Genomic DNA, 56,072 nt, shown 5'->3' on the forward strand with positions numbered 1-56,072 from the left:
GACGTCAAGCGGAGCGGTCAGCGTCTCGACCTGCCCCACCCTGCTGTCGTCGAGGCCCGGACGACCGGCGTGCGTGAATCTGGGGCCACCGTCCCAGCGCAGCCGCAGCTTGCGCTCGCTCATCAGCCAGGCCATGCCGATCGCGAATGCGATCAGGGCGGCAACCCCGCTGATGACGAACGTGGAGCGCGGGCCGAGCACGTCAGCCGCCGCGCCGACGAGCGGGGCGCCAATCGGTGTGCCGCCCATGAGGATCGCCATGTAGAGCGCGAGCACGCGGCCGCGGACCGCGGGATCGGATGTGGTCTGGACGAACCCGTTCGCGGTCGTGAGCATCGTCGAGGTCGCGAGCCCGAAGAACACGAGCGTCGCAGCGAACAGCCAGAACGTCGGCATGGCTGCGCCGATCAGGCTCACCAGGCCGAGGCCGCCCACCGAAATCACGACGACGCGCATCCGAGCGGCCGGGCGGCGCGCGGCAAGCAGCGCCCCCGTGAGGGATCCGATCGCGAGGATCGAGGAGAGCAGGCCGTAGTCGCCGGCCCCGCGCCCGAACTCGACCGCCATCGTCGACGACATCACGGGGAAGTTCATGCTGAACGCGCCGACGAGGAACACCATCACAAAGATGACGAAGATGTCGTGGCGCCCCATGACGTACCGGAAGCCCGCGGAGAGCTGCCGCAGCTGCGACTCCCGCTTGGCGCCGCCCTCGGATCGCTCGTGCCGTGTCGTGATGAGCAGCAGCGCGCCCAGCATTGCGAGGAAGGACGCGGCATTGATGAGGAACACCCAGCCGGAGCCGATCGCCGCGATGAGCACGCCGGCGACCGCCGGGCCGACGAGGCGGGCCGAGTTGAACGACGCCGAGTTCAGCGCGACGGCGTTCGAGAGCTGGTCGTTGCCAACGAGGTCCGAGACGAAGGCCTGGCGCGAGGTCGCGTCGAACGCGTTCACGACGCCGAGGCCGAGCGCGAACCCGTACAGGTGCCAGATCTCGGCCGAGCCGGTCACGAGCAGCAGCCCGAGCCCCAGCGCGAGCAGCATGAGCAGCGACTGCGTGACGAGCAGCACCTTGCGCCTGTCGAACCTGTCCGCGACGGCCCCGCTGAATGGGACGAGCAGCAGCTGCGGGCCGAACTGCAGCGCCATCGTGATGCCGACCGCTGACGCATTATTGTCAGTCAGCTCGGTGAGGACGACCCAGTTCTGCGTGGTGGCCTGCATCCAGGCACCCACGTTGGAGATGAACGCTCCGAAGAACCAAATCCGGTAGTTGCGGATAGATAAGGATCGGAACGTACCTGACACTGAGTAGACAACCCCCTTATTAGCTGCCTCCTACCCTACGCCTATTACGGCTGGGTTACATCTTTCCGCCCATATCCAGCAGCCGCCGGATCCGCTCGGGGATCGGCGGGTGCGTCGCGAAGAGGCGCTGCATGACGCCCGGCTTCAGCGGATCCGCGATCCACAGGTGCGCCATGCTCGACTGCTGCTTCTGCAGCGGCCGGCCGTACTCCGACAGCTTGTGCAGCGCGCTCGCGAGCGCTTCAGGATGGCGCGTGGTGAGCGCCCCCGTCGCGTCGGCGAGGTACTCGCGCTGTCGCGAGACGGCGAGCTGCACCATGCTCGCGACGAGCGGCGCGACCAGCATCGCGACGAGGCCGAAGATCATGACGACCGGGTTGTTATTGTTGTTGTTCCGCCCGAAGAACGCCATGCGCACGAGCATGTCGGCGATCATGCCGACCGCGACGGTGAGCCCGTAGACGATCATCGAGACGCGAATGTCGTAGTTGCGCACGTGCCCGAGCTCGTGCGCCATGACGCCCTCGAGCTCGGCGTCGGTCATGATGTCGAGGAGCCCCGTGGTGGCGGCGACGATCGCGTGGTCGGGGTCGCGCCCCGTGGCGAACGCGTTCGGCGCGGGATCGTTCACGATGTACACCTCGGGCATCGGCATCCCCGTCGTGATCGCGAGGTTCTCGACGACGCGATACAGCCGCGGGTTGTCGTGCGGCCCGATCTGCACGGCGCCGCTCATCGAGACCGCCTGCTTGCCAGCCATGAAGTACTGGATGAGCGCGTAAATGAGCGCGAAGCCCATGACGGCGATGACAATGCCTGGCGACTGGTAGATCGCCGAGGCGAGCCAGCCGAGACCCCCGACGATGCCGAGGAACAGCAGGATGATGAGGGCGCTGTTGATCTTGTTCCGGCGAACGGCGCTATACACGCGGGCTCCTTCCGGGAATCACTGCGTTAGAACTGGATGCGCGGCGGCTCTGCGATTGCCGCCGCGTCGTCAACCTCGAAGAATTCGCGCTGCGTGAAGCCGAACGGGCCGGCGAGCAGGTTGTTCGGGAACACCTGGATCTTCGTGTTGAGCTCGCGCACGCCGCCGTTGTAGAACCTGCGCGCCGCCTGCACCTTGTTCTCGGTGTCGACGAGCTCGCCCTGCAGCTGCAGGAAGTTCTGGCTCGCCTGCAGCTGCGGGTACGCCTCAGCCACCGCGAAGATGCTCTTCAGCGCCGACTGCATGTGGTTCTCGGCGATCGAGGCCTCTGCCGGCCCCTGTGCGGAGATGGTCTCAGCGCGCGCCTTCGTCACCGAGTCGAACACGCCCTGCTCGTGCGCGGCGTAGCCCTTCACGGTCTCGACGAGCGACGGGATCAGGTCAGCACGGCGCTTGAGCTGCACCGTAATGTCGCTCCACGCCTCTTCAACGCGCACGCGGAGCGTGACGAGGGAGTTGTAGGTAGCCCAGAGGTAGATGCCCACGATGAGCACGAGGGCGACGACGACGAGCGTGATGACCAATCCGGTTGACATAGCTGAATACTAGCGCGGGAGGTCATGAATCCGCTGTGAGAGTGCGGTCGCGTGTCACTCCCCCAGCACGCGGTCAAGGTAGGGGTTTGTGAACAGCCGATCCGGATCCAATCGGTCGCGGATCGCAAGAAACTCGCCGAACTTCGGGTAGCGCTCGCTGAAATCGCGCGCGCTGAGCGTGTGCATCTTCCCCCAGTGGGGGCGCCCGTCGTGCGCGGCGAGCACGGCCTCGGCCTCGCGGAAGTAGTTGTCCTCGCGGTCCTTCCAGTACCGGTGCACCGCCACGTAGCCGCTCTCGCGACCGTGCGCGGTCGACAGCATGAGCTCGTCAGCGGCGGCCGCGCGCACCTCGATGGGGAACGAGACCCTGAACTTCCGCCGTTCGATGAGTGCCCGCAGCTCGCGCAGCGCCGACGGCACGGCCTCGAGCGGGAGCGAATACTCCATCTCGCGGAAGTGCACGCGCCTGTTGGTCACGTACACGAGATGCGACTCGTCGACGTAGTCGCGCTCGCTCGACACCGACTGGATGGCGCGATTCACGGACGGCGTCGCGGCAGGGACCCAGCGTTCGAATCCGACAACGGCGCCGAGCATCGTGTTGTTGACGACCTCTTCGTCGACGTAGCGCGAGACCGCGCCGAGCGGCCGTGCCCCGCTGCCGGCCGGGCCGAGCGCCGGATCGATCGGGATGCGCGTGTTCGTCTTCGTGCGGGCGCCCGTGGTGTGCGGGAACCAGTAGAACTCGAAGTGGTCGACCGCGCGATTGCGCGCCACGTAGTCGTCGAGCACCGCGTCGAGCGTCTCCGGGGCCTCGACCGCGCGGAGCAGGTACCGCGGCACGCACTGGATCGTCACTGTCACGAGCACACCGAGGGCGCCGAGGCCGAGCGCCACCGCCGGGAGCAGCTCGGAGTTCTCGTCCTCGGACACGGTGAGCAGTTCCCCGGTTCCCGTGACCAGGGTCGCGCCGACCACCCCGGTCGAAATGCCGCCGAGCGCGAGGCCCGTGCCGTGCGTACCGGTCTGGGTCGCGCCGGTGATGGTCTGCTTGTCGATGTCGCCCATGTTCGCGAGCGCCAACCCGAGCGGGCCGAGAATCGCGGGAAGTTCCCACAGGTGCGTTCCGGCCCACAGCGTCACGCGGCCAGCGGCCGGGTCCGCTGAGACGAGCCCGCGCATCCGATTCAGCCCGAGCCGGATTCCGTCGGTCGCCCCGATCGCGGTGAAGCTGTGCGACGCGCCAATCGGCTTCACCGTGTGCCCGGTGTCGCGCGCGCGCTCGACTGCGGCGATGATCTGGTCCGCGGACCGCGGGAAGATCTCGGTGACGGGCGTCGACGACTCCGTGCGCGCCCAGTTGTGCCAGCGCTTGCTCACAGGAAGCACTTCCCTTCTCCGCGATAGGTGGGGAGCGGGTCGCCAGCGACCGCGCCCGCGACGGGCACGACCACGTTGCCGTGCTCCATGGGCTCCCCCGACTTCGTGTGGCGGAGCCAGACCCGGTCTCCGACGCGCAGCTCGCGCGCCGCGGCCCCGCTCACGGGCGTCTGGACTTCGCCCGCGGCCTCGCGCGGCGCGTACCGCAGCCCCGCCGGCCATGTGAGCTGCGGGAGCCGATCCTCACCGGCCGGACCCGAGGCGACCCAGCCGCCGCCGAGCAGCGTCGCGGTGTCGGCGTTCGGCCGCCTGACGACGTCGAGCGCGAATGCGACCGCGGGCGCCGGTGTGAACGACCGGTAGTTGTCGAACAGGTGCGGCCCGAACAGCCCGCTGCCCGCCGCGACCTCGGTGATGCCACCCTCCGCGACCGTGCTCTCGATCGAGCCGGTGCCGCCGCCGTTGACGAACTCGAGGTCGACGAGCTCGCGCACGCCCTGCAGCGCGGCGGCCCGCCTGTCGACGAGCTCGGCGCGGCTCGCGCGCTGCATCGCGCGCATCACGAGACCAGACGCCGGCTTGCCGACGGGCTCATCGCCGACGCCGGCGATCTGCGCCTCGTACGACATGACGCCAGCGATCGTGAAGCCTGGGCGTCCGAGGATGTGCTGCGCGAAGCCGCGGAGCCCCTCGGCGGTGAAGATCGGGCTCCGGAAGACGCCGATGTGCCCGAGCACGCGGCTCCGCCAGGACGCATCGAAGTCGAGGCAGAGCCTGAGGGCCGGGCGCTTGTCGGGCGCGACGACCGAGTCGATGAGGTCGAGCTGCTCGGGGCTGTCGACCATGAGGGTCACGCGCGCTGCGGCGCGCGGGTCTGCGGCGAGCGCGGCGATCGCAGCGCGGTCGGCGGTCGGGTAGGCGACGACGATGTCGTCGATCGTCTCGCTGAGCCAGTTCGCCTCGGCGAGCGAGTATCCGAGCACGCCGGCGTAGCCCGGCAGCGCGAGCACCGCGTCGAGCACTGCACGCACGCGGACCGACTTCGACGCCACCCTGATCGGGAGCCCCCCGGCGCGGCGCAGCATGTCGTGCGCGTTATAGCTCAGCGCCTCGGTGTTGAGCGCTATGACCGGGGCGGAGTGGCCCCGCGTGGCTTCGGTCATGCCAGCCCAGTACGAATCGGGGGTGAGCCATGGGGAGCGGTCGGCTGACGCGCGCAGCTCCGGCGCCGCGAGATCGAGGGTCATGGCTGCATTCTAGTCCCGCGGTAGGGGCGATCCGCGAGCCCTTGTTGCTATTCTCCAGCGTCGCGTTTGCGCCCGCGCTTGATGCGGAACTGCGTGTAGATGCCAGCAACAACCGCTGCAAGCAGCAGGATGACGAGCAGTGCTTTCGCGAAGGCCATGCAGCCAGCGTAACCCGTCGAGGACGGGTGCTTGACCTTGACACTGTGGCAAGGTATTGGGTAGTGACGGAAAGGAGTTCATCATGCATCCCACCTCACACGGCGTCGCCCAGCCCGCGCGTCAGGCCCCGGAGGCGGCCCTCGCCGCCGCGCTCAGCGCGTCGAACAGCTCGGCACGACTGCAGGCGGCGATGACCGCCGGCACACACCCGCGCACGGAGTACATCGAACCGCTCGTGGCCCGCTCGGGCATCGAGCCAGACTTCTCCGTCAGGGAGACCCTCACCTGGGCGCTCCTGCAGCACCCGCTCGACGACGTTCTCCCCCGCGTGCTCGCAGAGCTCGACAGTTCGGCGTCGCTCGCGGTCGCTCAGGCGCTGCACACCGTGTCGAAGCTCGGCGACACGCGCGCGTGGCCGGCGATCACGCCCGCCCACATTCACTCCACCGACGACGACATCGCTCGCACCGCCTGGCGTGCGGCGGCCGCGGTCGCCCCGGAGACCGCGCAACCGGCACTCGCCGCCGACCTCGTCACGGAGTTGGGCCGCGGCGACATCGATACGATGCGCAGCCTGAGCCGCGTACTCGCGGGACTCGGCGAGGCCGCGGTCGCACCATTGGCGGCGGCCGTGGCACTCCGGGGGTCTGACCCTGCGGTGGCCGCTCACGCGCGTGCCACGGAGCGCCTGCTCGCCGATCCTGATGCGTCGTTCGCGCTCGACCCTGCTGACGCGGCCCGCATGGCCCGCGCGTTCTCGGCGACCTCGGGCACCTGACCGTGCGCATCGGCGAGGTCGCGGAGCGCTCGGGCGTCAGCCCCCGGATGCTCAGGCACTACGAACGGATGGGGCTCATCACCCCGGCTGGCCGGACCGCGAGCGGGTACCGGGACTACGCCGAGGCTGACCTCGTGCGGCTCACCCAGATCGAGGGCCTCCGCGCACTCGGGATGAGCCTCGCCCAGGTCGCCGACGCGCTCGCGGGTGTGGCGGCGTCACCCGAGACGCTCATCGCTGTCCTCGCCGAGCAGACCAGGGAGCGGATCGAGCGCGACACGGCCCTGCTGTCTCGCCTCACCGCGCTTGCCGCCGTGCCGCCGGGCGACTGGGAGGCAGCGCTCGCGGCGGTGCGGCTCGCGCGCGGACTCGAGTCCCCCATCGCCGGCGAACGGCAGCGCGCGGCGCTCGAACTCGGTGCCGGCGCACCCGCGGCGCCAGCGGAACGCCTCGTCGAGGCGCTGCTCACTGAGGAGGCGACCAACGCGGCGGGCGCGCTTCGCTGGGCGGTCGCGCAGACCGGGTCCGGGCCGGAGGTGTTGCGGGAGGGGCTCGCGGATCCCGATCCTGACCGGCGTCTTCGCGCGCTCGCCGCAGTCGCCGACTTCCCGGGTGAGGCGGCGGCCGGGCTGCTCCTGCCGCTTCTCGCCGACCCGGTTGCGCGGGTTCGCCAGCGGGCGGCCCTCGTCGTGGGAGCGCGCGGGCATGCGGCGGCGATCCCCGAGCTGGTTGCGCTCGTTGTCCACGGCCCGGACGACGTCGAGGCCGCGGAGGCGCTCGCCGAGGTCGCGCGCGCCGGGGACCGCGCCGCCGAGATCCTGGGCGCGCTCGCAGAGGCGCTCGACGCGCCAGACGCGTCTGGGGCCGCCCGCGGCAGGATCACGCAGGCGCTTGGGGAGTTCGAGCATGCCGCGGCTGAGCCGCTGCTGACCGTGCTCGCGGCAGATCAGGATCGCGGGGTCGCCCGCATCGCCCGCTACCTGCTGGGGCGGGCCCGGTAGGCTGCCCCTCCCCTCGGCGTCGGCGGTATCCCTGGGATCGGCAGACCCTATGCCCCACACCTCCCGAACCGGCAGTGACACTGCAGATCCCAGACGCAGGCGGTGCAGGGCCGGCGGGTGCTAGCCGTCGAGGTCGACCGCGAACTCCGCGCCCGTCTTCTCGCGCACCTCGTCCTCGGTGTGTCCGGGAGCGATCCGCCTGAGCGTCAGCGCCCCGTCGGCGATGTCGAAAACTGCGAGGTCGGAGATGATGCGATCCACCACACCGACGCCGGTGAGCGGCAGGTCGCACTCGGTGACGATCTTCGGCGACCCGTCCTTGGCGACGTGTTCGGTGATCACAATCACGCGCGGCGTTCCTGCGACGAGGTCCATCGCGCCGCCCATCCCCTTGACGAGCTTGCCCGGGATCGTCCAGTTCGCGAGGTCGCCGTTGCCAGCGACCTGCAGCGCCCCGAGGATCGCGGTCTGCACGTGCCCGCCCCGAATCATGCCGAACGAGGTTGCCGAATCGAAGATCGAGGCCCCGGGGACCAGCGTCACCGTCTGCTTGCCAGCGTTGATGAGGTCTGCGTCCTCTTCACCCTCGAATGGGAACGGCCCCATGCCGAGGATGCCGTTCTCGCTCTGGAGCATCACGCTGACACCCTCGGGCAGGTGATTCGCAACGAGCGTCGGAATTCCGATGCCGAGGTTGACGTATTGGCCGTCCTCGAGTTCGGCGGCAGCGATCGCCGCCATTTCATCACGAGTCCACATGGTTAGACCGCCTCTCGGGTGCGCACGGTGCGCTGTTCGATGTCCTTGACCGGATCCTCGGCGACGACGAGCCGCTGCACGAAGACCCCCTGAGTGTCGATGCGTTCGGGATCGAGGTAGTCCTCGCTCAGGTGCTCGACCTCGGCGAGCGTCACTCGGCCCGACATCGCGACGAGCGGGTTGAAGTTCTTCGCGGTGAACCGATACCGCAGGTTCCCCTCACTGTCGCCCGTGTGCGCGCGCACGAGCGCAAGGTCCGCGACGATGCCGCGCTCAAGGATGACGCGTTTGCCGTCGAACTCGGCTTCCTCTTTGCCCTCGGCGATCGGGGTGCCGACGCCGGTTGGAGTGTAGAACGCGGGGATGCCTGAGCCGCCGGCGCGCAGCCGCTCGGCGAGCGTGCCCTGCGGGACGAACTCCACCTCGAGCGTGCCGCTGAGGTACTGCTCGGCGAAAAGCTTGTTCTCGCCGACATACGACCCGAGCACCTTCGAGACCTGCTGGTTCTCGAGCAACAGGCCGAGCCCCTTGCCGTCGACGCCCATATTGTTCGAGACGATCGTGAGGTCCTTCACTCCGGTGTCTCGGAGCGCGACGATGAGGTTGTGCGGAATACCGGAGAGACCGAACCCGCCGACCGCGATTGTCATTCCGTCGCGTGCAACGTCTGCGATTGCCTCCGCGGCGGAGTTCCAGGTTTTTGATGCCACCCTTGCCACCTTTCGTTCACAATGCGGTCGCGCAGACCGCCTTGCTGCGAGCGTAGAAGATTGTTTCACCGCCACGCAAGCACCACACTGGTGCGGCAATTCAACTGCTCACAGCGTGAGTGCAGCGCGTGTTATCGTTCACAATATGGACGAACCACGAACACCGGGTGCGCAGGTCGTCGGCCGCATTGCCGCCCTCCTGCGTGAGCTCAGCACCACCATGCCTGACGGCGTCGGCACCACGGCGCTCGCCGCCTCGACGGCGATCTCGCGCCCCACCGCGCACAGGCTCCTGTCCGCGCTCGCCGAGCAGGGATTCGTGGATCGCGACACCCGAACCGGCAATTGGCTCCTCGGTCCGGAGCTGTTTCTCATGGGCACCGTCGCCGCCGAGCGCTACGACGTCACGGAGCTCGCGCGCGAGCACGTCGCCGCGCTCGCCGATGCCACGGGCGAGAGCGCATTCTTCTCAGTCAGGCGCGGCAACGAAACCGTCTGCCTCGTGCGGCAGGACGGCAGCTTTCCGATCCGCTCCTTCGTGCTCCACGAGGGCAAGCGATTCCCGCTCGGGGTGGCGTCGGCCGGGCTCGCGATCCTCGCCTACCTCCCGGCCCAGGCGGCGGCGCGCTACCTCAGCGACACTGACCTCACGGCCGAGTACGGTGACGCTCACTCGGCCGACGCGCTCCGCGGCCGGATCGCTGCGACCCGGGACACGGGCTACGCGGTGAATCCGGCGCTCATCGTGCCAGGAAGCTGGGGCATGGGCGCCGCAGTCTTCACCGCAACCGGCCAGCCCGCGTGGGCGTTGAGCCTCACCGGAACGGAGCACCGGTTCGCACCAGAACGGCAGCCCGAGCTCGGCCGACTCCTGCTCGACCACGCGCACCGACTCACGGAGCAACTCGCCCGCGGATGATGGCGCCCCGGACAGCTGGCCGGGGCGGCGCTGCCATCCGCAGCCGCATGGCCGCGATCACGGCGCGGCCAGCGACCGCGGCGCGATCCGTCGTCGCAATATGGGAGGATTACAGCACCCCCTATAGCCCAACTGGCAGAGGCAGAAGACTTAAAATCTTTTCAGTCAGGGTTCGAATCCCTGTGGGGGGACCGTTCGGTCCCGCAGGCGGCGCGACCGCGAGGAAGCTCATCGTAGTCCTTTTCCGCGCAGGATTACACCCCCTCCAGCGCCCGCGTTTCCCCTCGTATCGTCGGAGACGTGCCAACCGGCACACCCACAACGAACCAGGGAGGATACGAACATGACTCAGCACAACGGAAACAACCCCGGCCAGTTCGGAAACCGGAGCGACACCGAGGCCCAGGCGCGTAAGGGCGGGAAGAACAGCCCCGGCCAGTTCGGCAAGGCGGAGGGCGCCGATCCGCAGGCAGCCGGCCGCAAGGGTGGCGAGAGTTCGTCAAGCCAGTAGGCTGACGCCCCAGTCTTCAGGCGCGGGCCCTGCGTTTCGCTTCGCGAGCGCAGGGCCCTCGTGTGCCTGAGGCGGCACGCCGAGCTGCGGGTTAAAAGGATGCGGAATCACGCGCCCGCATCGGTGTCGGGCACGAAGCCCGTTGAAGGCACCAAGCGAGCCCCCGGCTGGATGCCGGGGGCTCGCTTCGGTTCGGTGGGTACTAGACCTGGGTGCGAGCGCTGCGGTCGCGCGGCACGAAATCCAGGATCGCGACGAGCGCCGACAGCCCGACGAGGATGTAGACGACCTTGGACATGACAGAACCAACGCCAAAGATCGCATCAACGAGGTTGAAGTCGAAGAGCCCGACGAGCCCCCAGTTCAATCCCCCGACGATGATCAGAACTTTCGCGATGTTGAGCACGATATTCATGATGCTTCCTCTCGTTGATTACGCCTCGGGCAGTGACCCAAAACGCTTGCCGACGACATTACACGCCTAGCTAGCTAATTGTCGAGAGTTGCATTGCCGCGCACGGCCCGAGGGCCCGGCTACCCCTCTTGGCTGGCGTCGTTACTCTCCCGCCCCGACTTGCGCATGAATATCACTTCCACCGACAACACGAAGGCAGCGATGATCGCAAGCGACGCCGGGACAAAGTAGACGAGCACATGGATCATTTTGTTGTCCTCTGGCAAGAACAACTCCACCCACACCACCGCCAGGGCAGTGACCGCCGCTAGGCCGCCGACGATGCTCGAGACGCGAAAGAGCGTCTTCTGCGACGCATCACGCCTGCGGAACCTGAATTTCGCATCGATGCTGAAGAAGATGAGCAGCGTGACGAGCAGGCCGGCAAACTCTGACAGCTGGTCGCGCGAAAGTTCCGTAATCAACATTGTTCCCCCGTTCAACTCATGAGCGCTGCGCGCCACACGGCAGCGTTGCGCTCGACATACTCGGCGGACGCACGCCAGTGCGCCCCATGCCCTTCGGCATACATTGTGCCCCAGGGCTCCGTGCCTTCGCGATGCGCGGCGGCCAGCATGTCGTGCATCGCCCAGGTGCGAGGCGCGAGCGCGGCGAGCAGGTTGGCGCGGAGATCCAGGTCGGCGGCGTAGCCGTCAACAATCGCGCGCAGGCGCTCTGCGGCGGTGGCAACTGGCTGCGCGGCGTCATTGAGGGTGAAGGTTTGCGCGGCGTAGGCGAGGTCCCACGCCCGAGTGCTGAGCGCGGCCCCGTCCCAATCGATGAACACCCACCGCTCCCCCATCACAAGGTTCCACGGCGCGAGGTCGCAGTGGCAGGGAAGATCCGCCCCGGACACTGGCAGCAACGGCTCGCCCAGCCGCGTACCGGTCGCCCCGATGTCGGCGCTCGCATCATGGATCTCTCGCACGAGCGCACCGACCCGCGCCAACTCAGGCAGGCTCAACGGACCGGCATGCATCGCGAGTGTTCCCGGAACAAACTCGGCCGACTGACGTCCGCGTTCATCTCGACCGAGGGGCGCAGGTAGGTCAACCCCGTGTTCCCGCAACCGAGCCATAAAGTCCTGCACGCCAGCGGAGTGTGCCGTCCAGGGTTTTCGCACGGTGTCCCCCACCCGCACGACCCCGATGGTCGCGTTGCCGCCAGTGAGCGGGATCTCGGTCTCCATGCCGACACACTACCCGCCGCACCGCCGCCACCGGCGGAGCGCCAGGCAATTCGTCCGGAGCCGCGGCAGTTCCTCTCGAAATTCCCCTTGACTCTCCTGCAGCTTGTGATCTACCGTTGGGACTTGCAACCTGAATCAGGTTTCATAAACCAACCTTCCAAGGACGAAAGGTACGCGCATGCGCATCGGAAAGAAACTCGCGTTTGGCGCCCTCGTGGCGTCGACCGCACTTGTCCTGTCGGCGTGTGCGCCGGCAGCGTCGGGCCCTGACTCCGGCGGCGAAGCCGAGGGTCCCGCCTCTGTCACCGTCGGCATCCTCACGAGCGAGACGGGCCCGCTCGCGGGCTACGGCGCGCAGTATCTCGACGGTTTCAAGGCTGGTCTCGACTACGCGACCGACGGCACCGGAGAGGTCGACGGCACGAAGCTCGACATCAAGTACGTCGACGACGCTGGTGACCCTGACAAGGCGGTGACCGCCGCGAAGGATCTCATTGGCCAGGGCGTGACGCTCCTCGCGGGCAGCGCGTCGTCCGGCGTCGCGGCCGTCGTCGCCGAGCAGGCCGCACAGAATAAGGTGCTCTTCATCTCGGGCCCCGCGGCCGCAGACGCCATCACCGGGATCAACGACTACACGTTCCGCTCGGGCCGCCAGAGCGCGCAAGACGTCGCGACCGCCGGCACGTTCCTCGACGACATCAGCGGCAAGACCGTTGCGGTGCTCGCGCAGAACAACGCGTTCGGCCAGGGCAACGTCGCCGCCGTCGAGGCGATCCTCGGAGCGAAGGGCGCGTCGGTCACGCCGGTGCTCGTCGCCGAGGACGTCACTGAGTTCACGCCGTTCGCGACCCAGGTCCTCGACACGAAGGCCGACCTCGTCTTCGTCGCCTGGGCGGGCGCAACGACGGGGGCGATGTGGCAGGCGATGAGCCAGCAGGGCGTGTTCGACTCGATGCCCGTCGTCACCGGGCTCGGCGATTCGGCAACCTTCGGGGCCTACGGCGAGGCTTCCGAGAAGATCAGCTTCCTGAATCACTACTTCGCCGGGGCGCCCGACAACGAGGTGAACACGGCAATGGTGCAGGCCGTCGAGGAGGCAGGCGGCACCCCCGACCTGTTCACCCCCGACGGGTTCAACGCCGCGCTCATGGTCGTGCAGGCGGTCAAGGAGGGCAAGGGCGACGTCGACGCCATGATTGCCTCGCTGAACGACTTCACGTTCGACGGCCCCAAGGGCACGACCACCGTTCGCGGCAGCGACCACGCGCTCATCCAGGAGATGTACCAGGTGAAGCTCGTCGCCAAGGATGGCAGCTTCGCCCCCGAACTCGTCGCGACCGTCGCCGCAGACGACGTGGCCCCCGCAGAAGCGAAGTAGGAACCGCCGTGCACACCCAGCCCCCGTCCGCCCTCACCGTCTCCGGCCTCGGTCTCAAGATCGGCGGCGCCACGATCCTCGACAGCGTGGACCTTGACGTCCCGCAGGGGTCGATCGTCGGCGTCATCGGCCCGAACGGCGCGGGGAAAACGACGCTCTTCAACGTGATCTCGGGACTCATCGCCCCGACGAGCGGCACCGTGTCGCTCCACGGCGACCCGATCACGAGAAGTTCTGTCGCGGCCCGCGCGCGGGCGGGGCTGGGTCGCACATTCCAAACGTCGAGCTACTTCCCTGGCCTCAGCGTGCTCGAGAACGTCAGGCTCGCGGCCCAGGCGACGGCGGGCGGCAGCATGTCGCTCCTCCGCTTCCCCAAGCGCGGCGACGCAGCGACGAAGCTCGCAATGGACACGCTCGCGACCGTGGGACTCTCCCACCAGGCCGCGACCCTCGCGGGCGACATCTCGCACGGCGACAAGCGCAAACTCGAGATCGCAGTGCTGCTCGTGACGGACTCGAGCGTGGTGCTGCTCGACGAGCCAATGGCTGGCGTCGCCTCGGGCGACGTCGCCGGGCTCGTAGAGAACATCCGCGACATGCAGGCAGAAAAACAGTGCACCGTACTCATGGTCGAGCACCACATCGACGTGCTGCTCGGCTTCGTCGACCGCGTCGCGGTGATGTACTTCGGCAACATCATCGCCTTCGACACCCCGCAGAACATCATGGAGAACCCCACCGTGCAAAGCGCATACCTCGGGCGCGCCGTATGAGCGCGCCGATTCTCACAGTCTCCCATCTCGAGTGCTCCATCGCCGGGCAACAGGTGGTCGAGGACGTCTCATTCGAAGTGCCAGCCACCGGCATCACGGCGGTGCTCGGACGCAACGGCGCGGGCAAGACGTCGACACTGCGCGGCATCATGGGCCTCATCACCCGCTCAGGCGAGGTACGCCTTGCCGGCGACCGCATCGACAGGCTCCCGACCCACAAGCTCGTGCAGCGCGGAATCGGTTACGTGCCGGAAGACCGCGAGGTGTTCGGGTCGCTGAGCGTCGCCGAGAACCTCGCGCTCGCTGAGCGCGGCCCGCACCCTCGGCGTGAATTCGTCGCCGAGTTGTTCCCCGACCTCGTCGCCCGGCGCGACCAGGCCGCCGGCACGCTCTCCGGGGGCCAGCAGCAGATGGTCTCGGTCGCCCGCGCGCTCATCAACGACAACCGGATCCTGCTCGTCGACGAGCCGACAAAGGGCCTCGCCCCAAAGATCGTGCAGGAGGTCGCCGACGCGCTCGCGGAGGCGGCGACGACCGTGCCGATCCTGCTCGTCGAGCAGAACCTCGAGGTCGTCAGGCAGCTCGCCGACGACGCGATCGTGATCTCCTCCGGCCGCGTCGTGTACACGGGCAAGGCCGCCGACATCCTCGACGACGACCAGCTCACCACCCAGTTGCTCGGCGTCCACGCAGAGGGAGGGATCCAGCTGTGAGCGCACTCGTCCTCACCCTCATCACCGGCGTCGGGCTTGGCGCCCTCTACTTTCTCGTCGCTTCCGGCCTGAGCCTGATCTACGGGCTCATGCACGTGCTGAACTTCGCGCACGGCGCCTTCCTCACGCTCGCCGCCTTCATCGGGTGGCGCACCGCGCAGGCGCTCGGCACGGACAGCTGGTTCGCGCTCGTCGTTTCCGTCGCCGTCGGGGCGCTCGTCGGCGCGGTCTTCGCAACGCTCACCGAGTTGCTGCTCATCCGCCCGCTCTACGAGCGCCACATCGAACAGGTGCTCGTGACAGTGGGGCTCTCGTTCGCGGCGATCGCCCTGTTCGAGGGCATCTGGGGCTCCGACCCGATCACGGTCGCCGGGCCGACCTGGCTCAAGCAGACCACGCTCGTGCTCGGCGCGAAGATCCCGAACGTGTACTGGATCCTGATCCTCACCGCAGGCCTCGTCCTCACCGCGCTCGTGCTGTTTCTCAAGAAGACGCGCTACGGCATGATCATTCGCGCGGGCGTCGAGAATCGCGCGATGGTCACGGCCCTCGGTATCGACGTGCGCAAGGCCTTCACGCTGGTCTTCGCGATCGGCGGCGCCGCCGCCGGCATCGGCGGGGTGCTCGCGATGCACTACATGACCTTCGTCTCGGCCCACCTCGGGCAGACGCTGCTCATCTTCGCGTTCATCGTCACCGTCGTCGGCGGGCTTGGGTCGCTCGCCGGCGCGGCCGTCGCCTCGGTGCTCGTGGCGGTGCTCCAGCAGTTCGCGAACTTCTATCTGGGCGGCACCGGCGACTTCATCGTCGTGATCCTGCTCGCCGTGGTGCTCCTCGTGCGACCCCGCGGCCTCATGGGACGAAAGGTGGCACAGTGATGTCGACTCAGACGATGCGCCCGGTCACGGCGCGCCGACCGATCCTCCCCGTCGTCGCGGGCATCGCGCTCGTCGCGGTCGCGGCGGCCCTTCCCCTCCTCAACCTGCAGATCCCCGGTATCCTCCCGACGCCGACCTACATGCCCGGCAGCCTCGCGCTGCTCTCGCTCTGCATGGTGTTCGCCGCGCTCGCGCTGTCCTACAACATGCTGCTCGGCACCGCGGGCATGCTGTCGTTCGGCCATGCGCTGTCCTTCGGCGGCGGCGCCTACCTGCTGGGGATCGCGCTCGCGCAGTTCGAGTTGCCGCTCGTGCCGGCAGTGCTCCTCGCGCTCATCGGCGGGCTCCTCATCGCGCTCCTCACGGGGTCGGTCGCGAACCGCGTCTCTGGGATCCCGTTCGCGATGGTCACGCTCGCGTTCGCCCAGGCAGGATCGGTGCTCGTGCGCCGCAACGCCCAGGTGACCGGCGGTGAGGAGGGGCTCAGCCTCGCGACCGCGCAGGTGCCGGACTGGCTCGTCGGCGTCGTGAACACGCGCAACCTGTACTGGGTGATCCTCGCGATTCTGGTGTTCGTCTATCTCGTCGCGCTGTGGGTCGACCGCAGCCGGCTCGGGCACCTCGCACGCGCGTCGCGCGAGAACCCGGAGCGGGTGAAGGTCCTCGGGCTCAGCCCGTACGCCGCGAAACTCACCATCTTCGTCATCGCTGCGGTGCTCGCGAGCCTCGCTGGCGTCGGGTACATGCTGCTGCAGTCTGGCACGGTGCCCAGGGCGGTGTCGGCCGACCTCACGATCACCGTGCTCGTGATGGTCGTGCTCGGCGGCGTCGGCTACCGGTGGGGCGCGATCGCCGGCGGATTCATCTACACGATCCTCGACCAGCGCCTGACGGTGCTCGCCAAGGCGGAAGCGATCCAGGGCCTCCCCGACGTGCTGCGGATCCCGCTCTCCGAGCCGCTCTTTCTCCTCGGCACGCTGTTCATTCTCGTCGTCATGTTTCTTCCTGGCGGAATCGCTGGCACGCTGGATACAGCATGGAAGAAACGCACCCGGAAGCGCCGCGCATGAGCGACTACACCATCGGCAATTGGCTCGCGGATCGCGCCGCGATCGACGGTGCGCGCATCGCGATCGACGACCGCGGCGTCCTCACCTCGTATCACGCGCTCAATACGCGGGCGCGTGCGCTCGCCTCGAGGCTCGCGGAGGCCGGCTACGGCGCCGGCGGGCGCATCGCGACGGTGTCAGGCAACTCGACCGACCACGTCGTCGCGTTCTTCGCCTGCGCGATCCTCGGCATCGCCTTCATCCCGCTCTCGTGGCGCCTCACCGCGGCCGAGCTCGGCGAGCTCATCCGGCGGTCCCGCGCAGACCTGCTCCTCGTCGAGGACGAGTACGCGGGACTCGGTGAGGAGGCGCTCGCGGTGCTCCGGGCGGCCGGCGGCGTCGCTCCCCCGTGCGCCGAGCCCGGCCTCGCCGGAGTCGAGCAGTGGGCGCCGCCGTCGGCGCGTCCACTGGAGCGCCGAGACGCCGAGGCCGGAGACCCGCTGCTCGTCGTCTTCACGTCGGGCAGCGAGGCCGCGCCGAAGGGCGTCGTGCTCACGCACCGGTCCTGTTTCTGGACCAACCTCGCGCTCTCGCGGGCGATGCCCATGACCTCGGCCGACGTGGTGCTCTCGATCCTGCCGCAGCACCACGTGGCCGCGTGGAACGTGCAGCCACTGCTCGCCTGGTGGGTTGGGGCGACGGTCGTGCTCGAGCGGTCGTTCCAGCCAGGCCGCGTCCTGCAGCTCATCCGCGAGCGGAAGGTCACCACCATGATGGGCGTGCCGACGCAGTACCAGATGCTGTTCGCGCAACCCGGCATCGAGAGTGCCGACCTCCGGTCGCTCTCGCGCGCGCTCGTCGGCGGCTCGACGATTCCCGAGCAGCTCGCGGTCGAGGCCGCCCGACTCGGGCTCCCCCTCGCCCAGGGGTACGGACTCACGGAGGCCGGCCCGAACGTGCTGCACCTCCAGTCCGGTGAGCTCGCGGAGTTTCCGGGCGCCGTCGGTCGCCCCTATCCCTCGGTCGAGACGGCGATCGTGGACACCGAGAGCGGGCTGCCGCTCGCTGGCGCGGCGACCGGCGAGCTGTGGGTGCGCGGCCCAAGCCTGTTCTCCGGCTATCTCGACGACGACGCGGCGACCGAACGGGCAATGTCGGACGGCTGGCTGCGCACGGGCGACATCGTCGCGCGCGACGCCGGCGGAATCCACCGAGTCGTCGACCGGGTAAAGAACATCTACGTCTCTGGCGGGGAGAACGTCGCGCCGGCCGAGGTCGAGGCAGCGCTCTGCACGCATCCCCTGGTCGAGGCCGCCGCGGTCGTCGGCGTCCCGGACCCGGTGTGGGGCGAGCGCGGGTACGCGTTCATCGTCACCGCCGCGCCGGTCTCCCGCGACGAGCTGCTCGCGCACGCGCGCGCCCTCCTCGCCCCGTTCAAGCTGCCAGCGCACGTCGAGTTTGTCGACGAGCTGCCGCGCTCCACCATCGAGAAGGTCGCGCGCGGAGCGCTCGCAGACCGCGCCCGCACCGCGCTCGCCGCACACGATCAGACAGGCACCGCATGACCTCCATCAGCGAACCAGCACAGCCCACCGGCGATCCGGCACAGCCCACCCCGCCCACCAGCGATCCGGCACAGCCCACCGCGGACGACCCGATCTCGCCGGCGACGGGCCGGCCGCTCACCAAGCGCGGTCTCGCAACCAGGCGCCGCCTCCTCGAGGCCGCGGAGGACGTGTTCGCCGAGCTCGGCTACCACGAGGCGTCGATCGTCAAGGTTACCGAGCACGCCGGGGTCGCCCTCGGCACGTTCTACCTCTACTTCGACAGCAAGCAGAGCATCTTCGAGGCGCTCGTGATCGACCTGAACGACCGCGTGCGACAGTCGATGAGCGAGGCGATGGCTGGCGCAACGAACCGGATCGAGGCGGAGCGCGGTGGGTTCGAGGGGTTCTTCCGGTTCACCGCGAAGCATCCGGCGCTCTACCGGGTCGTCCGGGAAGCGGAGTTCGTCTCGCCCGAAACCATGCGGTTGCACTACGAGCGCATCGTTGAGGGCTACACGGCGGGGCTGCAGGCGGCGCAATCCGCCGGCGACATCGACACGACCCTCGACCCCGAGGTCGCCGCGTGGGCGCTCATGGGCCTCGGCGAGCTCATCGGCATGCGCTACATCCTCTGGGAGCGCGACGCGAGTGGGACGGCGCCGGATCGCATTGCCCCGCACGTGCTCGACGCAATGATGCAATTCATCGGTGGCGCGCTCGGCGGGCCACACACACGGAAGGGAGCGGAGTGATGACCGATCAGGATCTCGCGGGCCGTAGGGCACTCGTCACGGGAGGCGGCTCGGGCATCGGTCTCGCGTGCGCGCACGAGTTCGCGGCGCGCGGCGCCCATGTCACCATCGCCGATGTCACCGCCGACGCGGCGGAGCGGGCGGTCTCGGAGATCGCGGCGACGGGCGGCACCGCCGAGGCCTGGATCGTCGATCTCGCCGACACCCGCGCGCTCGACGCGCTCACGCTCGACGCTGACATCATCGTGAACAACGCCGGAGTGCAGCGGGTGAGCCCCATCGAGGAGTTCGATCCCGAGGCGTTCCGCCTCATCCAGCGGCTCATGCTCGAGGCGCCCTTCCTGCTCATCCGTGCAGCGCTCCCAGGCATGTACGAGCGCGGCTGGGGCCGCATCATCAACCTGTCGAGCGTGCATGGGCTGCGCGCTAGCGCGTTCAAGTCGGCCTACGTCGCGGCCAAGCACGGCCTGGAGGGGCTGTCGAAGGTGACCGCCCTCGAAGGCGGCCCGCATGGCGTCACCAGCAACTGCGTGAACCCCGGGTATGTGCGCACCCCGCTCGTCGAGCGGCAGATCGCCGACCAGGCGAAGGTTCACGGGATCGCCGAGAGCGACGTCGTCGAGCGCATCATGCTCACCGAGAGCGCCGTGAAGCGGCTTGTTGAACCCGCGGAGGTCGCCTCCCTCGTCGGCTGGCTGGCGTCCGACATGTCGGGCATGGTGACCGGGGCGTCGTACACCATGGATGGCGGATGGAGCGCAAAATGAACTCCCACACCTACCGCACGGTCGATGTCCCGGTGTCGGGCGGCCAGCTCAGGGTCGGCGTCTGGGATCCCGTCACGCCAGCGGCCGGCGAGCCCACCGCGCTCGCCGTTCACGGCGTCACGGCCTCGCACCTCGCCTGGCCGTTCGTCGTCGAGGAGCTCCCCGGGATCCGGATCCTCGCCCCCGACCTCCGCGGCCGCGGAGCGAGCAACGGCGTCGACGGGCCCGCGGGCATGGCCGCTCACGCCGCCGACCTTGTCGCCGTGCTCGACGCGTTCGGGGAGCCGTCGGTTCCCGTGTTCGGGCACTCGATGGGGGCGTTCGTCGCGGTCACGCTCGCGCACCTCGCGCCCGAACGCGTCGCGCGGCTCGTGCTCATCGACGGCGGCCTCCCCCTCGACGCTCCTGCGGGCGTGAGCGCCGAAGCGCTCGTGCAGGCGATCCTCGGGCCAACCGCCGAGCGGCTCTCGATGCGCTTCGCCGACGTCGCTGCATACCTCGATTTCTGGCGCGCGCACCCCGCGTTTGTGCGCGATTGGAGCGCGGAGCTCGAGGCCTATTTCGCGTACGATCTGGTGCCGGACGGCGATGCGTATCGCCCCGCAACGAGCCTCGCGACCACGACCGACGATACCGTCGACATGAACACCGGGACGACGTTGACCGGCGCGCTCGCGGCGCTGCCGGAGTTCCCCGGCCCGGTCGATCTCGTGACCGTGCCGAACGGTCTGCTCGACGAGCGCCCCGGCCTGTACCCGCCGCGCCACCTCGCGGCGCTGCTTGCCGCGCTGCCGAACGTGCGGCACACCGAGCTCGACGACCTCAACCACTACACGGTGGTCATGAGCGGCCGGGGTGCGCGCGCCGTCGCCCCGATCCTTACCCGAGAGTTCTCGGCGCACTGACGCCTACCGGGTGCAACGCGAGCGGGCGGTGCGGTGGGAGTTGCTCCCAGCCGCACCGCCCGCTCGCGTTGCGTCGCCCCTCAGGGCGCGTCGTTACTTCCCGAGGCGCTCGCGCAGCGCGTCAAGCTCAGCGGTCAGCGCCTGGGGCAGGCGGTCGCCGAATTGCGCGAAGTACTCCTCGGTGAGGTCCGCCTCAGCGAGCCAGGAGGCCGGGTCGATCGCGAAGATCTTGTCAAGATCCTTCTCGACCTCCTCGATGCCCGTGAGGTTGAGCTCGCCCGGTGCGGGGATCGTGCCGACGGCGGTCTCGACGCCGGTGTGCTCGCCCTCGACGCGGCGAATCACCCAGTCGATGACGCGCGAGTTGTCGCCGAAGCCCGGCCACATGAACTTGCCGTCCTCGTCCTTGCGGAACCAGTTGACCTGGAACATCTTCGGCGCGTTCTCGCCGAGCTGCTCCCCCATCTCGAGCCAGTGGCCCCAGTAGTCGGCCATGTTGTACCCGCAGAACGGCAGCATCGCGAAGGGATCGCGGCGAAGCTCGCCAACGGTGCCCTCCTGCGCAGCGGTCTTCTCAGACGAGATCGTCGCACCGACGAAGACGCCGTGGTTCCAGGAGCGCGACTGCGCGACGAGCGGCACGTTGGTCGCGCGGCGACCGCCGAAGAGGATCGCGTCGAGCGGCACGCCGTCCTGCTCGTACCAGTCGCGTGCGAGCGACGGGGTCTGCTGGATCGGCACCGTGAACCGCGAGTTCGGGTGCGCCGCCGGACGGCCCGACTCGGGCGTCCAGTCGTTGCCCTGCCAGTCGATGAGGTGCTCGGGAACCGTGTCGGTCATGCCCTCCCACCAGACGTCACCGGTGTCGGTGAGCGCGACGTTCGTGAAGATCGTGTTGCCCCAGAGGGTCTCCATCGCGACCGGGTTCGTCGATTCGCCGGTGCCGGGAGCGACGCCGAAGAAGCCTGCCTCGGGGTTGATCGCGTACAGGCGGCCGTCCTTGCCGGGGCGGAGCCAGGCGATGTCGTCGCCGATGGTCTCGACCTTCCAGCCGGGGATCGTCGGCTGGAGCATCGCGAGGTTGGTCTTGCCGCAGGCCGAGGGGAACGCGGCCGACAGGTGGTAGTCCTTGCCGGTCTCGGTGTTCGTAAGCTTCAGGAGGAGCATGTGCTCGGCGAGCCACCCCTCGTTCTTGCCCATGACGCTCGCGATGCGCAGCGCGAAGCACTTCTTCGAGAGCAGCGCGTTGCCGCCGTAGCCCGAGCCGTACGACCAGACCTCGAGGGTGTCGGGGAAGTGCGTGATGTACTTCGTGTCGTTGCAGGGCCACGCCGAGTCCTCAGCGCCGTCGACGAGCGGGGCGCCGACCGAGTGCACCGTGCGGACCCATTCGCTGCCCGGGGTAATGCCGTCGAGCGCCTGCTGGCCCATTCGGGTCATGATGCGCATGTTGAGCACGGCGTAGGGCGAGTCGGTGATCTCGATGCCGAGCTGCGTGATGGCGCCGCCGACGGGCCCCATCGAGAACGGCACGACGTACATCGTGCGGCCGCGCATCGAGCCCTCGAAGAGTGGCATGAGCTCGGCGCGCATGGCGGCGGGCGCGACCCAGTTGTTCGTCGGGCCGGCGTCGGCCTCGTCCTCCGAGCAGATGAACGTGCGGTCCTCGACGCGCGCGACATCGGCGGGATGCGAGCGGGCGAGGAAGCTGCCCGGGCGCAGATTCTTGTCGAGCGGGATCAGCGATCCAGCCTCAACCATCTCGCTGGTGATGCGGTTCCATTCGTCCTGCGAACCGTCGCACCAGAGAATCGAGTCAGGCTGCGTGAGCTCCGCAACCTCGGTGACCCACTGCAGAACCTCTGCGTTGTCGGTCGTGGCGGTCTCGCGAACGAGATCAGTGATCGAAGCGAGAGTAGCGTTACTCATACCGTCGAGTCTCCTTGGGGTTTCGTCGAACCGGGCTGTATTTCTATTCTCGTAGGCGCTGTTACCTCCCGTTCACCAAATCGGCTGTCAATTTTTCAGCTTTTTGACATATAGTCAACTTATGGGCCCACAACTCACTCCCTCGCTGAGCGCAGCCACCGTCGATCGACTTGTCCTCGGCAAGCGCCTCAGGCACTATCGCAACCAGGCCGGCCTCACCCTCGAGCAGCTCGGTAGCAGGGTCGGCGTCGTACCGAGCCAGCTCTCCCTCGTCGAGAACGGCAAGCGCGAGCCAAAGCTCACACTCATCCAGGCCATCGCTCGCGAACTTGGCGTCGATCCCGGCGAGCTCCTGAGCGAGGAGGCGCCCGACAGGCGCAGCGAGCTCGAGATCGAGCTCGAACGGGCCCAGAGCACACTCGGGTACGAGCAGCTCGGGCTCCCGAGGATCCGCACCCCGCGTTCGCTGAACGACGAGACGCTCGAGGCGCTCATCGGCCTGCATCGCGAGCTCGCCAGGCGCACCCGCGCGGCGGAGACGACATCCGAAGAGGCGCGGCGAGCGAACACCATGATCCGTCTCCAGATGCAGCAACGCGACAACTACCTGCCTGACATCGAGCTCATCGCCTCCGACCTCATGCGGCGCATCGGCCACACCGTCGGCGCGGTGACGCACCGCGACGTCGCGATGCTTGCCGAGCTGCTCGGCTTCACCCTGATCTTCGTCGACGACCTCCCCTCGAACACGCGAAGCATCACCGACCTCGAGAACGGGCGCATTTATCTGCCGCCCACGTCGATCCCCGGCGGGCACGGCCTCCGGTCGCTCGCGCTGCAGGCGATGGGCCACCGCGTGCTCGGGCACTCCGAGCCCAAGAGCTACGCGCAGTTCCTCGAACAGCGGCTCCAGATCAACTACTTCGCGGCCGCCTGCCTGCTCCCCGAAGCGCGCGCGGTGGACTACCTGCAGCAGGCGAAGCGCAACCGCAACCTCGCCATCGAGGACTTCCGCGACGCATTCGGGGTGACCCACGAGGCGGCGGCCCACCGGTTCACAAACCTGGCGACCCGACACCTCGACCTCCGGGTGCACCACTACCGCACCGACGGCTCCGGCGCGCTCGTGCGCGGGTACGAGAACGATGGCAAGCCGTTCCCGACCGACGAGGGCGGCGCGATCGAGGGCGAGCTGCTGTGCGCGAAGTGGGGTGGACGGACCGCGTTCCACCGCCAGAACCGCACGAGCGAGTTCTATCAGTTCACCGACACCCCGAACGGCACCTACTGGACGAGCGTGCAGACCGGCGAGGCCGAGCAGGGCCCGTTCGCGATCGCCTGTGGCGTGCAGTTCGACGACGCCCGCTGGTTCCGCGGCCGTGACACGCAGGTGCGCAAGCGGTCGACCTGCCCCGACACGGCATGCTGCCGCACCGCTCCCCCAACGCTTCGCGAGCGCTGGGAGGGCAAAGCCTGGCCGAGCGCCCGGATGCACCAGCACGTCCTGACGCCGCTCCCAACGGGAACCTTCCCCGGCGTGGACGACACCTCGATGTACGAATTCCTGTCAAAGCACGCGCCGGAGTTGTAGGGCTGCGGCTCGCCGATCCGGCCCATCCCAAACTTTCCGTTCCTTCCCTAATGACCGGGGTATTTGGGCGCGAATGGAAAATTGGGGGGTGGTAGGGCCGGAGGGCGAGGCTGCGGGCGGAGCTGCGGACGGGGCGCCTGCAGTTCGAGGCCGGGCACGCAAAAGGCCGCGAAACCCCAGGGGGTCTCGCGGCCTTCAACGCAACGCGCTACTCAGACGTGCAACGGCTCACGCGAGCCACGGCTTCTGAGCGCGGGAGCCGACCTTAGTCAGCGGCCGGGCGCGGACGCGACGCGAACTCCTCGAAGATCGCGCGCGGCTCGGTCACTGCCTCGATGTTGACAATGTCGCGGCTGAGGAAGAAGTGTCCAACCCAGCCACCGAACACGCGCCACTTGCGCTCCCACGTCGGGATCGCGAGGCCGTGGTAGAACCGGTGCGCGAGCCAGGCGATGTAGCCCTTGAGCGTGAAGTTGCCCGAGCGGAACACACCGGTGTTCATGCCGAGGCCCGCGACTGCGCCCTGGTTCTTGTGGTTGTAGTCGACGACGCCCTCGCCGCGCAGCGACGCAACGATGTTCTTCGCGAGCAGGCGGCCCTGGCGGACGGCGTGCTGTGCGTTCGGGACGCAGAAGCCGCCGGGGCCGGGGGTCGAGGAGATGTCGGGGACCTGCGACGTGTCGCCTGCGGTCCATGCACCCTCAACGATCTCGCCCTCTTCGGTCGCGACGCGCAGCGACGGCGTACCGACGACGTGGCCACGAGCGCCGATGGGGAGGTCCGTTCCGCGAAGGAACGGGCGGGGCATGACGCCTGCGGTCCAGACGATGAGGTCCGACTCGTACTTCTCGCCAGTCGACAGCTCGATATTGCCGCCCTCGGCGCTGGAGAGCTGCGTGTCGAGGTGGATGTTCACGCCGCGGCGGGTCTGATCCTTGACGACCCAGTCAGCGAGCCCCTCGGTGACCTCGGGCATGATGCGCCCCATTGCCTCGACGAGGTGGAACTTCGTCTCGTCGAAGGTGATCTCCGGGTAGCGGCGGAGCAGTGCAGTCGCGAACGAGCGCAGCTCGGCGACCGACTCGATGCCGGCAAACCCGCCACCAACGACGGTGACGGTGAGGAGGCGCGCGCGCTCAGCCGAATCCTTCGGAAGCGACGCGGCGCGCTCGAAGTTGCCGACCATGCGATCGCGGATCGCGACGGCCTCTTCGATGGTCTTCATGCCGATGGCGCGGTCGGCGATACCCGGGATCGGGAACGTACGCGAGACCGAACCGGTCGTGATGACGATCTGGTCGTACTCGAAGTCGTACGCCTCGCCGGTGTTCGGCGTGATCGTTGCGGTCTTGGTGGCGTGCGAGATGCCGGTCACCTTGCCCGCGACGTTCGCGGTCTTCTTCAGGTGGCGGCGCCGCGCCACAACCGCGTGGCGGGGCTCGATCGAGCCGGCTGCAACCTCGGGGAGGAACGGCAGGTACGCCATGTACGGAAGCGGGTCAACGATGGTGACCTCTGCCTCGCCAGCACGGAGGAGCTTCTCGAGCTTCCATGCGGTGTAGAAGCCGGCGTAGCCGCCGCCGACGATCAGAATCTTCTTCGCCACGAAGCGATCTCCTTGATGATCAAATGTGCACAAAATGCAGGCTGCAAGGTGCGCCCGCTTGTTTGCGCGGGAAGCCAGCTGGGCAAGATTCACCCAACCCGAACCACTTTACCTGCAAATATGCTGCGGATCGTCACAAACAGCGAGACGGCGCACTCAGGCCGATGATTCTTCGCCGACTCGGCACAAATCCCGCAGCTAATGCGCGTTTAGGCGCTCCAGCCGGAACGCTCGAGCGCCAAGTCTCCAATCGGGTTCACACCGGGGCCAGCTGCGAGCGAGTGGCCGATCAACGCATGGAGGCACTTCACGCGAGTGGGCATACCGCCAGCGCTGATTCCAGCGAGCTCCGGGACCTCGCCAATCGCATCGCGATCGGCAATGTACTGCTCGTGAGCGCGCTGGTAGGCAGCCCGCAGTTCCTCATCCTCGGCGAGCATCTCGTTGAACTCGACCATCATGCCCGCGGCCTCGAGGCGCGATGCCGCAGCAACGACCTCCGGGTGCGACAGGTAGTAGAACGTCGGGAACGGCGATCCATCGGGCAGCCGAGGAGACGTCGCCACGACCGTTGGGCTGCCGTCGGCGGCGCGCGCGGCAATACCGACGACTCCGCGAGCCTCGCGACCGAGCTGCTCACTCACCGCCGCGATGTCTGCTGCTGTCGGTTCGGGGAATGGGGGCCGGCTCACTTGCTGCTCCTTGCGGCTTCGTCTTCTGATGGGGTGTCGGGCACCGCTGTGCCCGAGGCGATGACCGAGCCAAGGAGATCCTTCGCCCAGTTCCGCTCGACCTGGGTGAGGTCTGCGCTGGTCTCTTCCTGGGACTCGACAGGCAGCACAACATCCGAAATGATGCTGAGCTGAGTCTCGCCAGGAAGCACATACGAGAGTCGATCGCGCGCCTGAGCACGCACGTACGACGGGTCCTTCCAACGCGTCCGCTCGGCGTCGATCTCCTCGACGGCCTCGCGGTGCTGCCGGACGCTCTCGCGCAACTGCGCAATCTCGCGCTGCTGCTGCACAAACGTCGAAATGTTCGGGCTGAGGATCAGCGCCCCGGCAACCACCGAGACGACCACGACGACGGTGAAGACACTGAAGCGCAGACTCGCGACCCACGCCGCAATGTCTGCGCCCCAGTTCTTCACCGTGTACTCCTCAGATCAGGCGAGAGGCTACGCCTGGAAACGCGGGAACGCGCCGCGACCCGCGTAGCGAGCTGCGTCGCCGAGCTCCTCCTCGATGCGGAGCAGCTGGTTGTACTTCGCGACGCGGTCCGAACGCGCGGGGGCGCCGGTCTTGATCTGGCCGCAGTCGGTCGCGACAGCGAGGTCGGCGATCGTGACGTCCTCGGTCTCGCCCGAGCGGTGCGACATGACGGCGGTGTAGCCCGAGCGCTGCGCAAGCTGCACGGCGTCGAACGTCTCGGTGAGGGTGCCGATCTGGTTCACCTTCACGAGCAGCGAATTCGCGACGCCCTTCGCGATGCCGTCAGCAAGGCGCTCCGGGTTCGTGACGAACAGGTCGTCGCCGACGAGCTGCACGCGGTCGCCAACGCGGTCGGTGAGCTCCTTCCAGCCATCCCAGTCAGCCTCGTCGAGGGGATCCTCAATCGAAACGAGCGGGTACCGATCGAGCAGGTCCGCGTAGTAGTCGGCCATCTCGGCCGCGGTGCGATCCTTGCCCTCGAACTTGTAGACGCCGTTCTCGTAGAACTCCGACGACGCGACGTCGAGCGCGACGGCAACATCCTTGCCCGGCTCGAGGCCGGCGCGCTTGATCGCCTCGACGATGAGGTCGAGCGCCGCGGCGTTGTTCTCGAGGTTCGGCGCGAAGCCGCCCTCGTCGCCGAGGCCGGTCGAGAGGCCCTTCTCGTTGAGCAGCGACTTGAGCGCGTGGTAGACCTCGACGCCCCAACGGAGGCCCTCCGAGAAGCTCTCGGCGCCGAGCGGCACCGCCATGAACTCCTGGATGTCGACATCGGTGTCGGCGTGGGCGCCGCCGTTGATGATGTTCATGAGCGGCACGGGAAGCGTGCACGCGGTCGGGCCACCGAGGTAGCGGTAGAGCGGCAGCTCTGCCGACGCGGCGGCAGCATGCGCGACGGCGAGGCTCACGCCAAGAATCGAGTTCGCGCCGAGACGCGACTTGTTGTCGGTCCCGTCGATCTCGCGCAGCACGGTGTCGATGATGCGCTGGTCGTCGGCGGCGAAGCCCTCGATGGCGGGCGCAAGCTCGTCGAACACGGCGTCGACGGCCTTGAGCACGCCCTTGCCGAGGTAACGATCCTTGTCGCCGTCGCGCAGCTCGTATGCTTCGAATGCACCGGTCGAGGCGCCCGAGGGCACTGCCGCGCGCCCGACCGAGTCGTCGGTCAGGCCGATCTCGACCTCAACGGTCGGGTTTCCGCGCGAATCAAGAATCTCGCGTGCGATCACCGCGTCGATAAATGCCACAGTCTGCTCCTTGTGGTGGAAGTCATGAGACGCGTGTTCCGCGCCTATTCACAGTGTAGAGGGTGCGGGGCTCATCACCCCTGGAGATCAGGCCATTACTCGCCGAGTTCGCGCCACGACAGCGCCGCCGCGTCGCGGTCCCCCGGACGCACGCTCGCGAACCGCTGAAAGCCCTCGGTTTCGAGCCTGGCGAGCAGCGTCTTCATGTTCTTCTGGCGCTTCTCGAGGCGCACGCGCAGCCCGTCCGCGACGAGTGCGCGTTTGAGGCTCATGAGATCGTCAAGCGGGGTGTCGGCGTCGGCGACGAGCGCGACCGCTGCCGGGCCCGAGCTCGTGTCGAGTTCGATGAGGTCGACGACGCGCTCGAAGCCGATCGAGAATCCCACCGCCGGCACGTCCTGGCCGAGGAAGCGACCGATCATGCCGTCGTAGCGGCCGCCGCCGCCAACGGAGGATCCGGATCCCGGGTGCGCGATCTCGAAGATCGTTCCCGTGTAGTACCCCATGCCGCGCACGAGGGTCGGATCGAAGCGGATCTCGACGCCCTCGGGGAGGCCGCCATCGAGCGCCTCGCCGAGCGTGACGAGGCTCGCGACGCCGTCTTCCGCGGCTCCAGCAGGCAGCACCGCCGCGATCGCCTCGCGGGTGACCGGGATGCCCGCGGCGAGCGCCTGATCGACGCCCTCGAGGATCCCGCGCATCGCCGCCGCGGCGGGCTCGTTCGTCTCCGCGAGCTCGGCCGTAACGCCGTCGACGCCGATCTTATCGAGCTTGTCGATGGTGATGAGCGCGCCGGACTGCTCCTCGGGTGCGAAGCCGCAGTGGTCGAGGAGGCCGAACAAGATCCGGCGATCGTTGACGCGAATCACGCAGTCCTTCAGTCCGAGCTGCGCGAGCACCTGCGACGTCGCGGTGATGAGCTCGATCTCTGCGATGACGCCGGATTCTCCGATGATGTCGATGTCGGCCTGCACGAACTGCCGGTAGCGTCCCTTCTGTGGGCGCTCGGCCCGCCACACCGGGGCGATCTGGATCGACCGGAACACGGGCGGCAGCTCCGAACGGTGCGAGGCGTAGAAGCGCGCAAGCGGCACCGTGAGATCGAAGCGCAGGCCAAGGTCGGCAAGCTGCTCGGGATCGCCGGCCTCAGCGGCTGCGGCGAGCGCCTCGGGCTTGATTCCCCGCTTCAGAATCGAGAAGCTCAGCTTCTCGTTGTCCCCGCCGAGACCCGAGTGCAGTCGCGCGTGGTCTTCAACGACGGGCGTCTCGATCTCGTCAAAGCCGTGCGAGCGGTAGACGCCGCGAATGATGCCGAGCGCGTGCTCCCGGCGGGCTTTGTCGGCTGGCAGAAAGTCGCGCATGCCGCGCGGCGGGTTCACTGGGTTAGCCATGGGTCCCATTCTTTCATGTCGCGCGGGGGTGTCCGGCCCACAGCCCGCCGGCCAGGGATGCGTCGGGCGCCCCAGCATCACCCCCACCGACCTTTCTCTACGGATTGACGTAGTTGCGCGCACTCGTAGTACGTCAGAACGTAGAGAAAGTTGGGGCCCGGTGGCAGGAGGGCGGAAGCGCGGAACACAGCACCAGGAGTGGCCCCGACACGACGTGTCGGGGCCACTCCTCTGTCGCAGATCAACGGACCGGCGGCCGGGCGGCGGCGTCTATTGAGCCACCGGCGGCTCCGCACCGTACCCGGTCAGCTCACGCACCTCCATCTCAGCGGCGCGTTTCTTTGACTCGACAGTCTTGTCGGTAATCGAGCCAAGCCAGGCAAGCAGGAACCCGACCGGGATCGAGATGATGCCTGGGTTCGACAGCGGGTAGATCGCGAAGTCGACGCCCTCGCCAAACATCGAGTTCGGCTGGCCCGACACCACGGGAGAGAAGATGATCAACCCGACCGCCGTCACCAGTCCACCAATCATCGACCAGAGCGCGCCACGCGTGGTGAACCGCTTCCAGAAGAGCGAGAACAGGATCGTCGGAAGGTTCGCAGACGCGGCCACCGCGAAGGCAAGCGCAACGAGGAACGCCACGTTCTGACCTTGCACGCCGATTCCGCCGACGATCGCGACCACCCCGATCACGATCGTGGTGTAGCGCGCGACCCGGACTTCCTGCTTCTGCGTGACGTTGCCCTTCTTAATGACGCTGGTGTAGATGTCGTGCGCGAACGAGGCCGACGCGGTGATCGTCAGCCCCGCGACCACCGCGAGGATCGTCGCAAACGCGACCGCCGAGATGAACCCCAGCAGCACCGGCCCGCCGAGCTCGGCGGCAAGGAGCGGTGCGGCCGAGTTCACGCCGCCCGGTGCGGAAGCGATGGTCTCTGGCCCGACGAACGCCGCGGCGCCGTACCCGAGCACGAGCGTGAACAGGTAGAAGATTCCAATGAGCCAGATCGCCCAGACGACCGACTGCCTCGCAGCCTTCGCCGTTGGCACCGTGTAAAACCGCATGAGCACGTGCGGGAGACCGGCGGTGCCGAGCACAAGCGCGAGCGCGAGCGACACGAAGTCGAGCGGCATCGCCCCGTACTGGATTCCGGGCGCGAGGATCGCCTCGCCGTTCGTGTTCTCAGGGTTATTGACGGCGGCCTCGAGCACGGCAGCGAAGTTGAAGCCCTTCAGCGCGAGCACCCAGATGGTCATCGCCGCGGCGCCGAGGATGAGCAGCGCGGCCTTGATGATCTGCACCCAGGTCGTCCCCTTCATGCCGCCGATGAGCACGTACAGGATCATCACCAGCCCGACGACCGCGACGACCAGCGACTGACCGAGAGAGTCGTCGACGCCGAGCAGCAGGGAGACGAGCCCGCCAGCGCCTGCCATCTGGGCGAGCAGGTAGAAGAACGTCACCGCAAGGGTGGTGATCGAGGCCGCCATGCGAACCGGCCGCTCCTTCAACCGGAACGACAGCACATCCGCCATCGTGAACTTCGCCGTGTTGCGCATGAGCTCGGCGACGAGCAGCAGCGCAACGAGCCAGGCGACGAGGAACCCGATCGAATAGAGGAACCCGTCGTAGCCGTTCACCGCGATCGCGCCACAGATCCCGAGGAACGAGGCCGCCGAGAGGTAGTCACCAGCGATCGCGAGGCCGTTCTGGCGCCCGGTGAACGATCGACCGCCGGCGTAGAAGTCCGCCGCCGTCCGGGTGTTCCGGCTCGCCCGAATCACGATCACCATCGTGACGGCGACGAACGCGAGAAAGATCGAGATGTTCAGGACGGGATTCTGGTCCGCGGCCCCGACACTCTTCAGGATGCCCGCTGGCGCGGTCATCATGGAGACGCCGACATTCATGGTGTATCTCCTTCGGTGCGTGCTGCCTGCTGCTCGAGGTCCGCCCGCAGGGCCTCCGCAAGCGGGTCAATGTTTCTGTTCGTGTACATGACATACGCGGTGGTGATTGCGAACGTTGAGACGAACTGCAGCAGGCCGAACCACAGGCCAACGTTCATTCCGAGCAGCGGAGTCGCCATGAACTCGTGGGCGAAGGCTCCCAGAAACACGTAGAGCAAAAACCACACTAGGAACGCCGCGGCAAGCGGGAACACGAATTTCCGGAGTTTGCTTCGCAGCTGCTGGAACTCGGGGCTGGCCTGCACCGCCTCGTAATCGATCGGGTCCGGCCCGCTCTCGGCGGGTAGAACACTTTCTTCTGACATACGGGCCTCCTTTGCCCTGTCATAGCTTGTCAGGTAGGGGAGCGACGGCCACGGAAGCGGCGTCCACCCGAATCCTGAGAACCGCTCGATTGCGGTCTGGTGCCGATGCTAGAAATCGTGATAGGCATTCAGTACCCCCAAAAGTTGGGAGCATATATGCCACAGTCACGCTCTCCGGCAAGCCAATTGCTCATGCAGGACGCCGTTACTGCGTTCTCGCGGGAGACCAGATTCCCGCTCGCATTCGGAGGCTTTGAGTCCGACGGCATCATCAATGTGAGCGCGCTAAGCGGAATGCATGGACTGCGCATTCAAGGGCTACGGGTCGCGAACAGGCGCGGGCTCGGCGGGAAGGCGATGAGTGAGCACCGCCCGCGCTTCACGCGCGACTATATGTCGTCAACGACAATCAGTCACGACTACGACGCGGAGATCGGATCGGAGCACATCGTGATGCTCGTGGCGGTACCGGTCGTCGTTGATGGCGTGACCCGCGCTGTCCTGTACGGCGGCACCCGGGGCGGAACGCCGCCCGACGAGTCGTTCATGCGCGCCGCGGCCGGGGTCACCGCAGACCTCGCCCATGAGATCGCGCTCGCGGATGCCGCAGCCGCGACACAGGACCGCACCGCTCGCGGGGAGCTGCCGGGAACGGTGCTCGAGGAGCTTCGGAGCAGCCATGCGGAGCTCCGCCGAATAGCAGCCGACACGACCGATCCAGTTGCACGAGCGCGCCTCTCAGCCCTCGACGAGCGGCTCGTGCAGCTCAGCAACCCCACACCGGCCGAGCAGGAGATCCATCTCACCGAGCGGGAGTTCGATGTTCTCAGTCACGCGGCCATCGGCGCGACCAACGCTGAGATCGCGACGGCGCTCGGCATCGCCGGAAGCACGGTGAAGAGCTACCTCAAGACGGCAATGGGCAAGCTGCAGGCGTCGACGCGGCACGCGGCGGTGGCGACCGCCCGCGGACACGGGCTGATCCCGTAGCCCAGCCCCCGCGTGCGGGTCTCGGCTACGGGATCAGCGTCCGGGATCAGTGCCAGATATCAGTGCTGCACCGGCGGCTCTGCGCCGTAGCCAGTCAGCGCCCGTACCTCCATCTCGGCGGCGAGCGTCTTCGACTCGACAGTCTTATCGGTGACCGTGCCCAGCCACGCGAGGAAGAACCCGACGGGGATGGACACGATGCCCGGGTTGGCGAGCGGGAAGATCGCGAAGTCGATGTTCTCGCCAAGCATCGATGTCGGCGCGCCCGACATCACCGGCGACAGGATGATGAGCAGGACCGCGGTGCAGAGCCCACCGATCATCGACCATACGGCGCCACGCGTCGTGAACCGCTTCCAGAACAGCGAGAAGAGGATCGTCGGGAGGTTCGCGGACGCGGCAACGGCGAACGCGAGCGCAACGAGAAACGCGACGTTTTGCCCTTGAACGCCGATGCCGCCCACGATCGCGACCGCTCCGATCACGAGCGTCGTGATTCGCGCTACCTTGACCTCCTGCTTCGCGGTGACGTTGCCCTTCTTGATCACGCTCGAGTAGATGTCGTGCGCGAACGACGCCGACGCGGTGATCGTCAGCCCCGCGACCACGGCGAGGATCGTCGCGAACGCGACCGCCGAGATGAACCCGAGCAGCAGCGGGCCGCCGAGCTCAGCGGCGAGCAGCGGCGCGGCCGAGTTCACGCCGCCCGGCGCGGACTTGATGGTCTCCGGTCCGACGAACGCCGCCGCCCCGTACCCGAGCACGAGCGTGAACAGGTAGAAGATCCCGATGAGCCAGATCGCCCAGACCACCGACCGGCGCGCCTCGCGCGCCGTCGGCACCGTGTAGAAGCGCATGAGCACGTGCGGCAGCCCGGCGGTGCCGAGCACAAGCGCGAGCGCGAGCGACACGAAGTCGAGCGGCATCGCGCCGTACTGGATTCCGGGCGCGAGAATCGCGTCGCCGTGCGTGTTCTCGGGGTTGTTCACGGCAGCCTCAAGCACCGCGGCGAAGTTGAAGCCCTTGAGCGCGAGCACCCAGATCGTCATGGCTCCTGCGCCGAGGATGAGCAGCGCGGCCTTGATGATTTGCACCCACGTGGTGCCCTTCATGCCGCCGATGAGCACGTACAGAATCATCACGATGCCGACGACGGCGACGACGACGGATTGACCGATCTTGTCGTCGATGCCCAGCAGCAGCGACACGAGCCCGCCGGCGCCCGCCATCTGGGCGAGGAGGTAGAAGAACGTCACGGCGAGCGTCGTGAGCGCCGCGGCCATGCGCACGGGGCGCTGCTTCAGCCGGAACGACAGCACGTCAGCCATCGTGAACTTCGCCGTGTTGCGCATGAGCTCGGCGACGAGCAGCAGCGCGACGAGCCAGGCAACCAGGAACCCGATCGAGTAGAGGAACCCGTCGTAGCCGTTGATCGCGATCGCGCCGCAGATCCCGAGGAACGACGCGGCCGAGAGGTAGTCACCGGCGATCGCGAGGCCGTTCTGGCGCCCGGTGAAGGAGCGGCCGCCGGCGTAGAAGTCCGCGGCGGTCTTCGTGTTGCGGCTCGCACGAATCACGATCACCATCGTGACCGCGACGAAGGCGAGGAAGATTGCGATGTTCAGCGTCGGGTTCTGCTCGGCCGCATTCTCTGCCCGCACGAGCCCGGCCGAATGAATGGGCGACGACAATTTGGGGTTCATCGTTCGGCTCCTTCGGCGCCGCGGGCGCGGTCTTCGAGTTCGGCTCGGAGAGCCTCGGTACGGGGGTCAATGCGGCGGTTTGCGAACATGACGTAGGCGGTGGTGATCCCGAACGTGGTCACGAACTGGAGCAGTCCGAGCCACAGGCCAACGTTCATGCCGAGCAGCGGCTGTGCCATGAAATCGTGCGCGAATGCGCCAAGCAGCACGTACGCGAGGAACCAGGCGAGAAACGCCGCGGTGAGGGGGAACACGAACCGGCGGAGCGTGCGCTTGAGATCCTGAAACTCAGGACTCGCTTGAAACTCTTCGTAATCTATTGGCGAAACCTCAGTCTCAACCGGGGTGGGGTTTTCGTCGGACACCCGGGCCTCCTTGCCCTGTCTCAATGAACTCAGAGATAGACGACCTTCTTCCAACAGGAAGTTGATCGAAATTCCTCTGACAACCGCGACGCTGCGGCCTGCCCCCGATCGTAGAAATCATGGTAAGCATGTAGTACCCCCGAAAGTTGGGAGTGCCAATGGTGCCACCTGTAACCGTGACGAAGCAGCGTATCCTCCAGGACGCCGTGACGGAGTTTTCTCGCGCAACGGGCTTCACGCTCGCCTTCGGCGGCTACGAGGCTGACGGCGTCACGACGGTGACCGCGCTCTCAGGGACCGAGGGCGACAGCCTCCAGGGTCTCCGGGTCGCGAACTGGCGCGGCCTCGGCGGCAAGGCGATGATCGAGCTTCGCCCCCGGTTCACCCGCGATTACATGTCATCGCAGAGCATCAGCCACGACTACGACCTCGAGATCGGCGCCGAGCGCATCGTGATGCTCGTCGCTGTGCCGGTGATCGTCGACGGCGTCACGCGCGCGGTGCTCTACGGCGGCACGCGGGGTGACTCCTCCCCTGACGCGACGTTCATGCAGGCCGCGGCTGGCGTCAGCGAGGAGCTCGCCCGCGTCATCAGCGCCGAGGATCGCGCGCAGTCGCAGCTGCGGTTTCCGCCAGATCCGACCGAGCTGCCGGGAAGCGTGCTCGAGGAGCTCCGGAGCAGCCACGCCGAGATTCGCAGAATCGCGTCAGAGACGACCGACCCCGCGACGCGCGAACGGCTCACCGCGATCGAGCAGCGGCTCGCAGGGATTGGGCAGCCGACGGGTGTCGCAACGGAGATCCACCTCACGTCGCGCGAGATCGACGTGCTGTGCCAGGCGGCGCTCGGCGGCACAAACGCGAGCATCGGGCAGGCTCTTGGCATCGCCGAGAGCACCGTGAAGAGCTACCTGAAGACCGCGATGGGCAAGCTCGAGGCGCCCACCAGGCACGCAGCGGTCACTGCAGCCAGAAGCTTCGGACTGATCCCGTAGCCCACCAGGGCGCGGGCCGCTAGTCGGCCGTCACCCGCGCGGCGAGCCTGTCGCTCGCCAACCGCAGGGCGCGATCCGGATCGACGCCTGCCGCGTTCGCCCGGATCACGAGCGCGAGCATCGCGTCCCCGATCCCGACCTCGGCCATCGCCGCTTCCTCAGGGCCGATCGCGGCGGACAGCGGATCCTCGGCGGAGCGCTCCGCCGCGGCGGGGTCGACGAGTCCTGCCCGCTTGAGGCGTTCGACGACCTTCGCGGCACGCGCGAGCGACGGCATCCCAGCGGGCACGCCGTCGAGCGGGGCGCGCGATCCACGCTCCTCCCCCGCGGCGTCCTCCTTCAGTCGCTCCCACTCGGCGTTGAGCTCCTCGACCGACATGTAGCCGCGGTCGCCGAACACGTGCGGGTGGCGCGCGATGAGCTTCTCGTTGAGCCCGCGCGCGACAGTCTCAAGGTCATAGCCCTCCCCGTCGCGCTCGGCGAGTGCCGCGTGGAAGAGCACCTGGTAGAGCACGTCTCCCAGCTCGCCACGCACCTCGTCGGGCGGAAGCTCACGCTCGATAGCGTCGATGAGTTCGAACGTCTCCTCGATGAGAAACGGGGCAAGTGTCTCGTGCGTTTGGACGGCGTGCCACGCGCACCCGCCCTCGCCAACGAGGCGGCGCACCGTGTCCAGCACCTCCTGCACTGCGTCGTTCGTGGGGGTGGGTTTGGGTCTGTCAGCGCCAGCATCCATACGTTGAGCCTAACGGGTGCGCCACAAAGGATTCGGAGAGCGCGCGGCGCTGCGCCTCCCCGCGCGGAATCTCAGCAACGATCGCGCCGTCCCCGTTAGGCTCGCACGTATGCGCACCGTAACTCCGAAACTTCTTGTGGCCGTCGGCGCTTCGGCGCTCGCTCTCGCGCTCTCCGGGTGCGTGACGTTCTCGGCCGCGCTCCCTGGGTCGTCGTCGAGCGCTGGGTCGCCGAACCGGATCGGTCCGGAGGGGTGCGGCGTGAGCGATGAGAAGGTCGCGACGCTCGTCGACAATGTCGCCCGCGAGCTTGGCACCGTGCAAGAGTCCGCGCTCGCGGGCAACATCCCCGACCTCACGAGGCTCCTGACGCCGTTCCAGGACGACGTCGCGGGCCTCACCGAGGGCGTCACTGACCCCGAACTGCTCGCGGCGCTCACTGACGTGCAGGCGGGGTTCACCGGGTTCGCCGACATCCCGGCCCCACACAACGTGCTCGAAGCGGCCGGCTGGGTCCAGGAGTTCACCGCGCAGCTGCAGGAGCTCCGCGACAGCGGTGCAGCGCTCCAGGAGCTCTGCACCGCGCCGTAGCCGCGGTCGCTAGCGGGCCGCCGGTGGGGCCGCCGCCGGATCAGGATCGGGTTCGAGCAGCGTCGCCACCACCGTCGACGTCCACTTCACGATGTCGCCGTCGTCTGGCGTCGAGCGCTGTCCGACGCCCGCGAGTGGGCTCCGCGCGCTCGCGGTGCCGCCCGGGAGCGGGATCGTCAGCGTCTTCGTGGACTCCGTGTATTTGCCGCCCGGGTACATGCGCGTCATGCGCATCCGCCGGGAATCGAGCAGCGTGACGGGTTCGAGTCGGAGCGTCGGGCCGAGCGCGACGACCTTCGTGAGGCCAAGGATCGACGCTCGGCGACGCAGCGCCGAGACGGCGGCGAGGCGTGCGACCTCCGCCGGCGGCTCGCCGTAGCGGTCCGTGAGCTCTTCGAGCACGAGTTCGACGTTCTCGGCCGGCGCCTGCGGGTGCGAGGCCGCGGAGAACTTCTGGTAGGCCTCGAGCCTGAGCCGCTCGCTCTCGACGTAGTCCTCGGGGATATGCGCGTCGACGGGAAGCTCAAGAATGAGCTCGGTGGTCGTCTGCACGTCCTCACCCTTGAACGTGTTCACCGCCTCGCCGATCATGCGAAGGTAGAGGTCGAAGCCCACCCCGGCGATGTGGCCCGATTGCTCACCGCCGAGCAGGTTGCCCGCGCCGCGAAGTTCGAGGTCCTTCAGCGCGACCTGCATGCCCGAGCCCAGCTCGTTGTTCGCGGCAAGGGTCTCGAGCCGCTCGTTCGCGTGTTCGGTGAGGGGCTTGTCGGGGTCGTACAGGAAGTACGCGTATGCGCGCTCGCGGCTGCGCCCGACGCGGCCACGCAGCTGGTGGAGCTGGCTGAGGCCGTACTTGTCAGCCTGGTCGATGATGATCGTGTTCGCGTTGGCGATGTCGAGGCCGGTCTCGATGATCGTCGTCGAGACCAGCACATCGAACTTGCGCTCCCAGAAGTCCTGCACGACCTGCTCGAGCTGATGCTCGGACAGCTTGCCGTGGGCGACGGCCACACGCGCCTCGGGCACAAGCTCGGCGATCTTCGCCGCGGTGCGGCCAATCGAGCTCACCCGGTTGTGGACGAAGAACACCTGGCCCTCGCGGAGCAGCTCGCGGCGGATCGCCGCCGAGATCTGCCGGTCGCTGCGCGGCCCGACGAAGGTGAGGATCGGGTGCCGATCCTCCGGCGGTGTCGCGAGCGTCGACATCTCGCGGATGCCGGTGACGGCCATCTCGAGCGTGCGCGGGATCGGGGTCGCGCTCATCGCGAGGATGTCGACGCCCGTCTTCAGCTTCTTCAGGCTGTCCTTGTGTTCGACGCCGAAGCGCTGCTCCTCGTCGATGATGAGGAGGCCGAGATCCTTGTAGATCACGCTGTCGGCGAGGAGCCGGTGCGTGCCAATGACGACGTCGACGGTGCCGGCGGCGAGGCCCTCGAGCGTCTCCTTCGCCTCTTTGTCGGTCTGGAACCGGCTGAGCGCGCGCAGCTGCACTGGGAACCCAGCGAAGCGGTTCTGGAAGGTCTCGAAATGCTGGTTCGCGAGCAGCGTCGTTGGCACGAGCATCGCGACCTGCTTGCCGTCCTGGACAGCCTTGAACGCGGCCCGCACCGCGACCTCAGTCTTGCCGAACCCGACGTCACCGGCGAGCAGCCGGTCCATCGGCACGGGGCGCTCCATGTCGCGCTTCACCTCGTCGATGGTGGTGAGCTGGTCGAGCGTCTCGGCGTACGGGAATGCTTCCTCGAGCTCGCGCTGCCACGGGGTGTCCGTGGAGAACGCGTGACCGGGCGACGCCATGCGCGCCGAGTACAACTTCACGAGCTCGACGGCGATGTCGCGGACGGCCTTGCGGGCCTTCTTCTTCGCGTTCGACCAGTCGCTGCCGCCCATCTTCGAGAGCGCGGGCGCCTCGCCGCCAACGTAGCGCGAGAGCTGGTCGAGCTGATCGGTCGGCACGTAGAGCTTGTCCTTGGGCATGCCGCGCTTCGTCGAGGCGTACTCGATGACGAGGTACTCGCGCAGCGCCTTCCCGGCGTCGCGCCCGATGCCGGTGGGAACCATGCGCTGGGTGAGCTCGACGAACTGCCCGATGCCGTGCGTCTCGTGCACCACGTGGTCGCCGGCGACGAGCTTCAGCGGGTCGACGACGTTCTTGCCGCGTCGCCGAGCGAGCTTCTGCCCGGACTGCCCTTGGGAGGTGACGGTGCGCCCGAAGAATTCCGCCTCGGTCTCGAGCAGTAGCTTCGCTTCTTCGTTCTCGAACCCCTGCCAGGCGATACCGGTGACGAGGTAAATGACCCCCTGCTCGAGCTCGCCGGGGAGCTCGTCGACGATGCGCGCCGCGGCGCCGGTCTCTGAGAGCAGGTCGCGGGCGCGCTCAACGAGCCCGACGCCCTGGGCGGTGACGATCGCGCGCCACCCGTCCGCAAGCCTGCGGCTCAGGTGGACGAGCGCCTGGGCCGTCGCGTCGCTGTCCGTCGCCGACCGGCGAACCGGTCCGCCCTGCACCGTGATGATCGCGTCGTCGACGCCGTCGATCACGGTGAGGCCGCGCGGCTCGTCGCCGGTCTCGGCGTCCGCCGCACCGGCCAGGTCCTCGGCGTCGCGCACGAAGCCAGTCATGCTCCACCACGGGCGATCCTGGGACGCGCGTCGCAGCTCTGCGACAGTCAGCATGCCGCTGTCACCGGTGGGTACCGGCGTCTCCGCGCCGACGGTCGCGGCGTGCCAGGCCGCCTCGAGGAACTCACGGTTCGTCTCGGCGAGGCTCACCGCACGACCGGCGACCCGCTCGGGCGACACGACGAGCACGGCGCCGCCGTCGGGCAGCAGCCCAGTCAGTGGCGCGAGCCCTGGCACGAGCTGCGGCAGCAGACTCTCCATGCCCTCGACCGCGATCCCCTCGGTCATCTTCTCGAGCATCGTCGACAGTGCCGGGAACTTCGGCAGCAGCTCGGCGGCGCGGGCACGCACGTCGTCGGTGAGCAGCAGCTCGCGCGCCGGCCACAGTTCGAGAAGCTCGACGGGGTCGCCGGCGCTGCGCTGGTCGGACACCGAGAACCTGCGGATCTGATCGACCTCGTCGCCGAAGAAGTCGACGCGCATCGCCTGCTCGGCCGCGGGCGGGAAAACGTCGAGGATGCCGCCGCGCACGGCGAACTCGCCGCGCCTGGTCACCATGTCGACGCGCGTATATGCGAAATCAACGAGCTTGCGCGAGAGCGATTCGAGGCCGCTCTCTGCGCCGCCGATCCGCGGTTCCTCGCCAGCGCGGAGCACGACGGGCTCGGCGAGCGCGGCGTGTGGCGACACGGGCTGCAGCGCCGCGCGGACCGAGGCGACCATGACGAGCGGCCCGGCCTCGGACTGCGCTGAGTCGTCGCGGTAATCCCGGAGCATCCGCAGCGCCTCGGCGCGGCGCCCGACGGTCTCGGCGCTCGGGCTCAACCGCTCGTGCGGCAGCGTCTCCCAGGCCGGGAATTCGGTCGTGCGCGCCTCAGGGATGAGCGACGCAATCGCCTGGCGGATCGCGTCGGCCTCGCGGCTCGTCGCGGCAATGAGGAGGTACGCGCCCCGATCCCCTGACGCGCGGCGCCGCCGGATCAGGCCGGCGATGAGCGGCGCGCGCAGCCCGTCCGACACCGAGAATTCGGCGTCGGTGGCAGCGGCATCGAGGGCGCGCGCGAACGACGGTGCTCCCTCGAGCAACCCGTCAAGCCCACGGAGACTCATCGTGCGCCACCGTGGAATCGCTGCTGCGTGGCGGTGAGCCCGTCTGTGACGAGCATCTCGCTCGCGTCGGCCGCGTCTTCGAGCAGCACGGCGAGGGTGTCACGCTCACCCGAGGCGAACGGCTTGAGCACAAAGTCGGCGGGATCCTGCTGGCCGGGCGGGCGCCCGATCCCGATCCGTACGCGCAGGAACTCGGGGGTGCCGAGCGCCTTCGCGATGTCGCGGAGGCCGTTGTGGCCGCCGTGGCCGCCGCCTTGCTTCAGCTTCAGCGAATCGAACGGGAGGTCGAGCTCGTCGTGGAGCACGATCACGCGGTCGGGGTCGACGCCAAAGTACTTCGCGAGTGCCGACACGGGGCCGCCTGACGTGTTCATGTACCCGTTGGACTTCGCGAGGATCAGCTTCGGCCCGCCGGGCACGATGCGCCCCTCGGCGACGCGGGAGTTCGTCTTGTGGGGAGAGAACTTCGCCCCCATTCGCTCCGCGAGCACGTCGAGCGCCATCTGGCCGACATTGTGCCGCGTCGCTTCATACTTCGGCCCGGGGTTCCCGAGGCCCACGACCAGCCAACTATCACTCGCCACGGTCTCAACGTCCTTTTTCTTTCGCAGGCCAAACACCCTCTAAGCCTATGCGCCGTCGGGCCGCCGGGAGTGCGAAATTGCTCTCGGCTGAACGGATTCTCTGGACACACAAAACCCGCCGGGCGGTGAAGCACCGCCCGGCGGGTTGTGTGAAGCGTGTGAGAGTTACTCGGCAGCTGCCTCTTCGGCGCCCTCTGCTGCCTCATCGTCCGCAGCAGCGCCGCGGGGAACGACGACCTGCACGACGAGCTGCGCGGCGTCGTCGAGGAGCTCAGCGCCCTTGGGGAGCGTGAGGTCGCCGGCGAGCACCTGGGTGCCCTCTTCTGCGCCCTCGACGTCGACCTGGACCGACTCGGGGATCGCGGTGGCCGGAACGAGCAGGCGAAGCGTGTTGAGCTCCTGCAGCGCAACGGTGCCCGAGAACGAGGTGCCGGCGACGTGCACGGGAACCTCAGCCTCGACCTTCTCGCCCTTCTTGACGATGATCATGTCGACGTGCTCGATGATCTGACGTACGGGATCCTTCTGCACGTCCTTGACGAGCACGAGCTCCTGCTTGCCGTCGAGCGTGATCTCGACGAGCGGGTTCGCGTAGCGAACGATGAGGCTCAGCGGGTGGGTCTCGACGGTGACGTGCTTCGGGTCGGTGCCGTGGCCGTAGACGACCGCGGGGGTCTTGCCTGCAGCGCGGAGCTTGCGGGCTGCACCCTTGCCGAACTGCTCGCGGGTGGTTGCTTCGAGCTTGTTCTCAACGCTCATGATGATTCTCCTTGCGGGCTCTCGCCCCGTGTCGGGCGGGTTTCCCCGCCGGCGTGGTGTCTCGCACTTGTAACGTGCGACGCAGCGATGCCCCGTGAAGGGGAGGTCGTTCCGCGTCGATAACGGGCGCACGCGCCCCTCGCCGAAGTACAGCCACTTATCTTACACGATGTGCGGCCAGGTGTGAGCCTTTCCCTGTTCAGCCCGCCGGGGCGAGCGCCGCTGCAACGGTCCGTCCCGCGCGCCTGCCACTAAACAGGCAGTCGGCGAGCGACAGGCCTGACAAGTATGAGTTCGAGCAGATACCCACGGCAGAGCGACCAGCCGCAAGTAGGCCAGTGACTTCGCCCCCTCCTTCACGCAGCACCGCGCCGGTCTCCTCGTTCACGCGGAGGCCACCGAGTGTGAGCCCTGGGACCGGGTAGAACGGCGAACTGCCAACGGAGATGTCAATCGCGTAGAACGGCCCCCTCGCCACCGGAGTGGCAATGTCGGCGTGTTTGTGTGCGGGGTCACCCTCGCCAGAGATTCCCGAGTTGTACGCGTTGACGGTTGACTCGAGGCCCGCCACGCTCACTCCCGTCCTCCGGGCCAGGCTGGCTAGCGTCGCCGCGCGACGGTGGCCGAGCGTGAAGAGGAACAATGCTTGGAGTGCTTGAAATATTTGAGACTGCGCTCGTACTTGCGACTTCGCCGCGCGCCATTGGCTGGCGTCAAGCACCAATCGCCCTTTGCCCTCGTGGTTGCGGAGCAAGCTGTCTGAAAACGTCGCCCCATAAAGGTCCTCGTTCGCGATCCGCTTCCCGTCCATCCCAACAGCCACTCCGCCAAGCAGAGCACTCGGAGGTGTTAAGAACCGCCATGCGGTGAGACGATCCATTTTGCCTGTGCTGCCTCCAGCTTCCACGCCAAGCATGATGGCGCCGCCGTCATCTCCTGCCGTGCCGAGCGGGTTCACGTTGCGGTACGGCCCCGCGTGTCGGTCCATGAGCGCCGCGTTCATCACGAACCCCCCGCCAGATAGCAGGACCCGAGCCCCGGTCGCCTGGGCCCGCGTCGCACGACCACGCCACAAGCGCGCCGCTTGTCGGTCGAAAACCGCTCCCAGGGCAGGAGCAAAATTGCCGAGCTTGGCTCCCCGTCGCAGGATGCGGGCGTGCGCTGCTAAATCGGCAGGGTCGGTCAGCGCACCGTAGCGCGCGCCTACGACCGCCCCATCCTCCATGATGAGCTCGTCCACCCTGGCGGCGCGCACAACCTGAATGCTCCGCGACTCGACCGCACGCCTGAGTACACGGAAGAGAGCAGCCCCCGAACTCATGCCACGTGCCACTGTCCGGTGCCCCCGTGGGGCCGGGCGGGCGCGCTCACGGTAGGGCCACGCGTTCTCATTGCCTGAGTAGTAGAGGTAGTGCTTATCGCTGGGATAGGACGTCTTATACGGGGCCAACGATCCCTCGTAGCGCGCGCCAAGAGTCTCGAGCCATTCAAGCGTGCCGACGCTTTGCTCGCAGAAGCGACGCAACGTCGACTCGGAGACGGCATCGCCTACCTCTTGAGTGAGGTAGGCGAACATGTCCTCTGGGGTGTCATCGATTCCCGCAGCCCGCTGCTGCGCGGTCCCGCCACCGGCGTACACCACCCCGCCCGAGAGCGTGCTCGCGCCACCACCGTGTGCGCGGTCAAGGATCAGAACGCGGGCCCCCGCGTCAGCTGCTTCGATCGCAGCTGCCGCCCCGGCGGCCCCGAAACCCACCACAATGAGATCGTAGGGATGTCGCATATCCATCAGCTCCTTCGCTGTCTGATCGCAACCCCCGTGGCGGCCCAGTGTAGCAACGCCACCTGGCCTCGCGGCCAGCGAGCGTCCCCTACGACCCGAGATCTGCGACGGCCTGCTCGATGTCGGTGTCGCCGTCGAGCATGTCGAACGCGAAGCCGTCGAGATCGGGCCGGGCGACCACCGCGGCGAGCACGCGAGCGACGTTGTCACGGCTCACCGGGCCGCGGTCGAGCGTGGCACCGACGGTCACGCGACCGCTCCCGTGCTCGTCGGTCAGGGTTCCCGGACGGACGATCACCCAGCGAACTCCGCTCGCCTCGAGCGCGAGATCAGCCGCGTACTTCGCGCGCTGGTAGGCGGCGAAATCGACGCCCATGGAGGCCGGGGGCTCGATGGCGACGCCGATGTAGGAGATCTGCACGACCCGTGCGCCGAGCAATGCGGCCGCGGCCATCGTTGTGAGCGCTCCCTGATGGTCGACGGTCTCCTTGCGCTCAGGGCCGGATCCCGGACCGGCACCTGCCGCGAACACGAGGGTGTCTGCCGCGCCGAGCGCCCGCGCGAGTTCCTCGCCTGAGGAGTGCTCCAGGTCGAGCACCACGGGCTCACCACCGACACGCTCAACGTCGGCCGCGTGAGCGGGGTTTCGGATCACGCTGAGCACCCGGTGCCCCGCGGCGGTCAACAGTTTGGTTGCCCGGAGGGCGATCTTGCCATGTCCACCGATCATGCCGACGGTGATCATCTGGGAAGACTCGTTCACGATTGACTCCTATTCGGTTGCGGCGCTCGTGAGCTGCACGACGTCTGCGCCGTACGCCCGCGCGAGCTCGTCGGCGTGCACCAGCGCACCGACCCCCGGACTGCCGGCGCCAACGACAACGGTCTGCCCGCTCAGGCTCTCGTCAATGATGACGGGCCAGGCTGTGCTCGACCCGAGCGGCGTGATCGTGCCGCGCTTGTAGCCTGTCGCCGCGAAGGCCGCGTCCGCGTCGGGGAGCGAGAGCCGATTCACGCCGAGGTGGGCGCGCAGCTTGGCCCAGTTGAACTGCCCGTCGAGCGGCGTGAGCACGAACACGAAGCTGTCGCCGCGCTGCACGACGACGCTCTTGACGATCTGCGCGCCGCCGAAGTCAGCGTTGGTCGGTCGACCGGTGCCATCCCGCACGACGAAGTCGACCGCAAGGCCGCGCGCCGCGGCGTCCGACGCCGCCCGTGTCGTATCGGACAGTGCGTTTGCGTCGGGTGCTGGTGCTGCGTCTGTCATTGCGGTCTCGTTCCTTCCGGGGGTGTTTCCCAGTCGGTGAAACACCCCCGGGGAAGAAACTATTTCACCGGGCCAGCGGACCTCCGCTTAGTCGTTCCACGACCAGATATCGTCGCCGCGAAGCGTCGCGTCTGCGCCACCGTCGCAGTAGATGACCTGACCCGCCATGTGGGTGTTCTGCTCGTCGGTCAGCCAGATGAGCACGTCGGCGATCGACTGCGCGGGCTGGTGCGAGTTCAACGGCATCGGCACAGCCGAGTCGACCATCGCTCGGCCTTCCTCGGTGGCGAGGAGCTGCTCGGTCATCGGAGTAATGACGGTGCCGGGCGCGACGGCGTTAAGTGCGATGCCCGCGCCTGCCCACGTCGGGGTGACGGCTTCGCGTCGCACCCAGCGTGCGATGGCGCGCTTCGACGACGGGTAGACAAGGTAGCCGACCTCGGGCCCCTGAGCGACGACGGCGTCAGCGACGGCGAGGGTCTTCGCCTCGTCACCGGAGAGCGCAGCCTCGACCATCTCCTTCGAGTTGGGCTGCAGCGAGGCCATCGACGACACGACAGCGGCGCGGGGCGCCTTCGCGGCGGCGAGCGCAGGCTGGAGCGCTTCGAGGAGCTCGGTCACGCCGAAGTAGTTGATCGAGATCGTCTTCGAGATCGGCGCCGAGATGCCAGCGCAGGCGATGACGCCGTCGATGACGCCGCCGGCGAGTTCCGTCGCGCGGGCTGCCGCGTCGATCCGGCCGTCGTGGCTCGACAGGTCCGCCTCGACCTCGGCGTTCTTCAGGTCGATGCCGATCACGCGGTCTCCGCGGTCGCGCAGGGTCTGCGCAGTTGTGGCCCCGATGCCGGAAGCCGAACCAGTCACTACGTAGGTGCGGGTCATGGTGTTTCTCCTTCGGTTGCATGCGCTGCCCCGATCGGAGCGGCGCTGTGACGGCCACCGGGCCGTCGGCTTCTAGCCGTGGGTGTTCGGCCGAAGCAGTCGTACCGCGACGCCTGTCACGGTGCGGATCTCGGCTGCCGTTAACTCGGCCGTCGCCTCCTCGACCATGCGCACGCCGGCGGCGACGAGCCGCGCGTAGGCGCCCTCGCCCGCGTCGGTGAGCGAGAGCGTCACGGATCGGGCGTCGGTCGCGCTTGGCGCTTTCACGACGAGCCCGGCTGCGGCGAGCCGCGCGAGCGCTTTGCTCATGGTCGGCCGGCTGAGCCGCAACTCGTCTGCGAGTTCCGCTGGCCGCACCCCGGCCCCGTGTTGCCCGATGAGGTAGAGCGCGCGCACGTCGCCCTCGGCGATGTCGAGACCGGCTTCGGCGGCGATGCGCCCCTGGGTCACTGCGGCGGTCCAGTTCGACACCAGGCCGACGACGGCCGCCAGGAGGTCTGGTGCGGCGTTCTCAGGGCGTTCGGCTGGCATACTCCCAGCATACTCGTTTAGTTGCCTGCGGCAACTACTTTGCATCCGCGTAGCGCTCAGGGCGTAATTTCACAGCGAGCTCAGCCTCCGGCGGTGACGAGCCCCGACTCGTAGGCAGCGATAACGAGCTGCGTTCGATCCCGCAGCCCGAGCTTGCTCAGGAGTCGCGAGACGTGCGTCTTCACCGTCTGCTCAGACAGAAAGAGCTGGCCGGCGATCTCAGCATTCGTGTGGCCCGCCGCGACGAGCCGCATCACGTCGAGCTCCCGCTCGGTGACCTGCGACAGGCTCGCCGACGGCTTTCGTTCCGGCCGCGCAGCGTAGTCCGCGATGAGCCGGCGCGTCACTGATGGCGAGAGCAGCGCCTCCCCCGACGCGACGATCCTGACCGCCCCGATGAGATCCTCCGCGCTCGCATCCTTCAGCAGGAACCCGCTCGCCCCCGCGCGCAGCGCCGCGAACACGTACTCATCGGCGTCGAACGTCGTCAGCATGATGACGCGCGGGTGCGCGTCGCCCGGGGCAGTGAGTACGGCGCGCGTCGCGTCGAGTCCGTTCATACGCGGCATCCGGATGTCCATCAGGATCACGTCCGGTCGCGTCCGGCGAACCAACTCAGCGACTTCATCCCCGTCGGCCGCGTCGCCGACCACCGAAATATCGGGCTGCGCGCCGAGTAGCGCGCCAAACCCCTGCCGCACCATGGCTTGATCGTCGACAATCGCGACGCGGATTCCTGGGCGGTCAGATTCGGTGGTTGCCATAGGTCGATCCTATGCGCGCACCGCCCCCGCGGCCGCGCGCAGCCACGCCAGCCGGCGAACTTCACTCTCCCGGGTGAACTCGGGTGCTCCCGGATTCACTCGCCAGGGTGACGCGCAACGGGCGATGCGCCCTCTACAGTTGGCATCACCGGCACCACCTACGCCGGCAGATTGGCCTCACCGGCCGCTGGTCGGACGAGAGACAGGGAAACAACCATGGTGAACACAACAGCCCAGGCAACGCCGCACCGCTCGCGGACCGGCGCCTGGTCGGGCCTCTACAACCCGGCACTCGTAGCGCGCGACATCGGCTACGTGCTCCCGGGCTTCTTCGTGTCATTGTTTGCCTTCTCGCTGCTCGTGCCGCTCGCCTCACTCGGTGTGTCCACGCTCGTGATCTGGCTCGGCGCGCTCCTGCTTCCGGCGACGTTGCTCCTCGCAACGAAGTTCGCTGACCTCTCGCGGACGCGGGCCGCGTGGTGGGGCGCGACCGTTCCCGCTCCCGCCTACCGGGCGCACGGGCCGGGCGTCGGCGGGTTCATGCGCATCATGGCGGATGGCCGTAGGTGGCTCGACCTCGCGTTCGAGACGCTCGTCGCCTTCCCGGTCCGCGCAATCACCTTCTCGATCGGGATCACGTGGCTCTCGGCCGCGCTCGGCGGCACCACGTGGTTCCTCTGGTCCCCGTTCCTGCCCGAAAACGACAGCGTGTTCCCGGGCAACATGCTCGAGTGGCTCTCAAACGGCGCCATCACCCCCGAGGTCGCGTACAGCCGAGCGGCTGAGGGCGTCACCTACACGATCTTCGGCGCGGTTGCACTACTCCTCCTGCCGATTGTCATGCGGGCGCTCGCAACGTTCGATATCGCGCTCACCCGGGCCGGCCTCGGCGGGGACACGCTCGCGCACCAGACGGCCCCGCTGGCGGACGCTCCAGCCCCGGCGGGCCCGCAGGCGCCCGCGCTGACTTTCGCGTCGTTCGCCGGATGGTCTTGGATCCTGATCGGATTCGCCGCCGTCGCAACGATCGCGGTGTCCTGGCCCCTCCTCGTGACGCTCTACGACGTCCACCCCGCGATCGCGATGGTGCTCGCAGCCGCCGAAGCGGCGGCCGTGGCGCTCGCGCTGCGCATTCCCGCCGCTGCGATCGCGCTCGGCACCATCACCCCCGCCGCGACCGCGCTCATCACCGCCGCACCGGTCGCGACCCCGTGGCCCTGGCCGGTGACGATGCTCATCGTGCAGGCGCTGCTCGCGTTCATCATCGGGCTGCGGCACGACTGGCGCTGGGTGCTCGCGGCGCTCGCGCTCCCCCAGCTCGCGGTAATCGCGGCCGTCGCCATGTCAGGAGCCGGGTTCACCGCCGGCGCGATCACAAGCCTCGTCATCTGCAGCTCGGTGGCGCTCGGGCTCGGGCTTGGTGGAATCGTCGCGCAGACCGTGTTTGCGAACCGGGGCGCACTGCAGGCCGAACGCCAGCACAGCGCCGAGCTTGACGCGAAGCAGCGCGAACTCTCCGAGCGCAACCTCGTCGCGCGCGAGCTCCACGACGTCGTCGCCCACAGCATGTCGGTCGTGAGCATCCAGGCGAACACCGCGAAGTATCGGATTCCAGGACTCGGGGACGAGGCCGAAGCCGAGTTCGCCGCGATCGCGCAGTCCTCGCGCCAGGCGCTCTCGGAGATGCGGGGGCTCCTCGCCACCCTGCGCGACAGCGACGGCACGGCTCCCCTCGCACCCCAGCCGACGCTCTCGGACCTGCCGACGCTCATCGAAGGCAGCCGCAACTCGGGGGCCGAGATCAGCTTCTCTGAAAGCGGCGGCGCGACCACCGAACCAGTGCTGTCAGCCACGGGCCTCACTGTCTACCGGGTCGTGCAGGAGAGCCTCGCGAACGCCATGCGGCACGCCCCCGGCTCGGCCATCGACGTGACTGTCACGCTCGGCGACGACGAGATCACCGTCGACGTCGTGAACGGCCCCGCGCCCGCCGACGCGCCGCCGGCTCCCGGCTCCGGGCTGGGGCTCGCGGGGCTACGCGAACGGGTGACCGCGCTCGGCGGCAGCGTCACCGCTGGCCCCACCGCCGGCGACGCATCGGGGCAGGGCTTCGCGGTCCACGCGACGCTCCCCCGGTAGGACGACGCGAATGCCCCGCACCCCACGTGACTGGGGTGCGGGGCATTCGCGTGCCGCCGTGCGCGGCCGGCGCTGCGCGGCAGCGCTGCGCGGTTAGGCGACGCCGTTGAAGCGATCCAGCCGCATCTGGGCAGTCGCCTCGTGCGCCGTCATGCCCTCGGAGGCCGAGATCGTGATCGTCGCGGGCGCGACCGTGGGGGTCGCTTCACGCTCAACGCGCTGGTACGTCAGCGGCTTCAGGTACCGCGATACCGAGAGGCCGGCGCTGTGCTTCGCGCCGCCAGCGGTCGGCAGCGTGTGGTTCGTGCCCGCCATACCCTTGTCAGAGTACGCAACGGTGCTCCACTCGCCAACGAAAATGGAGCCGTAGTTGCGCAGGCTCTCGTGGTACCACTGATCGTCACCCGTGATGACCTCCAGATGCTCAGGAGCGAGATCGTCCATGAGTGCGGCAGCAACCTCTCGGCTGTCAGCAACAGTCACAGAACCGTAGTCGCGCCACGCGGGACCGCAGATCTCAGCCGTCGAGAGGGTGGTCAGCTGCCGCTCGACGGCTGCCATGACGGCCCGGCCGTGCGCCTCATCAGTGGTGACGAGGGCAGCCGGAGAATTCGGCCCGTGCTCTGCCTGACCGAGCAGATCGGCTGCGACGATCTCAGGGTCCGCAGTCTCATCGGAGATCACTGCGACTTCCGACGGGCCCGCAAGCAGGTCGATCGCGACTCTGCCGAAGAGCTGGCGCTTCGCCTCAGCGACGAACGCGTTGCCTGCCCCGACGAGCATGTCTGCGGGAAGCTCGTCGATCAGGCCGAACGCCATTGCGGCGAGCGCCTGAACGCCACCGAGCATAAATACCCTGTCAACTCCCGAGACGTGCGCGGTGTACAGCACGGCGTCGTTTGCTTGCCCGTTTGGCTGCGGCGGGGTGCACGCGACGACGTGGGGCACGCCGGCTGCCTTTGCAACGCCGACGGTCATGAACGCACTTGCGGTGAGCGGGAAGCGCCCAGCGGGCATGTACGCACCCACCCGGCCGACCGGAATGTAGCGCACACCGGTATGCAGCCCGGGCGCGAGCTCGACGTCGAAGTCCACGTGCCCTTCACGCTGACGGCGCGCAAAGGCCTGAGTGCGCTCGGCGCCAAGCTCGATTGCCTCTCGAAGTTCCGGGGCGATGCGGTCGCCACTGCTCGCGATGGTCTCGCGTGAGATCTCAAACTCGCCGCCCTCCCAGCGATCAAGCTTGCGCGCGTAGTCGCGGACGGCGTCGAGGCCGCGCTTCTCGATGTCCAGAAGCATCGCGGACACGGTTTCAACGACCTGGGGATCGCGCTGCGCTGCGGGAACATCGAGTGGGGTCTTCAGCCGGGTAAAACGGCCGTCGTATTTGGTCAGGATTGGAGTGGTGAACTTCATAGTTCCGATCGTAAAAACGACCGAGAAACAATACAACGGGGCAGTGAACTAGAGATCGCATAGGGTTAGGCTATGACTATCACGCAGCTTCGGGCGTTTGTGTACGCCGCCGAGCACGGCTCCTTCACCAGTGCGGCGAGCCGTCTCGGGGTCTCCCAGCCCACTATCTCTGCACTTATCCGGAAGCTTGAGGAGCATCACGAGCTACCCCTCTTCATTCGAACGGGGCGCAAGCTTGCCCTCACCGCGGCAGGGAGTGAGCTGCTGGGGTGGGCGCGACAGATCGTGGAAACGGCCGAGCTCGCCGATGAAGCGCTTGTCGAGCTTCGCGGGATCCAGCGCGGATCCATCTCGCTGGGCGTGCTTCGCAACGCAAACTTCTATTTCCTCCCCGATATGGTCGAGCGCTTTCATCGGCGCCGCCCGAACGTCAACCTCCGTCTCTTCGGCCAGAACTCGTTCGAGGTCGTCGAGGGTGTGCGCAACGGCCAGCTGGAGGCAGGCATCGTGGTACTCCCCGTTCCCGACGAGGAGCTCGAGGTGTTTCCGCTCGTGCAGGACGAGGTACTGTGGGCCTCAATCCACCCCGAGCGCGTCGCCGCGCCGGTAAGCATCGAACAGATCGTGTCGAATCCCGTCGTCCTCTACGACGCGAGCTACAGCTGGAATGACCCGACGCGTCGGCAGTTGAGTGAGCGGGCACAGGAACGAGGGCTGCGGCTTCAACCACGCCTCGAAGTCGAGTACCTGGAGGCCGCGCTCGAGCTTGTAAAGCGAGGTCTCGGAGACACCATGGTGTCGAGAGCGGTCACGCAGAACGTGAACTTTCCTCCGGAGATTCACGTGGCGTCGTTCGAGACGCCCTTATACGACACGATCGCGGTCATTCGACGCCGGAACAGCGTCTACTCCCCCGCGATCCGCGAGCTCATCGACATTGTGAACGACATCCTGAAGGAACGCGCGTACGGCAACGGCCGCCCTGGCCGAACGAATCTCGTCCAGGGCGGCCGCGAAGGCGAAGACGAGCGCGCTTAGTCGTCGTCGAGCTCAGGGAACACGGTGACAGCTTCTGTCTCCGGCGTGTCAAGGATGCCTGACCTGCGAAGCAGCGCTCGGGTGCGGGAATGCTTCGGATCTCCGAAAACATCCTCTGGCGGGCCTTGCTCGACGATCTGGCCCCCGTCCATGACCACAATCCGGTCGCCAATCTCGCGAGCAAACTGCATCTCGTGGGTCACGATCACCATCGTCGTTCCCGACGCGGCAATGTTCTTGATCACCGCGAGGACCTCGCCGACCAGTTCGGGGTCGAGCGCCGACGTCGGCTCATCGAACAGCATGACGTTCGGCTCCATCGCCATGGCACGGGCGATGGCGACGCGCTGCTTCTGCCCGCCGGACAGGCGAGACGGGTAGTTCTCCATCCGATCGGCCAGTCCGACCCGCTCAAGTGCAGGTTCGGCAAGGGCCCTCGCCTGCTGCCGTGACAACTTCTTCACGTGCATGAGCGGCGCCATCACGTTTTCGAGCGCGGTCTTGTTCATGAACAGGTTGAAGTGCTGGAACACCATGCCGATGTCCGTACGCTTGCGAGCAGTCTCTTTGGCTGACTCCGCGACGAGGCCCGCCCCGCTTTCGCGGTAGCCCACCAGGTGGTCGTTCACGAGAATCTTCCCGCTATCAATCACCTCAAGCTTGTTGATGCAGCGCAACAGCGTGGACTTGCCGGACCCACTCGAGCCGATCAGCACAACAGTCTCGCCAGGCAGCACGTCGAGGTCGACGCCCTTGAGCACTTCAAGGGTTCTGCGAGTGTCTTTGCCCCCGACGATGCGCTTCCAAAAACTCGGCTTCTCGCCGATGAGGAAGCTCTTGTACACGTCCTGAATCTGGATCACTGGGTTACGCACGGCTTCTCACCTTCTTCTCCAACACAATCACGAGCCGCGAGAGCGGCAAGGACAGTGCGAGGTACAGGACCGCGGCTGCGGTGTAGATCTCGACGGTCTGGAACGTCTGGGAATTCAAGGTGTTCGCAGTCTTCAGGATCTCGGAAACAGCGATGACCGAGGTCAACGCGGTGTCCTTCACCATGGCGATGAAGTAGTTGCCGATCGGGCCAAGCGCAACCTTGAACGACTGGGGAATCACGATGCGCCAGAGCGCCTTCGTCGGCGTGTACCCCAGCGAAAGTGCGGCCTCCGTCTGACCACTGTCGATTGCAAGAATCGAGGTCCTGTACACCTCTGAGAGATACGCAGCGTAGTTCAGCCCCAGGCCGATGATTCCTGCGGCGATTGGGTCGAGCTGCACCCCAACGACCGGAAGCACGAAGTAGATGTAGACGAGCTGTACGAGCAGCGGCGTGCCACGGAGCACTTCAACATAGACCACAGCGATGCCGCGCAGAATGCGGCTCGATGAGAGGCGGGCAAGCGCGATGAGCAAACCAAGCACCAAGGCAAGAACCATCGCGCCGAGCGCGAGCTGCGCGACGATCGGCACCGCCTTGATGAGCTTCGGCATCACACCGATCACGTTTTCAATGAATTCCAAGACTTCTCCTCAAACGGGGATAGTGGAGCACGGGACGTGCTCCACTATCGACGCGTTCGTTACTCCGCGATGTTGTCTTCGCCGAGGCCGTACTTCTGCAAGATCTCGAGGTACTTCGGCGAGGCCTTGAGGTTCGCAAGCGCACCGTTGAGTTCCTCGCGCATTGCGTCGCTGTCGGCGTCCTGCCGGAAGGCGGCTGCGATGGTGCCCGGGAAGTAGGGCTCATACGGCGACACGAGCTTCACCTTGTCGTTCGGGTTCTGCACGAGGCTCCACGCCACGACCGCCTGGTCGGTGAAGCCAGCGTCGACCTGCCCGTTGGCGATCGCCTGGATGAGGTTCGCCTGGGAGTCGTACTGCTTGATGTGCGCCTCATCCGTAAGCTCCTGGGCGATCTCAAGGTGCGTGGTCCCTGTCATGACTCCGACAGTCTTTCCCTTCGCGTCGTCGCGCGACGTGAAGGTCGAGTCTGCGGGCACGAGCATCCCCTCGCCCTGGTAATACCAGGTATCGGAGAATGCGAGCGTTTCCTTGCGCGAGTCGGTGACGTACAAGCCATCGGCGATGAAGTCAGCCTTCTTTGACAGCACGGTCTGAGGCATCGTCGCAAAGTCAGTCACGACCACTTCGATCTTCCAGTTGAGCTCCTCCGCCATCGCGCCCAGCATCTCGCCGTCAATACCGGTGAGTTCGCCAGTCGACTCGTCTACAAACGAGAACGGAGCGTCGTTCGAGGTGACGATCTTCACAGTGCGCTCTGCGTCGCCGTCCTGCGATTCCGGAGCCGCCGAGCTGCAGGCACTCAGTGCAAGCGCGCTCACCGCGAGAGCGGCAATGAGAGAAAACTTCTTCTTCATAGTCATGGGTGTGACTCTTCCTTATTCCAGGCCTGTGAGACTGCAGCGTTGCTGCCTCCGATTACTCAGTCTTCGGAATCTCGGAGTATTGCACAAGAACTGTGGAATCTATATTCCACATAGCTCTTCACTATAGCTCCGGATGGGCGCACCGAGTCTCCGCTCGACAGCGCACAGCAGCACCTGCCCCCACGGCCACGAAGCGCGCGGCATCGCGTGCGCGGGGCGCTAGAGTCCCGCCAGGAGGTGCTCGACGTCTTTGAGCACCGCGGCGACCGTCGCCTCCGGTGTGGACGCGCCACCGACGAGCGTGTACTCGCCAAAGCCCTCGGCGGTCACCATGAGCGCCTTGGTGCTTCCCCGTGCCGCAGCGTAGGGGTGCCCCGGACCATACGCGCGCACTTCAACGCTCGCCTCATACCCGGCGGCCGTGCGATCGAGCACGCCGACGAGTGCCGCCTTGGCTCCCGCCTCGCGCCAGGCCAGCACCTGCTCGTCGGTGACGGAGCGCACGCTCTCGCGTCTGATGCCGTCAAGCGGAAGCCACACACCGAGGGCCATCCCAGCGATAACGACGAGTTTCGCAGCAGTGTCTCGGCCGTCGAGGTCGAATGCTGGGTCCGGCTCCGCGATCCCCCGCGCCGTTGCTTCGGCGATCGCGGCGTCGAGCGTCGATCCTGATCTGACGACCTCGTCGAGCACGAACGAGCTCGTTCCGGTGAGCGCCGCCTCTACCCGGGTGATCACGGCCCCCGCGAGGTTCGTGCGCAGAAAGTCGACGGCAGGCAGCGCGGCCGAGCTCGCGCCGCTCGCGTGCACGCGGCTGCCACTGTCGCGCGCCGCCGCGAGCAGCCGCTCACCCTGCAACGCGAGCGCGCTCTTGGAGACCATGATCGCGTGCACGCCGCGCAGCGTCGCCCACTCGAGATGGTCGAGCCCGGGCCCGCCGGTCTCGTAGTCGTTGGGCCCGGCATCGATCACGACGTCAGGATCGGCTCGGTCGAGCAGCGCGGTTCCGACCATCCCGGGCTCCCACGTGCCGCGGTCGGCAAGGTCGGCCACAGTGAGCCCGCCCTCGCGCACGATCCCCGATGCGCTGCCGCAGGCTCCAACAAGCCGGACGTCGACGCCGAAGCGCTGAGAAAACCGAACGCGCCGTTCGAGCAGCGCCACCGCGACGCGAGAACCAATCCCGCCCATCCCGGTCAGCGCCACCCGCACGACGCGCATGGCCATTGAGGTGCGCCTGACTAGGCGGCGCCCTCGAACATCGAGGTCACGGAGCCATCCTCGAACACCTCGTGAATTGCCTTCGCGAGCAGCGGGGCGATCGAGAGCACCGTGAGCTTCTCGAACCGCTTCTCCTCGGCGACGGGGAGCGTGTCCGTGACGACGACCTGGTCGATGAAGTCCTGCGACAGGTACTCGGCAGCCTTGCCCGAGAAGATCGCGTGGGTCGCTGC

55 protein-coding genes and 1 tRNA gene (2 of these 56 cut by a window edge) are annotated in these 56,072 nt (G+C 67.6%); 20 read left to right on the top strand and 36 right to left on the bottom strand.

The features are described from left to right. The 5 genes in view from BJ960_RS11090 to BJ960_RS11110 are tightly spaced (at most 55 nt apart) and all read right to left on the bottom strand, a layout consistent with a single transcriptional unit that may run on beyond the window. On the bottom strand, positions 1-1,311 hold the 5' portion of the coding sequence (locus BJ960_RS11090; protein ID WP_185987324.1) for an MFS transporter. Its footprint begins 147 nt before the window's first position; only the first 1,311 of its 1,458 coding nucleotides appear in the window; the start codon lies at positions 1,309-1,311; the stop codon falls past the left edge of the window. A 55-nt stretch (positions 1,312-1,366) separates the two neighbouring features. Further along, positions 1,367-2,239 carry a M48 family metalloprotease gene (locus tag BJ960_RS11095; RefSeq protein ID WP_121073061.1) on the bottom strand — a complete coding sequence of 291 codons (873 nt, stop codon included), beginning with the start codon at positions 2,237-2,239 and terminating at the stop codon, positions 1,367-1,369. Between the two features lie 26 nt (positions 2,240-2,265). Further along, on the bottom strand, positions 2,266-2,835 hold the full coding sequence (locus BJ960_RS11100; RefSeq protein WP_121073063.1) for a LemA family protein: 570 nt from the start codon (positions 2,833-2,835) through the stop codon (positions 2,266-2,268). A gap of 54 nt (positions 2,836-2,889) precedes the next feature. Continuing rightward, entirely contained in the window at positions 2,890-4,224 is a 1,335-nt protein-coding gene (locus BJ960_RS11105; protein ID WP_185987325.1) for a D-arabinono-1,4-lactone oxidase, read from the bottom strand. Continuing rightward, entirely contained in the window at positions 4,212-5,462 is a 1,251-nt protein-coding gene (locus BJ960_RS11110; protein WP_185987326.1) for a type III PLP-dependent enzyme domain-containing protein, read from the bottom strand. The genes BJ960_RS11105 and BJ960_RS11110 overlap by 13 nt, the downstream gene beginning before the upstream one ends. A 241-nt stretch (positions 5,463-5,703) precedes the next feature. On the opposite strand from BJ960_RS11110, the gene BJ960_RS11115 reads away from it, so the two are divergent. Beyond that, positions 5,704-6,399 (top strand): HEAT repeat domain-containing protein, encoded by a 696-nt coding sequence (locus BJ960_RS11115; RefSeq protein ID WP_185987327.1) that lies wholly within the window; start codon positions 5,704-5,706, stop codon positions 6,397-6,399. Between the two features lie 2 nt (positions 6,400-6,401). Then, positions 6,402-7,400: a MerR family transcriptional regulator gene (locus tag BJ960_RS11120; RefSeq protein WP_185987328.1), complete on the top strand. Its 999-nt coding sequence runs from the start codon at positions 6,402-6,404 to the stop codon at positions 7,398-7,400. 120 nt (positions 7,401-7,520) lie between these two features. Here the strand turns inward: BJ960_RS11120 and BJ960_RS11125 are convergent, their stop codons facing one another. Further along, a complete protein-coding gene (locus BJ960_RS11125; RefSeq protein WP_185987329.1) occupies positions 7,521-8,159 on the bottom strand; it encodes a CoA transferase subunit B in 639 nt (212 codons plus the stop codon). Between the two features lie 2 nt (positions 8,160-8,161). Beyond that, on the bottom strand, positions 8,162-8,809 hold the full coding sequence (locus BJ960_RS11130; RefSeq protein WP_237463561.1) for a CoA transferase subunit A: 648 nt from the start codon (positions 8,807-8,809) through the stop codon (positions 8,162-8,164). Between the two features lie 205 nt (positions 8,810-9,014). Between BJ960_RS11130 and BJ960_RS11135 the strand changes: the two genes are divergently transcribed. The 3 genes from BJ960_RS11135 to BJ960_RS11145 all read left to right on the top strand — a co-directional run bounded on the left by BJ960_RS11135 (position 9,015) and on the right by BJ960_RS11145 (position 10,299). Further along, a complete protein-coding gene (locus BJ960_RS11135) occupies positions 9,015-9,788 on the top strand; it encodes an IclR family transcriptional regulator (protein ID WP_185987331.1) in 774 nt (257 codons plus the stop codon). Between the two features lie 117 nt (positions 9,789-9,905). Next, positions 9,906-9,979, top strand: a tRNA-Leu gene (locus BJ960_RS11140). A 152-nt stretch (positions 9,980-10,131) separates the two neighbouring features. Beyond that, positions 10,132-10,299, top strand: coding sequence for a hypothetical protein (locus BJ960_RS11145; protein WP_183075245.1), 168 nt, complete (start codon positions 10,132-10,134; stop codon positions 10,297-10,299). 202 nt (positions 10,300-10,501) lie between these two features. On the opposite strand, the gene BJ960_RS11150 is transcribed toward BJ960_RS11145, so the two are convergent. The 3 genes from BJ960_RS11150 to BJ960_RS11160 all read right to left on the bottom strand — a co-directional run bounded on the left by BJ960_RS11150 (position 10,502) and on the right by BJ960_RS11160 (position 11,942). After that, positions 10,502-10,714 (bottom strand): DUF378 domain-containing protein, encoded by a 213-nt coding sequence (locus tag BJ960_RS11150; RefSeq protein ID WP_185987332.1) that lies wholly within the window; start codon positions 10,712-10,714, stop codon positions 10,502-10,504. A 119-nt stretch (positions 10,715-10,833) separates the two neighbouring features. Next, positions 10,834-11,181 (bottom strand): hypothetical protein, encoded by a 348-nt coding sequence (locus tag BJ960_RS11155; RefSeq protein WP_185987333.1) that lies wholly within the window; start codon positions 11,179-11,181, stop codon positions 10,834-10,836. Positions 11,182-11,192: 11 nt separating this feature from the next. Beyond that, entirely contained in the window at positions 11,193-11,942 is a 750-nt protein-coding gene (locus tag BJ960_RS11160; protein ID WP_185987334.1) for a phosphotransferase, read from the bottom strand. A 178-nt stretch (positions 11,943-12,120) separates the two neighbouring features. Here BJ960_RS11160 and BJ960_RS11165 point away from each other — a divergent pair, with 178 nt between their 5' ends. From BJ960_RS11165 to BJ960_RS11205, 9 genes are read left to right on the top strand one after another with little or no spacing between them, the layout of a single operon-like run. Beyond that, complete coding sequence (locus tag BJ960_RS11165) at positions 12,121-13,320, top strand: substrate-binding domain-containing protein (RefSeq protein ID WP_185987335.1); 1,200 nt, start codon at positions 12,121-12,123, stop codon at positions 13,318-13,320. Between the two features lie 8 nt (positions 13,321-13,328). Further along, a complete protein-coding gene (locus BJ960_RS11170) occupies positions 13,329-14,093 on the top strand; it encodes an ABC transporter ATP-binding protein (protein ID WP_185987336.1) in 765 nt (254 codons plus the stop codon). After that, positions 14,090-14,806 (top strand): ABC transporter ATP-binding protein, encoded by a 717-nt coding sequence (locus BJ960_RS11175; protein ID WP_185987337.1) that lies wholly within the window; start codon positions 14,090-14,092, stop codon positions 14,804-14,806. The genes BJ960_RS11170 and BJ960_RS11175 overlap by 4 nt, the downstream gene beginning before the upstream one ends. Next, a complete protein-coding gene (locus BJ960_RS11180) occupies positions 14,803-15,684 on the top strand; it encodes a branched-chain amino acid ABC transporter permease (protein WP_121073109.1) in 882 nt (293 codons plus the stop codon). Before BJ960_RS11175 ends, BJ960_RS11180 begins: the two co-directional genes overlap by 4 nt. Beyond that, entirely contained in the window at positions 15,684-16,754 is a 1,071-nt protein-coding gene (locus tag BJ960_RS11185) for a branched-chain amino acid ABC transporter permease (protein ID WP_237463459.1), read from the top strand. Before BJ960_RS11180 ends, BJ960_RS11185 begins: the two co-directional genes overlap by 1 nt. After that, on the top strand, positions 16,721-18,298 hold the full coding sequence (locus tag BJ960_RS11190; protein WP_244960247.1) for a class I adenylate-forming enzyme family protein: 1,578 nt from the start codon (positions 16,721-16,723) through the stop codon (positions 18,296-18,298). Before BJ960_RS11185 ends, BJ960_RS11190 begins: the two co-directional genes overlap by 34 nt. Further along, positions 18,295-19,032 carry a TetR/AcrR family transcriptional regulator gene (locus BJ960_RS11195; RefSeq protein WP_185987338.1) on the top strand — a complete coding sequence of 246 codons (738 nt, stop codon included), beginning with the start codon at positions 18,295-18,297 and terminating at the stop codon, positions 19,030-19,032. Before BJ960_RS11190 ends, BJ960_RS11195 begins: the two co-directional genes overlap by 4 nt. Beyond that, positions 19,032-19,799 carry a 3-hydroxybutyrate dehydrogenase gene (locus BJ960_RS11200; RefSeq protein WP_185987339.1) on the top strand — a complete coding sequence of 256 codons (768 nt, stop codon included), beginning with the start codon at positions 19,032-19,034 and terminating at the stop codon, positions 19,797-19,799. Before BJ960_RS11195 ends, BJ960_RS11200 begins: the two co-directional genes overlap by 1 nt. Next, positions 19,796-20,704 carry an alpha/beta fold hydrolase gene (locus BJ960_RS11205; protein ID WP_185987340.1) on the top strand — a complete coding sequence of 303 codons (909 nt, stop codon included), beginning with the start codon at positions 19,796-19,798 and terminating at the stop codon, positions 20,702-20,704. The genes BJ960_RS11200 and BJ960_RS11205 overlap by 4 nt, the downstream gene beginning before the upstream one ends. A 93-nt stretch (positions 20,705-20,797) precedes the next feature. On the opposite strand, the gene BJ960_RS11210 is transcribed toward BJ960_RS11205, so the two are convergent. Further along, positions 20,798-22,633, bottom strand: a complete 1,836-nt coding sequence (locus BJ960_RS11210; RefSeq protein WP_121073119.1) for a phosphoenolpyruvate carboxykinase (GTP) — start codon at positions 22,631-22,633, stop codon at positions 20,798-20,800. 121 nt (positions 22,634-22,754) lie between these two features. Here BJ960_RS11210 and BJ960_RS11215 point away from each other — a divergent pair, with 121 nt between their 5' ends. Next, positions 22,755-24,224 carry a helix-turn-helix domain-containing protein gene (locus BJ960_RS11215; RefSeq protein WP_183075247.1) on the top strand — a complete coding sequence of 490 codons (1,470 nt, stop codon included), beginning with the start codon at positions 22,755-22,757 and terminating at the stop codon, positions 24,222-24,224. A 265-nt stretch (positions 24,225-24,489) separates the two neighbouring features. Here BJ960_RS11215 and BJ960_RS11220 read toward each other — a convergent pair whose 3' ends face one another. From BJ960_RS11220 to BJ960_RS11250, 7 genes are all read right to left on the bottom strand, one after another. Next, a complete protein-coding gene (locus BJ960_RS11220) occupies positions 24,490-25,830 on the bottom strand; it encodes an NAD(P)/FAD-dependent oxidoreductase (protein WP_185987341.1) in 1,341 nt (446 codons plus the stop codon). A gap of 209 nt (positions 25,831-26,039) precedes the next feature. Further along, entirely contained in the window at positions 26,040-26,522 is a 483-nt protein-coding gene (locus tag BJ960_RS11225; RefSeq protein ID WP_185987342.1) for a DUF501 domain-containing protein, read from the bottom strand. Next, entirely contained in the window at positions 26,519-26,980 is a 462-nt protein-coding gene (locus tag BJ960_RS11230; protein WP_121073125.1) for a septum formation initiator family protein, read from the bottom strand. The genes BJ960_RS11225 and BJ960_RS11230 overlap by 4 nt, the downstream gene beginning before the upstream one ends. A 27-nt stretch (positions 26,981-27,007) precedes the next feature. Next, on the bottom strand, positions 27,008-28,288 hold the full coding sequence (gene eno / locus BJ960_RS11235; protein ID WP_121073127.1) for a phosphopyruvate hydratase: 1,281 nt from the start codon (positions 28,286-28,288) through the stop codon (positions 27,008-27,010). 95 nt (positions 28,289-28,383) lie between these two features. Further along, positions 28,384-29,679 (bottom strand): histidine--tRNA ligase, encoded by a 1,296-nt coding sequence (hisS, locus tag BJ960_RS11240; protein ID WP_185987343.1) that lies wholly within the window; start codon positions 29,677-29,679, stop codon positions 28,384-28,386. A 270-nt stretch (positions 29,680-29,949) separates the two neighbouring features. After that, positions 29,950-31,572 (bottom strand): solute symporter family protein, encoded by a 1,623-nt coding sequence (locus BJ960_RS11245; RefSeq protein ID WP_185988264.1) that lies wholly within the window; start codon positions 31,570-31,572, stop codon positions 29,950-29,952. Between the two features lie 17 nt (positions 31,573-31,589). Then, positions 31,590-31,958, bottom strand: a complete 369-nt coding sequence (locus tag BJ960_RS11250; RefSeq protein ID WP_185987344.1) for a DUF485 domain-containing protein — start codon at positions 31,956-31,958, stop codon at positions 31,590-31,592. 156 nt (positions 31,959-32,114) lie between these two features. Between BJ960_RS11250 and BJ960_RS11255 the strand changes: the two genes are divergently transcribed. Further along, positions 32,115-32,948: a helix-turn-helix transcriptional regulator gene (locus BJ960_RS11255; protein ID WP_185987345.1), complete on the top strand. Its 834-nt coding sequence runs from the start codon at positions 32,115-32,117 to the stop codon at positions 32,946-32,948. Between the two features lie 59 nt (positions 32,949-33,007). Here BJ960_RS11255 and BJ960_RS11260 read toward each other — a convergent pair whose 3' ends face one another. After that, positions 33,008-34,651, bottom strand: coding sequence for a solute symporter family protein (locus BJ960_RS11260; protein ID WP_185987346.1), 1,644 nt, complete (start codon positions 34,649-34,651; stop codon positions 33,008-33,010). Then, positions 34,648-35,016 (bottom strand): DUF485 domain-containing protein, encoded by a 369-nt coding sequence (locus BJ960_RS11265; RefSeq protein ID WP_185987347.1) that lies wholly within the window; start codon positions 35,014-35,016, stop codon positions 34,648-34,650. Before BJ960_RS11265 ends, BJ960_RS11260 begins: the two co-directional genes overlap by 4 nt. Before the next feature lie 158 nt (positions 35,017-35,174). Between BJ960_RS11265 and BJ960_RS11270 the strand changes: the two genes are divergently transcribed. Continuing rightward, the gene (locus BJ960_RS11270; RefSeq protein WP_185987348.1) at positions 35,175-36,011 is read left to right on the top strand and encodes a LuxR C-terminal-related transcriptional regulator; all 837 of its coding nucleotides are present in this window, start codon (positions 35,175-35,177) and stop codon (positions 36,009-36,011) included. A 19-nt stretch (positions 36,012-36,030) separates the two neighbouring features. On the opposite strand, the gene BJ960_RS11275 is transcribed toward BJ960_RS11270, so the two are convergent. Beyond that, on the bottom strand, positions 36,031-36,747 hold the full coding sequence (locus tag BJ960_RS11275) for a MazG nucleotide pyrophosphohydrolase domain-containing protein (RefSeq protein ID WP_185987349.1): 717 nt from the start codon (positions 36,745-36,747) through the stop codon (positions 36,031-36,033). Positions 36,748-36,856: 109 nt separating this feature from the next. Here BJ960_RS11275 and BJ960_RS11280 point away from each other — a divergent pair, with 109 nt between their 5' ends. Further along, a complete protein-coding gene (locus BJ960_RS11280; RefSeq protein ID WP_185987350.1) occupies positions 36,857-37,336 on the top strand; it encodes a hypothetical protein in 480 nt (159 codons plus the stop codon). A gap of 9 nt (positions 37,337-37,345) precedes the next feature. Here BJ960_RS11280 and mfd read toward each other — a convergent pair whose 3' ends face one another. The 9 genes from mfd to BJ960_RS11325 form a co-directional block, all read right to left on the bottom strand. Then, positions 37,346-41,068 (bottom strand): transcription-repair coupling factor, encoded by a 3,723-nt coding sequence (gene mfd / locus BJ960_RS11285; RefSeq protein ID WP_185987351.1) that lies wholly within the window; start codon positions 41,066-41,068, stop codon positions 37,346-37,348. Continuing rightward, positions 41,065-41,652 (bottom strand): aminoacyl-tRNA hydrolase, encoded by a 588-nt coding sequence (gene pth / locus BJ960_RS11290; RefSeq protein ID WP_121073569.1) that lies wholly within the window; start codon positions 41,650-41,652, stop codon positions 41,065-41,067. Before pth ends, mfd begins: the two co-directional genes overlap by 4 nt. A 165-nt stretch (positions 41,653-41,817) precedes the next feature. Next, complete coding sequence (locus tag BJ960_RS11295) at positions 41,818-42,411, bottom strand: 50S ribosomal protein L25/general stress protein Ctc (protein WP_121073152.1); 594 nt, start codon at positions 42,409-42,411, stop codon at positions 41,818-41,820. A gap of 199 nt (positions 42,412-42,610) precedes the next feature. After that, entirely contained in the window at positions 42,611-44,194 is a 1,584-nt protein-coding gene (locus tag BJ960_RS11300) for an FAD-binding protein (RefSeq protein ID WP_185987352.1), read from the bottom strand. A gap of 88 nt (positions 44,195-44,282) precedes the next feature. Continuing rightward, positions 44,283-44,957, bottom strand: coding sequence for an NAD(P)H-binding protein (locus tag BJ960_RS11305; RefSeq protein ID WP_202229133.1), 675 nt, complete (start codon positions 44,955-44,957; stop codon positions 44,283-44,285). A 9-nt stretch (positions 44,958-44,966) separates the two neighbouring features. Next, complete coding sequence (locus BJ960_RS11310) at positions 44,967-45,461, bottom strand: aminoacyl-tRNA deacylase (protein WP_185987353.1); 495 nt, start codon at positions 45,459-45,461, stop codon at positions 44,967-44,969. Positions 45,462-45,548: 87 nt separating this feature from the next. Continuing rightward, positions 45,549-46,343 carry an SDR family oxidoreductase gene (locus tag BJ960_RS11315; protein WP_121073155.1) on the bottom strand — a complete coding sequence of 265 codons (795 nt, stop codon included), beginning with the start codon at positions 46,341-46,343 and terminating at the stop codon, positions 45,549-45,551. A 72-nt stretch (positions 46,344-46,415) separates the two neighbouring features. Then, positions 46,416-46,874: a MarR family winged helix-turn-helix transcriptional regulator gene (locus BJ960_RS11320; protein ID WP_185987354.1), complete on the bottom strand. Its 459-nt coding sequence runs from the start codon at positions 46,872-46,874 to the stop codon at positions 46,416-46,418. A gap of 80 nt (positions 46,875-46,954) precedes the next feature. Beyond that, on the bottom strand, positions 46,955-47,638 hold the full coding sequence (locus tag BJ960_RS11325; protein ID WP_185987355.1) for a response regulator: 684 nt from the start codon (positions 47,636-47,638) through the stop codon (positions 46,955-46,957). A gap of 216 nt (positions 47,639-47,854) precedes the next feature. Here BJ960_RS11325 and BJ960_RS11330 point away from each other — a divergent pair, with 216 nt between their 5' ends. Beyond that, positions 47,855-49,777, top strand: a complete 1,923-nt coding sequence (locus BJ960_RS11330) for a sensor histidine kinase (RefSeq protein ID WP_185987356.1) — start codon at positions 47,855-47,857, stop codon at positions 49,775-49,777. Positions 49,778-49,870: 93 nt separating this feature from the next. Here BJ960_RS11330 and hisD read toward each other — a convergent pair whose 3' ends face one another. After that, positions 49,871-51,193 carry a histidinol dehydrogenase gene (gene hisD, locus BJ960_RS11335; RefSeq protein ID WP_185987357.1) on the bottom strand — a complete coding sequence of 441 codons (1,323 nt, stop codon included), beginning with the start codon at positions 51,191-51,193 and terminating at the stop codon, positions 49,871-49,873. A gap of 72 nt (positions 51,194-51,265) precedes the next feature. Here hisD and BJ960_RS11340 point away from each other — a divergent pair, with 72 nt between their 5' ends. Beyond that, positions 51,266-52,231 (top strand): LysR family transcriptional regulator, encoded by a 966-nt coding sequence (locus tag BJ960_RS11340; protein ID WP_185987358.1) that lies wholly within the window; start codon positions 51,266-51,268, stop codon positions 52,229-52,231. Here the strand turns inward: BJ960_RS11340 and BJ960_RS11345 are convergent. The 5 genes from BJ960_RS11345 to BJ960_RS11365 all read right to left on the bottom strand — a co-directional run. Continuing rightward, positions 52,228-53,106, bottom strand: coding sequence for an amino acid ABC transporter ATP-binding protein (locus BJ960_RS11345; protein WP_372430578.1), 879 nt, complete (start codon positions 53,104-53,106; stop codon positions 52,228-52,230). The genes BJ960_RS11340 and BJ960_RS11345 overlap by 4 nt on opposite strands. After that, on the bottom strand, positions 53,099-53,752 hold the full coding sequence (locus tag BJ960_RS11350; protein ID WP_185987359.1) for an amino acid ABC transporter permease: 654 nt from the start codon (positions 53,750-53,752) through the stop codon (positions 53,099-53,101). The genes BJ960_RS11345 and BJ960_RS11350 overlap by 8 nt, the downstream gene beginning before the upstream one ends. A gap of 59 nt (positions 53,753-53,811) precedes the next feature. Beyond that, positions 53,812-54,615 carry a substrate-binding periplasmic protein gene (locus tag BJ960_RS11355; protein WP_185987360.1) on the bottom strand — a complete coding sequence of 268 codons (804 nt, stop codon included), beginning with the start codon at positions 54,613-54,615 and terminating at the stop codon, positions 53,812-53,814. A 222-nt stretch (positions 54,616-54,837) separates the two neighbouring features. Next, entirely contained in the window at positions 54,838-55,845 is a 1,008-nt protein-coding gene (locus tag BJ960_RS11360) for a homoserine dehydrogenase (RefSeq protein ID WP_185987361.1), read from the bottom strand. A 14-nt stretch (positions 55,846-55,859) separates the two neighbouring features. Further along, a protein-coding gene (locus tag BJ960_RS11365; RefSeq protein WP_185987362.1) for a ribose-phosphate diphosphokinase crosses the window boundary here: on the bottom strand, positions 55,860-56,072 show its final stretch. Its footprint extends 765 nt past the window's final position; 213 of the gene's 978 nt are visible here — the last part of the coding sequence; the start codon falls outside the window, past its right edge; its stop codon occupies positions 55,860-55,862.

The organism is Leucobacter aridicollis, from assembly GCF_013409595.1.
GTDB classification, from domain to species: Bacteria; Actinomycetota; Actinomycetes; order Actinomycetales; family Microbacteriaceae; genus Leucobacter; species Leucobacter aridicollis.

What these genes read in the sequence shown, in the direction of transcription:
- BJ960_RS11100 (WP_121073063.1), bottom strand. Translation starts at nt 2,835, where the DNA reads ATGTCAACCGGATTGGTCATCACGCTCGTCGTCGTCGCCCTCGTGCTC.
- BJ960_RS11110 (WP_185987326.1), bottom strand. Translation starts at nt 5,462, where the DNA reads ATGACCCTCGATCTCGCGGCGCCGGAGCTGCGCGCGTCAGCCGACCGC.
- BJ960_RS11115 (WP_185987327.1), top strand. Translation starts at nt 5,704, where the DNA reads ATGCATCCCACCTCACACGGCGTCGCCCAGCCCGCGCGTCAGGCCCCG.
- BJ960_RS11125 (WP_185987329.1), bottom strand. Translation starts at nt 8,159, where the DNA reads ATGTGGACTCGTGATGAAATGGCGGCGATCGCTGCCGCCGAACTCGAG.
- BJ960_RS11130 (WP_237463561.1), bottom strand. Translation starts at nt 8,809, where the DNA reads ATGACAATCGCGGTCGGCGGGTTCGGTCTCTCCGGTATTCCGCACAAC.
- BJ960_RS11135 (WP_185987331.1), top strand. Translation starts at nt 9,015, where the DNA reads ATGGACGAACCACGAACACCGGGTGCGCAGGTCGTCGGCCGCATTGCC.
- BJ960_RS11145 (WP_183075245.1), top strand. Translation starts at nt 10,132, where the DNA reads ATGACTCAGCACAACGGAAACAACCCCGGCCAGTTCGGAAACCGGAGC.
- BJ960_RS11150 (WP_185987332.1), bottom strand. Translation starts at nt 10,714, where the DNA reads ATGAATATCGTGCTCAACATCGCGAAAGTTCTGATCATCGTCGGGGGA.
- BJ960_RS11155 (WP_185987333.1), bottom strand. Translation starts at nt 11,181, where the DNA reads ATGTTGATTACGGAACTTTCGCGCGACCAGCTGTCAGAGTTTGCCGGC.
- BJ960_RS11160 (WP_185987334.1), bottom strand. Translation starts at nt 11,942, where the DNA reads ATGGAGACCGAGATCCCGCTCACTGGCGGCAACGCGACCATCGGGGTC.
- BJ960_RS11165 (WP_185987335.1), top strand. Translation starts at nt 12,121, where the DNA reads ATGCGCATCGGAAAGAAACTCGCGTTTGGCGCCCTCGTGGCGTCGACC.
- BJ960_RS11175 (WP_185987337.1), top strand. Translation starts at nt 14,090, where the DNA reads ATGAGCGCGCCGATTCTCACAGTCTCCCATCTCGAGTGCTCCATCGCC.
- BJ960_RS11185 (WP_237463459.1), top strand. Translation starts at nt 15,684, where the DNA reads ATGTCGACTCAGACGATGCGCCCGGTCACGGCGCGCCGACCGATCCTC.
- BJ960_RS11190 (WP_244960247.1), top strand. Translation starts at nt 16,721, where the DNA reads ATGGAAGAAACGCACCCGGAAGCGCCGCGCATGAGCGACTACACCATC.
- BJ960_RS11195 (WP_185987338.1), top strand. Translation starts at nt 18,295, where the DNA reads ATGACCTCCATCAGCGAACCAGCACAGCCCACCGGCGATCCGGCACAG.
- BJ960_RS11200 (WP_185987339.1), top strand. Translation starts at nt 19,032, where the DNA reads ATGACCGATCAGGATCTCGCGGGCCGTAGGGCACTCGTCACGGGAGGC.
- BJ960_RS11205 (WP_185987340.1), top strand. Translation starts at nt 19,796, where the DNA reads ATGAACTCCCACACCTACCGCACGGTCGATGTCCCGGTGTCGGGCGGC.
- BJ960_RS11210 (WP_121073119.1), bottom strand. Translation starts at nt 22,633, where the DNA reads ATGAGTAACGCTACTCTCGCTTCGATCACTGATCTCGTTCGCGAGACC.
- BJ960_RS11215 (WP_183075247.1), top strand. Translation starts at nt 22,755, where the DNA reads ATGGGCCCACAACTCACTCCCTCGCTGAGCGCAGCCACCGTCGATCGA.
- hisS (WP_185987343.1), bottom strand. Translation starts at nt 29,679, where the DNA reads ATGGCTAACCCAGTGAACCCGCCGCGCGGCATGCGCGACTTTCTGCCA.
- BJ960_RS11245 (WP_185988264.1), bottom strand. Translation starts at nt 31,572, where the DNA reads ATGACCGCGCCAGCGGGCATCCTGAAGAGTGTCGGGGCCGCGGACCAG.
- BJ960_RS11250 (WP_185987344.1), bottom strand. Translation starts at nt 31,958, where the DNA reads ATGTCAGAAGAAAGTGTTCTACCCGCCGAGAGCGGGCCGGACCCGATC.
- BJ960_RS11255 (WP_185987345.1), top strand. Translation starts at nt 32,115, where the DNA reads ATGCCACAGTCACGCTCTCCGGCAAGCCAATTGCTCATGCAGGACGCC.
- BJ960_RS11260 (WP_185987346.1), bottom strand. Translation starts at nt 34,651, where the DNA reads ATGAACCCCAAATTGTCGTCGCCCATTCATTCGGCCGGGCTCGTGCGG.
- BJ960_RS11270 (WP_185987348.1), top strand. Translation starts at nt 35,175, where the DNA reads ATGGTGCCACCTGTAACCGTGACGAAGCAGCGTATCCTCCAGGACGCC.
- BJ960_RS11275 (WP_185987349.1), bottom strand. Translation starts at nt 36,747, where the DNA reads ATGGATGCTGGCGCTGACAGACCCAAACCCACCCCCACGAACGACGCA.
- BJ960_RS11280 (WP_185987350.1), top strand. Translation starts at nt 36,857, where the DNA reads ATGCGCACCGTAACTCCGAAACTTCTTGTGGCCGTCGGCGCTTCGGCG.
- mfd (WP_185987351.1), bottom strand. Translation starts at nt 41,068, where the DNA reads ATGAGTCTCCGTGGGCTTGACGGGTTGCTCGAGGGAGCACCGTCGTTC.
- BJ960_RS11295 (WP_121073152.1), bottom strand. Translation starts at nt 42,411, where the DNA reads ATGAGCGTTGAGAACAAGCTCGAAGCAACCACCCGCGAGCAGTTCGGC.
- BJ960_RS11300 (WP_185987352.1), bottom strand. Translation starts at nt 44,194, where the DNA reads ATGCGACATCCCTACGATCTCATTGTGGTGGGTTTCGGGGCCGCCGGG.
- BJ960_RS11310 (WP_185987353.1), bottom strand. Translation starts at nt 45,461, where the DNA reads ATGACAGACGCAGCACCAGCACCCGACGCAAACGCACTGTCCGATACG.
- BJ960_RS11315 (WP_121073155.1), bottom strand. Translation starts at nt 46,343, where the DNA reads ATGACCCGCACCTACGTAGTGACTGGTTCGGCTTCCGGCATCGGGGCC.
- BJ960_RS11320 (WP_185987354.1), bottom strand. Translation starts at nt 46,874, where the DNA reads ATGCCAGCCGAACGCCCTGAGAACGCCGCACCAGACCTCCTGGCGGCC.
- BJ960_RS11325 (WP_185987355.1), bottom strand. Translation starts at nt 47,638, where the DNA reads ATGGCAACCACCGAATCTGACCGCCCAGGAATCCGCGTCGCGATTGTC.
- BJ960_RS11330 (WP_185987356.1), top strand. Translation starts at nt 47,855, where the DNA reads ATGGTGAACACAACAGCCCAGGCAACGCCGCACCGCTCGCGGACCGGC.
- hisD (WP_185987357.1), bottom strand. Translation starts at nt 51,193, where the DNA reads ATGAAGTTCACCACTCCAATCCTGACCAAATACGACGGCCGTTTTACC.
- BJ960_RS11340 (WP_185987358.1), top strand. Translation starts at nt 51,266, where the DNA reads ATGACTATCACGCAGCTTCGGGCGTTTGTGTACGCCGCCGAGCACGGC.
- BJ960_RS11355 (WP_185987360.1), bottom strand. Translation starts at nt 54,615, where the DNA reads ATGACTATGAAGAAGAAGTTTTCTCTCATTGCCGCTCTCGCGGTGAGC.
- BJ960_RS11360 (WP_185987361.1), bottom strand. Translation starts at nt 55,845, where the DNA reads ATGGCCATGCGCGTCGTGCGGGTGGCGCTGACCGGGATGGGCGGGATT.